The organism is Allokutzneria sp. NRRL B-24872 (genome assembly GCF_002155965.1).
Taxonomy (GTDB): domain Bacteria; phylum Actinomycetota; class Actinomycetes; order Mycobacteriales; family Pseudonocardiaceae; genus Allokutzneria.
In genome coordinates this window covers 1-53,500 of sequence record NZ_MUMH01000009.1, presented here as the reverse complement: position 1 = coordinate 53,500, position 53,500 = coordinate 1, and the positions used below count along the sequence as shown (strand labels likewise).

Below are 53,500 nucleotides of genomic sequence, written 5' to 3'. Positions count from 1 at the left end.
TCCAATCGCTTGCCCCGCGAGGTCGGCGAAGTCCAGAACTAACGTCCTGGTAACGCTTTCGCCAGCCGGCACGTCAAAGGGGAAAGTGGTGTCGTAAGCGAAGAAGGTCAACGCCAGCGCGACGCCCTTGACCCGCACGCTGCGCACCCGCAGCGGGGAATCGCCCCTGTTGACCGCCGTCACGGTCAGCTCGACCGGCTTGGCGGGGTCGATCGTCACGGCGTTCCCGGCGATGTCCTTGCCGTCAAAGGCGACCGCGATGCCCAGCGGTTCGGCCGCGAGCGCGGGCGATCCACCGAGAAGGACGGCGAGAGCGGCCACGACGAGCGCAACCCCGGAGGCGATCAGGCGTCTCATGGGCATCCCGTTGTCGAGGGTGATGACTGGCTCGGGGATGCTACAGCGCCCCCATCACGTTCCCGGACCAACGCGACAGAGGTGCACATGCGACTGATCGCCGGTCTGACGGCCGCACTCGCGACACTCGTCTTCACGCCACTCGTCTTCACCGCGCCGCCGGCGACCGCGCAGCAGGCTCCGACGGTGACCCTGAAGCCGAACTCCGGCAAGGCCGGCAGCGGCTTCACCATCGGCTGGGCCGGGTTCTCCACCTGCCGGGTGATCACGTTCACCTGGGCGGGGGCGGCGCTGGCCTCCTCCCCGTCCGCACCGCCGTCCAGCGGCCAGGTCGGCGCGACCGTTCCCGCCGACGCCACACCCGGCGGCCACCTCGTCGTCGGCAACTGCCCCAGCCAGAAGTTGACCGCCCGCGCCACCTTCACCGTCGTCGGCACCCCGCCGCCGACCACGGTCCCGCCGACCACGGCCCCTCCGGTGACCACCCGGCCGCCGCTGACCCCGACCACCAGGCCGAGCACGCCCGTCACCACCACCTCGCCAACCACCCCTCCGTCCACAGTGGACACGACGACGCCGGTGGAGACGCCGGGCACGACCGCGCCGGAGCCGCCTTCCGACGGCGACCTGGTCCTGGACCGCCCGAGCGTCAATCCCGGCGACCCGCTCTCCGCGACCGGCAAGGGCTGCACCCCCCGCTCGCCGGTCACGTTGACCTCGAAGGGAATCCGCGTCGGCACGGCCATCGCCGACGCTGATGGCGGGTTCACCGCACCGGTGGAGTTCACCCGCGTCGAGGCGGGCCGCCACACGATCACCGCGAACTGCGGGGTGGTCCTGACCGGCGCGGTCGACCAGCTGGTGACGAGTTCGACCGGTGGCCAGAGCAGCACCCTGGTGATCCTGGTCTTCTTCGTCCTCGCCGGAGCGGCGTTGATCCGCTTCTCCTGACCTCGGGTCAGGGGCGGGGTTTGGCCAGGCGGACGAGCTTGGGGCCGGTGGGGCCGACCTCGATCAGGCCGTCCTTGGGGCCGCCGAGCGCGGAGGAGATCTCCGCCAGGAGCGCGGTCATCAGCTGCTCGGCGGCGTCGGGGCTCTCCGCGCGGCCGATCACGTACTCCTCGCCGGGGTCGCCGAGCAGCCGCGCCAGCACCACGAAGCGGTGCGCGGCCAGGACCGTGGTCCCGGCGGGCGGGTGCTCCTTGTCCACGCGCACGGCCATCACCAGGTCGGCGCGCACCACGCCCCGGTCCTCCGCGGCCAACCACACCTGCGGCGTGGCCGGCGACGGCATCTCACGCCAGCTCATGCCTCGACGGTAGCCGTCAAGCGGCCGGAACGCGCGCGTCCACCTCGATCTCGATCTTCATGCGGGGGTCGGCGAGCCCGCAGACGAGCATGGTCGCGGCGGGCCGGACCGCCTCGAACCGGCCGCGCAGCACGGGCCAGCACGGCTCGAAGTCGGCGCGGTCGGGCAGCAGGTAGCGCACGCGGACCACGTCGGAGAAGGAGCACCCGGCCTCGGCGAGCGCGGCGCCGATGTTGGCGAGGCACTGCTCGGCCTGCTCGACGACGTCCTCGGAGATCGTCATCGTCGCGTAGTCGAAGCCGGTGGTGCCGGAGACGTGCACCCAACCGTCCACGACCACCGCGCGGGCGTAGCCGATCTCGTCCTCGAAGCGCGAGGCACTGCGGACCACTCGTCGGTTCGTCACCCGCAGCACGCTAGGTGAGCAGCACTTATACGTCCAATACCGTCACTTGCCACGCGTGATATCTCTGGAGGTATGACCCGCCCCGAGCTGGCGCTGCACCAGCTGCACGCGTTCGTGGTGCTCGCCGAGCTGCGTCACTTCGGCCGAGCCGCGCAGCGGCTGGGCATCGCGCAACCGCCGCTGAGCCAACAGATCCGCAGGCTGGAGGAACGCGTCGGTTTCCCGCTGTTCACCCGGGCGCCCGGACGCGTCGAGTTGACCCCGGCCGGAGCGGAGCTGCTGCCCGCCGCACGGCGCGCGCTCGACGCCGCCGAGGACGGCCTGACCGCGGCGCGACGCGCGGGAGCTGGCGAAGCGGGACGGCTGCGCATCGGCTTCGCCGCGTCGCTCGCGCTCACCATCCTGCCCGGCATCGTGCGCGCCTACCGCGAACGATTTCCCCTTGTGCAGACCGAAATCCACGAGATGACCACGACGCCGCAGATCGCCGCGCTGCGCGAGCGGGCGATCGACGTCGGCTTCATCCGCGAGATCGCCGAGGTCGCCGAGGTCGTCGCCGAGCCGGGCCTGGCGTGCGAACCGCTGCTGTCAGAGGGTTTCGTGGTCGTGCTGCCGACCGGGCACCCGCTGGCCGACCTCCGCGCCGTGCCGATCTCCGCGCTGGCCGAGGAGGAACTGGTGCTGCTGCCGCGCGAAGCCGGGGCGGGCGTGCACGACCGCATCGTGAACCTGTTCCGCGACAACGGTGTTGAGCCCAAGATCGGCCAGCGCGCGGTGGAGTGGCAGACCGCGTGCGCGTTCGTCGCGGCGGGAATGGGAGTGACCGTCGCGCCGGAGTGCGTGCGGCGGATGCGGCTCAGCGGCGTGGTCCACCGCAAGCTCGACCCCGACACCGCGCGCACCGTCGTCGCGGTGTGCTGGCGCGCGGGCGAGGAGAACCCGTTGCTGGATCAGTTCTTGACGCTCGCGGTCACCACGAAGTAGTCGGCGAGGGCGCAGCGGTAGGCCTTGAGCCAGTTGCGCCCCCAGGAGTCGCGGTGCTGCGCGAGCTGCGCGGTCCAGGTGTCGAAGCCGAGCCAGACGCGGTCGCCGATGCTCTCCACGGTGACGTCGACGAAGCCCGCGTCCGCGAGATCGCCGCAGAACCGCTTGATCGGCACCGCGAAGTCGATCTCGTCGGCGATGGTCTCGATCAGCTTCGCCAGCTCGCGCGGTGACTGCTCGGTGGTGGCGAAGAACGTCGCCAGGCTGAGCCTTCCCCCCGGGCGCAGCACGCGGCGGGCCTCGGCCGCGAAGGCCGCGAGGTCCTCGAAGTGCTGGGCCGCCTCGACGCTGTAGAGCTTGTCGAAGCTGTTGTCCGCGAAGGGCATCTTCAGCGCGTCGCCCTCGCGCAGGTCCAGCAGGTCGCCGTGGACCGCGCGGGCGCGGGCGAGCTGGGCTTCGGAGAAGTCCAGTCCCACCAGCGAAGCCGGGCGGAACTCGCGCAGGGTCAGCTCGGTGCCGACCGCGATGCCGCAGCCGACCTCCAGCACCGCGTCGTTCTTCTTGACCTCCAGGGCACTGACCACCTTCCGGTAGAGCGCCGCCTGGCTCCGCGTGCGCTCCTCCAGGGTGATCTCGCGATCGAGGGGGACCGACTCCCAGAAGCCGTAGTTGATGAAGTTGCCCGAGAACAGCTCGAACGAGCCGAGATCCACTTCCCCGTACATCGCCGCGCGCTTCGCGGCCGCACCGCTGTCCGCCACGTTGTCCTCCCCACGAGTCGCCCCACAACTTAGCGACGGGTGCAAGCCCTTCGACGATCAGCGAAGTGCCGCGCAGCTGGACCGCGGCGCTCTACGCTGCCGTCGTGAAGGTGGTGCGGCGTCTACGAGTTCGCTCGTTCGAGGGACAGGTTCGGGCGGTTGAGGTGGACGAGTCCGGCGCGGACGGCGCCGAGATCGCCCGATCGGTCACACACCCCGACCGGATCTCGCCCGCCGTGTCCTTCCGCGACGACGACGGCCCGCTCTTCCTGCTCAGGGAGAGCGTCCTCGGCAAGGCGATGTTCAGCAACGAGGCGCGCGGCCCGGCGGAGGAACTGCTCGGCCTCTACTGGTCGCGCGCGGTCCGGGGCCTGCGCGTCGTCCAGCAGGGTGAGCGCCGCTACGTGGGCCGCGAGCGACGACGGTGGAGGCGGGTACGGCGCAAACTGCTCGCCGTCCTCCCGCTCTTCTCCTACGAATCACGGTTCCCGGACTACGACTTCCGCATCGACGGCGAGCCGGCGTTCACCGTCGAGCACGAAGCGATCCCCCAGCCGGAGGACGTGGAGGACGAGGTCGGCAGGCCCGGGCCCGGCTGGACGCACGACATCGGCGCGACCGCCACGGGCTTGGACACCGCGCTGGACCTGTTCAGCGGCGGCGGGACCCACTACGGCGTGCCCGACCTCTCCTGCCACCTCGTGCGAATCCACGATCCCGAGCTGGACGTGCGCGTGGTGCTGGGCATGGTCGTGCTGCTCGCGCGCTCGCCGCGCTGAGGTTCGGTGAATCTCCTGCGCGAGGACCGCGGAGCTGGTTAGCCTCAAACCGTCATCACTGCGCGGCGCTTGCGGGTTCGCTCGGACGAGGGACAGTTCCACGTCGTCGAGGTGGACGAGTCCGGCACGGACGGCGCCGAGCTCGCCCAGTCGGACGGCAGCGACCAGACCACGCCCGTCACGTCCTTCAGCGATGAGAACGGCCTGCTGTTCCGGCTCAGGGAAACCCACGGCAAGTCGCTGTCCAAGCAGGAGACGCGCGGCCCCGGCGACGAGCTGCTCGGCGTCTACTGGACGCGCACGATCCGGGGGCACCACGTCTTCGAGCAGGACGGGCGCCGCTATGTGGGCCGCGAGCGCGGACGGGGGAAACGGCTGTGACGCAAGCTGCTCGCCAACATTCCCTTCGTCACCTACGACCAGCGGTTCGTCGACTACGACTTCCACGTCGACGGCAGGCTCGCGCTCACGGTGGAGAGCGAACCCGTCGACGAGGCGGACGAGGGCACCGGTGGTCCCAGGTCGGGGTGGACACACGACATCGGTGCGGCCGCGATGTCGGACGGCCCCGGACTGGGCAGCGCGCTGGACATGTTCACCGACGGACCGAACGTGAACCTCGCGCCCGACGCTTCCCGCCACCTCGTCCAGGTCCACGATCCGGAGCTGGACGTGCGCGTGGTGCTCGGCCTGGTCGTGCTGCTCGCGCGCTCGCCGCGCTGAGGTTGCGGTTGCCTCGGGCGTTCTTGGTGGGCATGGTGTGCCGATGGCCGCTGAAGAGGTGCGCGACGAGGTCAAGCTGACCAATCTGGACCAGCCGCTGTTCGACGGGGCCGAGGCGACCAAGCGGGATCTCGTCGACTACCTCGACGGGGTGCGCGAGCGCCTGCTGCCGCACTTGAGCGACCGGCCGCTGTCGGTGATGCGGGTGCTGCGCGGCCAGAAACCGTTCATGCAGAAGAACGTCCCGAAGTACACGCCGGAGTGGGTGCGCACCACCTCGATGTGGGCGGAGGCGTCGAAGCGGCGGATCTCCTACGCGCTGTGCGACGACCGGCGGACGTTGCTGTGGTTCGCCAACCAGCGCGCCGTCGAGTACCACCCGACGCTGGGCCACTCCGCCGACATCTACACGCCGACGCACATGGTGCTCGACCTGGACCCGCCGGAGGGCGGCGACTTCCGGCTCGTCGTCGAGGCCGCGCGGTTGATCGAGCGGGCGCTGGCCGACTCGGGCTTGACGGGCGCCGTCAAGACGAGCGGGTCGAAGGGCGTGCACATCTTCGTCCCGGTCGACGACCACCTCCCCGTCGAGGACGTGGCCGCCGCGACCAGGGCCGTCGCCGCGCGGGCGGAGCGCATCGATCCGGTGCTCGCGACCACGGCGTTCATCCGCGAGGACCGCGAGGGCAAGGTGTTCCTCGACTCGACAAGGGCCGGTGGAGCCACCGTGGTCGCCGCGTACAGCCCGCGTCTGCGTCCCGGCACCACGGTGTCGTTCCCCTTGTCCTGGAACGACCTCGACCGCGTCACGCCGACCGATTTCACCATGCGGACGGTTCTCGCCGCGCTCGACGAACCGGACCCGTGGGCGACCGAACTCCCCCAGCCGCAACGCCTGCCCGCCGACCTCGTCGCGGAGGGCCACACGATCCCAGTCGCCCGCGTGCAGGCGATGCACGAGGGCAAGCGCCGCGCCAAGGCCCGCGCCGCCGAGCAGACCGAGAGCTAGCCCGAGCTTCGGGAACAACCGGCGACGGGGTAACGTTGAGCACGAGTAGTTGAAAGTTCTACTACTTGGTCGAGCCCTGGGAGCTGACATGCAGTTCGGCGTCTTCACCGTCGGCGACGTCACCACCGACCCCACCACCGGCCGGACCCCGTCGGAGGCCGAGCGGATCAGGTCGATGGTGGCCATCGCGATCAAGGCCGAGGAGGTCGGCCTCGACGTCTTCGCCACCGGCGAGCACCACAACCCGCCGTTCGTGCCGTCCTCGCCGACCACGCTGCTGGGCTACGTCGCCGCGCGCACCGAACGGCTCGTGCTCTCCACCGCGACCACGCTGATCACCACCAACGACCCGGTGAAGATCGCCGAGGACTTCGCGATGCTCCAGCACCTCGCGGACGGGCGCGTCGACCTGATGCTGGGGCGCGGCAACACCGGGCCGGTCTACCCCTGGTTCGGCAAGGACATCCGCGACGGAATCGACCTCGCGATCGAGAACTACCACCTGCTGCACCGGTTGTGGCGCGAGGAGTCGGTGAACTGGGAGGGCCGCTTCCGCACGCCGCTGCACTCCTTCACCTCCACGCCGCGCCCGTTGGACGGCAAGCCACCGTTCGTCTGGCACGGCTCCATCCGCAGCCCGGAGATCGCCGAGCAGGCCGCCTACTACGGCGACGGTTTCTTCGCCAACAACATCTTCTGGCCGAAGGAGCACTTCCAGCGGCTGATCAGCCTGTACCGCCAGCGTTTCGAGCACTACGGCCACGGCAGCGCCGACCAGGCCGTCGTCGGGCTCGGCGGGCAGGTGTTCATGCGCAAGAACTCCCAGGACGCGGTGCGGGAGTTCCGCCCGTACTTCGACAACGCGCCGGTCTACGGGCACGGGCCGTCGCTGGAGGAGTTCACCGAGCAGACGCCGTTGACGGTCGGCAGCCCGCAGGAGGTCATCGACAAGACGCTGACCTTCCGCGAGTCCTTCGGCGACTACCAGCGCCAGCTGTTCCTGATGGACCACGCGGGGCTACCGCTGAAGACCGTGCTGGAGCAGCTGGACATCCTCGGCGAGGAAGTCGTTCCCGTGCTGCGCAAGGAGTTCGCCGCGCTGCGCCCCGCACACGTCCCGGCGGGTCCCGCCCGATGACCTCCATCGCCGTCGTCTCGGCGGGGCTGAGCGAGCAGTCGTCCACCCGGCTGCTCGCCACCAAGCTCGCCGCGGCCACGACAGATTCGTTGCCGCACAACGCTTCCGTGCAGGTGATCAACCTGCGCGAGCACGCCCACGACATCACCAACGCGCTGCTCACCGGAGTGCCGACCGGTGCGCTCGGCGGCCTGGTGCGCGCGGTCGCCGACGCGGACGCGCTGATCGCGGTCACGCCGATCTTCAACGCTTCCTACAGCGGCCTGTTCAAGTCGTTCTTCGACGTGATCGAGCCGGATTCCCTTGCGGCCAAACCGGTTCTCATGGGTGCGACCGGTGGAACCGAGCGGCATTCGCTGGCGCTGGAGCACGCGTTGCGGCCGATGTTCGCCTACCTCAGGGCCGTCACCGTGCCCACCGCCGTGTACGCGGCCACGTCGGACTGGGGCGGAGAGAGCGGCCTGGAGAACCGGATCGCTGTGGCGGGCAAGGAGCTTGCGGACCTGCTCGCGCACCGCGCCCCGGTGCCCAAGCCCGACCCGTACGCCGACGTGACCCCGTTCGCCGAACTGCTCCGCAGACAGGGCCAGAAGGGCTAGCGTGCACGGAATGACAGCCACCGCAGCCGATCTCCAGCGCTACTTCCAGGAATCGCGGGAAAGCCTGCTCCGCTCCCTCGACGGCCTCTCCGAGTACGACGTCCGGCGGCCGATGACGCCCAGCGGCACCAACCTGCTCGGGCTCGTCAAGCACCTCATCGGCATCGAGTTCGGCTACCTCGGCGAGTCGGTCGGCCGTCCGGCCCCGGTGGTGCTGCCGTGGATCGAGGACGATTCGGTGTGGCAGAACGGCGACATGTGGGCGAAGGCCGACGAGAGCCGCGAGTACCTGGTGGAGCTGTACCGGACCGCGTGGCGGCACTCCGACGAGTCGATCGCCACGCTCGGGCTGGACGCTCCGGCGAGCGTGTCGTGGTGGCCGGAGGAGCGCAGGCAGACCACGTTCGGGCACGTGCTGATCCGGACGGTCGCGGAGACCGCACAGCACGCGGGGCACGCCGACGTGATCCGCGAGATGATCGACGGTCGGGGCGGGCGCGGTCAGGACGAGCTCGGCGACGAGAGCTGGTGGAGGGCTTACCTCGCCCGCGTTCAGGCAGCGGCGGACGAGCACAAATAGATTTGCGCCCCAACGACACCTCGGTCAGGATGAACGCGAACGAGGCCCGTTGCGCAGGCGAGGGTTACTTCTTAATCTTGAGGTTGCGGGTTCGAATCCCGTTCAAGCTTCGGGCTTGGTAGCTCAACTGGTAGAGCACAGGACATCCACCTTCACCGACTTGATCTCGGGCCTCGTTCGCCATCTTCGGAGGGGGTGCCATGTCCAGGTTCAACACGTCCGGTGTGCGCGCCCACGAGGGCAGCTCGCTGTACGCGCGCGACGCGCGGACCGAGCTGTTCCTGTTGGCCGTCAGCAACATGGTCGGCCAGCACACGTTCTACGAGAACGCCAACGAGCGCGATTCCCGTTACGTGGAGCTGGTCCGCGTCGTCGGCCTCAACGATCCACAGTGGACGGCCCGGTTCCTGGCGTGGTTGCGGGGATCGGCGAACATGCGCACGGCGTCGATCGTCGGTGCGGCGGAGTTCGTCAAGGCTCGCCTGGACTCCGGCGCGGTGACCGAGGGCGTCAGCAACCGCGCGGTGATCGCGTCGGTTCTCCAACGGGCCGACGAGCCCGGGGAACTGTTGGCGTACTGGGTTTCCCGCTTCGGGCGGTCGCTGCCGATGCCGGTCAAGCGCGGGATCGGCGACGCGATGCTGCGCCTGGTCACCGAGCGCAGCTACCTCAAGTGGGACTCGCCGGAGCGCGGCTACCGCTTCGCCGACGTGCTGAACCTCACCCACCCGCGCGCTCAGCGCGAGCTGTTCGGCTACATCGTCAAGGCGCCGCACCAGCCCGATCTGCCGATCCCGGCGTCACTTCCGGTGCTGACCAAGCGGGCGGAACTGATGGCGCTGCCCGTCGCCGACCGCGCGGCGCTGCTGGACGAGCCCGAGTCGCTGCGCGCGGCCGGGATGACCTGGGAGGCGTTGTCGGGCTGGTTGCAGAGCCCGATGAACGCGCGCGCCTGGGAGGCGGTCATCCCGTCGATGGGCCTGATGGCGCTCACGCGGAACCTGCGGAACTTCGACGCCGCAGGGGTTTCCGACGAGGTCGCCGAGCGCGTCGCGGCGCGGCTGGCCGATCCCGACGAGGTCGCGCGGTCGCGGATGCTGCCGATGCGGTTCCTGTCCGCCTTCCGCGCGGCGCCGTCGCTGCGCTGGGCGTGGGCGTTGGAGCAGGCGTTGCAGCACTCGCTCGCCGGAGTGCCCGCGCTGCCGGGGCGCACGCTCGTCCTGGTGGACACCTCGGGCTCGATGAACGTCCGTCTTTCCCAGCACAGCGACCTGCTGCGCTGGGACGCGGCGGCCGTCTTCGGGATCGCGCTCGCGTCGCGGTGCGCCGAGGCCGACATCGTGTCGTTCTCGGCTCCGCTGAGCCGGTATCCGCAGGGGTCGCTGCCGTTCTCGCGCCCCAGCGGCGAATCGGTGCTGCGCGCCGTCGAGCGGTGGATGACCGGCGGCTACTTCATCGGTGGCGGCACGAACACCGAGGACGCGGTGCGCGCGCACTTCGCGGGGCACGACCGCGTGGTCATCCTGACCGACGAGCAGGCGACCAGCGGTGACGTCGAGCGCGCGCTGCCCGGGCCGACTCCGCTCTACACGTGGAACCTGGCGGGTCACCGCCTCGGCCACGCGCGCGGCGGGGTACCGAACCGGCACGTGTTCGGCGGGCTGAGCGACCAGTGCTTCGCGATGATCCCGCTGCTGGAGCGGGGCGAGCGGGCGGACTGGCCGTTCTGAGCATCCACGATGTGAGACGGGGAATCGGACGCGGTTCGCGCCGGTTCCCCGTCTCATGACGATTGGTGTGATCCTCGACGCGGACGGGCCGAACGCGGTGGACGACCTGGTCGCGCAGGGCCGGGCGGCGAAGGACTACGGGCTGGGCTCCGCGTGGTTCGCGCAGCGCTACGACGTGGACGCGATCGGCGTCGCCGGGCTGGTCGGCCGCGAGGTGCCGGGCCTGCGGGTGGGCACGTCGGCGGTACCGATCTTCGCGCGGCACCCGATCCTGGTGGCCTCGCAGGCGGCGACCGCGCAGGCCGCGACGCACGGCCGGTTCTCGCTCGGCGTCGGGCTCGGCGCGAAGGGGCTCGTCGAGTCGACCTTCGGCATCGGCTACGACCGGCCCATCGCGCAGCTCCGCGAATTCCTGACCGCGACCCGGGAGGTACTGCGTACCGGCTCGACCGAGGTTCGCGGCGAGACGCTGACCGCGGTCACGCCGTGGCCCTCCCCCGTCGCCGGTGCTCAGCCCGCTCCGCAGATCCTCGTCGCCGCGATGGGTCCGCAGGCGCTGCGCGCGACCGGCGAGCTGGCCGACGGGACGCTGCCGTTCCTCGCCGGGCCGCGTGCGCTGAGCGAGCACATCGTCCCGGCGATCACCGCGGCCTCGTCCTCCGCTCCGCGCGTGGTGGCGCTCGTGCCGACGATCATCACCGACGAGGTCGACGAGGCCCGCGCGCGGTTGGCGGAGAACTTGGCCTTCTACGACGGGATTCCCTCTTACCAGAAGGTGATCGAGCGCTCCGGCGTCGAGAGGGCCGCCGATCTGGCGCTCGTCGGCGACGAGGTGAGCGTGGCCGCCGCGATCCGCCGTTACTTCGACGCCGGGGCGACCGAGGTCGTGCTGTCGCAGACCGCGCTCGGCGGCGAGGCCGCGCGCGAGCGGACCTGGCGCTTCGGCGGTGAGCTGGCTCGTAGTATCTCCTCGTGAGCATGGAGATCTGGATCAACCCGGCGTGTTCCAAGTGCCGGTCGGCGCTGTCCCTGCTGGACGCCGAGGGCGCGGACTACACGATCCGCCACTACCTCCAGGACCCGCCGAGCGTCGCGGAGCTGGAGGGCGTGCTGGAGCGGCTCGGGTTGGAGCCGTGGGACATCGCGCGCCTCGGCGAGCCCGTCGCGGCCGAGCTGGGCATGAAGTCGTGGGAGAAGACCGCCGAGACCCGTGCGCAGTGGGTCGAGGCGATGTCCGCCAACCCCAAGCTGATCCAGCGGCCGATCATCACCGCAGAGGACGGCTCCGCTCGCGTCGCGCGCACTCCCGAAGCGGTTCGCGAAGCGTTGGAGTCCTGAGCTTCAGTCGATCGGCTCGCACGCGGCCAGCCACTCCGGCGGCACGCCGTCCAGGCCCGTGCGAGCCGCGACGATCCCGCCGACGATCGCGCACGTCGTGTCCACGTCTCCGCCTGCGGCTGCCGTGGCCCACAATGCTTCCACGAGATCGTCGAGGTGCCGCGCCGCGCACCACAACGCGAACGGCACCGTGTCCACCGCCGAGATCCGGCGCCCCGTGCCCAGCGTTCCGCCCGCGTTGCGCGAGTCCGTGCCGAAGGCGATCTTCCTCGCTCGGAGCACCCCCGTGCGCACCTCGCTCTCCGGCAGCCGCTGCGCCACTTCGCCGAGCAGCTCCGCGCTGTCGATCCCGCGCACGCTCAGCGCCGTCGCGAGCGCCACCGCCACCGCGCCCGTGATCGCTTCCGGGTGCGCGTGCGTCACTCCGGCCGATTTCCCCGCCTGCACAAGGAGTTCGTCGAGGTCGTCGGCGAACCAGGCGCCCAGCGGGGCCACCCGCATCGCCGCCCCGTTGCCCCACGAGCCCTGCCCGTCGAACTGCCTGCGCGCCACGTCCCGCCACGACTGTCCACTGTGGATCGCCGCGAGCACTTCGTGCATCGTCGCGCCGTAGCTGCGATGCGGGTCCGCCGTGTACGTGGCGCCGAACTCCGCCGCGAGCGCGTCCTGGTCGACCTTGCCGTGCGCGGTCAGCACCCGGAACAGCGCGAGCGCCATCGCCGTGTCGTCCGTCCACCGCCAGGGCCCCGGAGCCGTCCGCCGCCTGCGCAGATCGCCCTCCCCCGCGAACCACGTCTGCCCGAACGCATCGCCCAGCGCAAGACCACGCAGGGACGACTCAGCGGCTCGATTCGGTGCCATGACCCGATCGTGCACGGTGCGGCCCCGGATTTCACGAACTTTCTCGTCACGGCCGACGGCGCCGTACCCAGCCCTGCTGGCGCTCGAAGTACTCGGTCAGAACTTTTCTGATGATGTCCTTGCGATCGCTGTCCCGCACCGGCGCGTCGCTCTTCTCGAACTCCACCTTGATCCGCTGTGTGGCATCGGCCATGTCGGCGACACGGCTCAGCGGCTCGGGCTCCTCGCCGACTCCGCTGGAGTCGACGTAGACGCCTTCTGGAAGTCCATTGATACCGCTTCCCTTGAAGATCTCGTTCCCGTAGCGGAATCCACGCAGAAGTCCCACACTGTGATTCTGTCGCGAAATGATGATCCTCTTGGCCCCGAGCACCTGTTGCGGGGTGAAACCAGCAGCGTGACCGGATGCGACCGAGTAGATGAGCGTGAACTCGTCGATCTCCCCGAGAAGATCGATCTTGACGTTCCTACCGCGATGAAGAGGACCGGGAACAGGATCAACCGCGACCAGCTCCAGCGTGGCGCGATCGGCGTACATCGACCTGAGTTCCAAGGCGATTTTCGATGCCGCGACAGCGCCTCGACTGTGCGCCTTGACGAGGATGAAGATGTGCCTGTCCCCATCACCGCCGAGAGCTTCGTCGATCGCCTTCTTGACGATGCCGGGGGCTTCCTCGACGAGTTTGGAGATGCTGTTCGAGCCTGCGTCCCTCACCCCGCCGAACTTCAGGCGCCCTTCCGTCCTGGGTGCCCCCGTACCGGCGAACATCACGTCAGGACTCTCCTCCGCTTTCCTTCTGTAGTGGACCGTCCCGCTCTCGTTCTCCAGTTCGTCGACCCGCTCCCACTTCACCTCCCTCCCCGGAGCGAGGTCCTTCTGGGTCGCCCACACGTCGTACCCGGAGCCCGCGACCGCGACCTTCACGACCAACGAGGGCCTGGCTTCGGCTTCGGCCCCGCGCACCAACCGATCTTGGACCGCTATGTCAAACCTTCGACTGTGCCGAATGATCAGGTTGTCCAGCACGTCCGGATCGTCCACCATTCTCTGCTCGGCAACCGCTCTGACGTCCTCGGGGAGCTTGCAGTACAACGAGTAAGCCACCAAGCGAGTCACCGGGTCCTTGCCGGTACCCCGGAGCTTCATCAACGTCAAAGCCTTGACCACTTCTTTTTCGGTTGGCGCCACGATTCACTCACTCTCGGCTTCGGATCAGCTCGGGCGGATCTCGGACACGGCGTCGGCCAGGGCGGCTTCGATCAGCTGGTCGGCTTCGGCAACGCGCTGTTCGAAATCGGGCTCCTGAAGCAGTTGTTCGAGCACTTCGCGGTCGATGTCCTCGACGGTGGGGTCGCTGGCCGCGGCTCGGAAGCTCTCCAGTTGCTCGGCCGTGATCGCCGGGGCCTCCTGCGCGAGTGCGCCGGACACGTCGAAGCCCATCTCGCGCAGCCGTGCGATGCGCTCGTCGACCGCGAGGTCGTTGAGCGGGTGCAACCGCTCGTAGGCGAGCGCGTAGACGTCCGGGTCCTGCGAGTTGGTGGCGTTGTAGAACCAGTCGCGGTACTCGGCCCACCAGGACTCGGAGCCGTCCCACGCGGCCCACGACGGGCCGAACTGGTCGATCGCCGTCTGCCACGACGTGTCAGGGACCGCTTCCACGGCGAGCGCGGGATGGGCGACAACGCCGTGCTCGGCGAAGAGCGCGTGCTTGTCCTCGGTCGCGGCACGGTCGAAGAACCGCTGCGCGGGCCCGGCCAGCCCTCGCTCGTTGGCGTAGTAGACGACGTACTCCTGGAACGCTGGCCAGTTCGCCTCGTCGCCGTCCCAGTGACCACTGAACTCGGCCAGCATCGCCTGCCACTCGGTCGCTGACTGGTCTGCGCCCACGGCGGCAAGGTGCTCAGGCGGCAGAGCGACGAGCGTCGCGGCAAGGTCGAGGCCGCCGTTCGCTTCGACGTGCTGGAGCAGTTCCTCGGCCGCAGGGCCGAACCCCCGAGCCTGCAACGCCGACCGGAACGCGTCGAATCCCGCCTCCCTGTGCTCTTCGTAGTCCTCGCGCAGCGCGCGCAAGAACTCGACAGGGTCTCTCAGGGAACGCAGTACCTCCACGATGACGTGATCCATCCGCAGTCCCCTCACCGGTACCAGATGGTCACGAAGCTAGGACCACGCCCGCTGTGCCGATTGCCCGCGAAGGCAGTCCTAAGGGCACTCGTTCAGCTCGGCCGCGTCGATGCCGAGGCGGTCGCGCAGTTCGCGCAGGCCGAGCGGGGTCACGCGCACGGCGCGCTGGGAGCCGATCCGCACGGCCCACCCGCGCTCCAGGACGAGGGAGCACAGCTGCGCGGCGGCCGGACCGGCGAGGTGGTCGCGGCGTTCGGTCCAGTCCAGGCAGGGCTTCACCAGCGGGCGCTTCTCGTTGCTGGGCAGGGAGATCTCCAGTTCGGAGAACCAGTCCAGCCCGGTGTCGGTGAGCGCGAAGCCGGTGTCTCGGCGGAGCAGACCGCGCGTGGCCATGGCGTCGGTGACGGCCACGCCGAGCCGGCCCGCGAGGTGGTCGTAGCAGGTGCGCCCCCTGGCGAGGGCGGCGCTCGCGCGGTGCTGGCGCAGCCCGGAGACGGGGGCGGGCCGCACGTGGGCGGACAGGGTCTCGATCAGGCTCGCGACCTCGTCGTCGGCGAGGCGGACGTAGCGATGACGTCCTTGGCGGCGCTCGTCAAGGAGGCCGCCGCTGACGAGCTTGGAGATGTGCTCGCTCGCCGTGGACCGGGCGACGCCGCACAGTGTGGCCAGCTCACCGGCCGTCCACGCGCGCTTGTCGAGCAGGGCGAGGCACATGGCCGCCCGCGTCTCGTCGGCGAGCAGCCCGGCCAGCGCAGCGAGTTCGGGTCCCACGACGGTCATAGTCCCAGCATCTTCACGGTTTCGTCGTAGCCGGGGATGCCGGGCGGCACGGGTTGCTCGTCGCGCACGGCGAGCGCGGTGGCGACGGTCGCGTGCACGGCGGCGCGGAAGAGCAGCGAGCCAGTGCTGATCCGGCTCACGCCGAGCGCGGCCAGCTCGGTGACGGTGTGCTTGCCGGGCAGGAAGAGCAGGTTCAGCGGCGCGTCGACCTGGTCGACCACGGCGGCGATCTCGTCGGGCTCGGCCATGCCCGGTACGAAGATCCCATCGGCACCGGCATCCACATAGGACTCGGCGCGCACCAGGGTCTCGTCGAGCGAGGAGTCGCCGAGCCAGTAGGTGTCGGTGCGCGCGTTGACGAACAACCCGGGAACCGCGCGCTTGATCGCCTCGATCAGCCCGCACAGCGCCTGGGGGTCGGTCATGGCGTCTTCCAGGTTGACGCCGACGGCGCCCGCGTCGGACAACCGCACGGCCAAATCTGCGACCTCGGCCGGATTGGAACTGAAGCCCGATTCGATGTCCACGGTGACCATGCCGGGCAGCCTTGCGATCAGCTTCGTCAACGCGATCGTTTCGGCGCGCGCCGCACCGGTCGCGTCAGGCAGCCCGTGCACCGCGGCCACGCCGAGGCTCGTGGTGCCCACCGCTGGGAAACCCGCCCCGAACAGCGCGGCGGCTGAGGCGTGGTCCCACGCGTTCGGCAGCACCAGCGGCGCTCCGCGTCGGTGGAGATCAGCGAAGGCGCTCATCGAGGGCTCCCTTCCAGGACACCGGCGGCGATCGCCAGCGCGTGGTCGTCACCGGGACAGGGCCGCAGCCCCGCGCCGAAGATCAGGTGCATGTGGTTGTTCGGCCGGCGCACGTCGAAGGTCTCGGGGTCGGTGAACACCGCCGGATCTCGGTTCGCCGCAACGAGATCCAACTCGATCAGCGTGCCGTCCAGGCGTTGCCTGCGCATCACGGGGATCGGCGGCGAATGCCTCAGCGTCTCCGCCAGCACGGCCTCGGGCGTGCCGAAGTCCTTGTACGGCAGGGCGTTCTTGATGAGCGCGGCCGTTGAGGTGGCGGCTTGGAGCAACAGGCAGGCGCGCGCGGCGGTGGCCTCGTCGCGCGCTCCGCCCAGTGCCGTGAGGAGGCCGTCGACCGCCGCGTCGTCGGCGGGAGTCGGCTCCACCGGCGGCAGGTAGGCGCGCGCCGCCGCGAGCACCACCGCCGGTTCGACCGCCACGCCCAAGGCTTCGGCCAGCACCTCCACGGCGGCGGTCTCCGGCGAGCGCCCGCGCGCCCGGCGCCGGAGTGCGTCCGGGGAGAGCGCGCGGAGCGGCGCTTCGACCAGGGCACGGCGCCGGGCGTGGGTGGCCCCGGAGCTGAAGCGGCACACGGCTGAGCGCAGCCAGCCGAGCGCGGAGTCACGCTCCGGCGGCGGCACGACGCTCAGGTCCGGGTCCGCCAGCGCGGCGCTGACCTGGCCGTACGTCCGAAGAACGAGCATGCGTGGACGGTAGAGCGAGAACTGTTCGGTGGCCGCCGAACAAGCCGGACGTACTGTGGGCCCATGGCGGTGGCCGAGCCCGCGCGGTACTGGCGGCATCCGAGCGTGCCGGAGCTGGACCTCTTGGCGGCTCGGTTCGTCCGGCACGCGTTCACCCGGCACAGCCACGACACCTACGCGATCGGCGTCGTGCTCAGCGGTGCGGAACTGCTGCACGTGCGCTCCGACAAGCGGACGATCGGCGCGGGTGGCATCGCGTGCATCAACCCCGGCGAGGTGCACAGCGGTCACGCCGCCGACGTCGACGGGTGGGCCTACCGCGTGCTCTACCCGACCGTGTCACTGGTGTCCGACATCGTGCGCGAGCTCGGGGGTCCCGCTGGCACCCCCGCGTTCACCGCCGAGACCAGCTATGACCGTGCCCTCGCCTCGGCGGTCCTCGCCGCACACCGCTCCGCCGAGCACACTGACCACCTGGCCTCGGAAACCCTTCTGTACCAAGCAGTTCAGCTCCTGTGGCAGACGCGCGGCACCCAGGCTCGCGACCCCGTCCAGCGGAGGGCGGGCGATCGAGCACTCGACCGCGCCCGTCAAGCACTGCTCGACCGGATGAGCGCGCCCCCGAGCCTCGACGAACTCGCCGCCGAGGTCGGCCTGGGCCGGTTCGCGCTGCTCCGAGGCTTCCGCGAGCGCTTCGGCCTGCCCCCGCACGCCTACCTCAACCAGGAACGCGTCCGCCGCACCCGCGCCCTGCTCGACTCCGGCACCCGCCCGGCCGACGCCGCCGCCGAAGTCGGCTTCGTCGACCAGGCCCACCTCTCCCGCCACTTCCGCCGCATCCTCGGCGTGGCCCCCGGCGGCTACCTCCGCGGCCGGTGAGCGGTTGTCAGCCGCGCAGGCAGGGCGCGGGGATGTAGCCGATCTTCGACTTCTCGGCGATCCACACGGTCTGGTACCAGGTGTTGTCCTCGTTGGAGCACGCGCGGTGGTTCTCCCCGTCGCGAACGAAGTACGTGCACTGCTTGAGCTGGGAGTCCCAGTGCCCGTTCACCAGGGTGACGGTCTGGCCCTTCGTGATCGTTCCCAGGTTGTTCGCTTCGCTCGCGACCGGGGCCGGCCTGATCTTCACGTCGTGGCTGGCCTTGGCCGGACCGTAGGGGGTGTGCGTGCCCGCGCAGAAGGACCCCGAGGCCGGGGCGGCCTGGGCGGAGGGCGCGGCGAAGCCGAGCGAGGCGACGGCCACGCTGACGACGGCAGCGACGACAGGGCGCGAGAAAAGCGAAATCATTGACTACTCTCCAGAAATATGAAATGTGTTTGCGCGAACCGACGCGCAATATGCGTACAGGCCAAATCCTATTGGAATCGCGATTGCGAGCACGCCCCCACCGGGACCCGATCGGCGGATTCACGCCCACCTGAATTCGTCACCAGGGCGCAATAACGTACAAGACGGGGTCCACCTGGGGTTTCTAGCCTGGCGAGCATGATCTTCGATCCTGGCCGCGACGAGCTGGCCGAGATGATGGCGGCGACACGGGACTTCGCGACGGAGTTCCTGGAGGGACTGCCGACCGCGCCCGCTTCCCACTTGACGGCAGCCGTCAAGTACGAGGGACCGGCCGAAACTCCCGGGGAGTTCGCGGAGCTGCTGGAAACCTTCCGGGAAGCAGCGCGGAACGCGGTGGAGACGGCCGGACCGGGGTACCTCGCGTACTTCCCGGCGGGCGGGCTGGTGTCGTCCGCGCTCGGCGAGTTCTTGTCGTTGCTGGTCAACCGGTTCACCGGCGTGGGCTCGATGGCGCCGGACCTGGTGGCGATGGAGGACAGCGTCATCCAGTGGCTCTGCCGGGAGTTCGCGCTGCCGGCCGGAGCGGGCGGGGTGATCACCACGGGCGGGTCGCTGGCGACGCTCGCGGCGGTGGTCGCGGCCCGGGAGAGCCGGGCGCCCAGGAACGGGACGATCTACGTCACCGAGCACACGCACCTCAGCGTCGCGAAGGCCGCGCGCATCGCGGGGCTCCGACCGGACCAGCTGCGGGTGGTGCCGGTGACGGAGGACCAGCGCATGGACGCCGACGCCGCCGAGGAGCTGATCACCAAGGATCGGGCGGCAGGACGCGATCCGTTCCTCGTGGTCGGCACAGCGGGCAGCACGAGCACGGGCACGATCGACCCGCTGGACGCGCTCGCGGGGACCGCGGAGCGGCACGGGTTGTGGTTCCACGTGGACGGCGCGTACGGCGGCGGGTTCCAGTTGACGGAGCGCGGGCGGGCGAAGCTGCGGGGTGTCGAGCGGGCGGACTCGATCACGATCGACCCGCACAAGACGATGTTCCTGGCCTACGGCACGGGAGTCCTGCTCGTGCGCGACCCGGCGACGCTGCGCGCGGCGCATACGGTGGACGCGACCTACCTCCAAGATCTCCAGCGCGATCAATGGCCCCCGGACTACTGCGACTTCGGGCCGGAGCTGACGAGGGAGTTCCGCGGCCTGCGCATGTGGTTGCCGCTGCACCTGCACGGGGTCGCCGCGTTCCGCCGCGCGCTGGACCAGAAACTGGACCTCGCCGAGGAGGTGCACCGCGAGCTGAGCGCCTTGCCGGAAGTGGACGTTCCGCTGAAGCCGGACCTGACGGTGAACGTCTTCCGGCTGGATGGAGCAGGCGACGCGGAGAACAGACGCTTGCTGGAGCGCATCAACGCCACGGAAAGGGTTTTCCTGTCCAGCACACGTGTGCGCGGGGACTATCTGCTGCGCATGTGCGTGCTCAGCCACCGAACCGAACCCTCCCGAGTGGCCGAAGCGCTCGCGATTGTTCGGTCGTTGGTTCTGTAGCCACTGGCAACTGTCGACGGTTAATCTTCCCAGTGCACGAGCCAGCCCCGACGTGATGCCGCCGCGCCGGGTATGCGCCCCTCATCTCCCTGCCACGCATGAGGAGCACCATGAAGCGGCACGTCGTCCTCAGCATGTCAATTTTATCCGCGGCATTAGCCGCCACCGCCTTCGTGGCGGTCCCGGCAACAGCCCAAGAAATGTCTCCCGGGCTGGTCTCAGCAATGCAGCGCGATCTCGGCATGACCGAGCCGCAGGCGCAGCAGCGCATCCGCCAAGAAGCAGAACTCCGAAAGATCGACACCTCGGCTGAACAAGCGGCCGGAAAAGCGTTCGGCGGCTCCTGGTTCGACCCGGACAAGGGCAAGCTCGTCGTCGGCGTGACCGACAAGAGCGCGGAAGCCGCCGTGCGGGCGACCGGAGCCGAGGTCGCCAGGGTGAGCCGGACCGCGGCGGAGCTGGACGCCGCGCAGAGCCGGATCGACGGCGTCGCGAAAACGACGAAGGCGCCCGACGCGGTGCACAGCTGGCACCCGGACCCCAAGTCCGGCAGCGTCGTCGTGACCGTGGGCGCGGAAACGCCCGAGGTTGAGGCGTTCCTCGCCGAAGCACGGAAATCCGGACCTGTCACGGTGCGCAGGAATGCCGAGCGGCCGAGGACCTACGCGGCGGGCACGGTCGGCGGCGACCCGTACTACGTGCCGGTGTCGGGCGGCTACGTCCGCTGTTCGATCGGGTTCTCCGTGCACGGCGGCTTCGTGACCGCGGGCCACTGCGCGGGCACGGGCGCGAACACGCAAGGCTGGGACTGGTCGGCGCAGGGCCAGTTCGCCGGATCTTCCTTCCCCGGCAACGACTACGCGTTCGTCCGCACGGGCAACGGCTGGTGGACGGTTCCGGTCGTGCTGGGCTGGGGCGCGGTCTCCGACGTCCTCGTGCGCGGCCAGTGGGAGGCGCCGGTCGGCAGCTCGATCTGCCGCTCCGGCTCGACCACGCATTGGCGCTGCGGTCAGGTGCTGGCCAAGAACGAGACGGTCAACTACGGCAACGGCCAGCTCGTGCACCAGCTGATCAAGACGAGCGCGTGCGCGCAGGGCGGCGACTCCGGCGGCTCGTTCGTCACCGGCGACCAGGCCCAGGGCATGACCTCCGGCGGCTGGGGCGACTGCAACTCCGGCGGTGAGACCTGGTTCCAGCCGCTGACCGAGGTGCTCAACGTCTACGGGCTCCGGTTGCACACCGGCTGACCTGGCTGTCGTCTCGGACCCCGTACAGTCTTTCCGGCAGGTACGGGGTTCGAGACGACGGTAAGTGGTTATGACGACGGTGGATGTGGAGACGGTGGGCATCGACCCGGCGAGGCTGGCGGAATGCCTCAAGGTCCTGGCTGAGGCGGACGAGCTGCCGCCGGAGCACCCGGACGTCGTCCAGCTCCAGCGCGCGACATCGCGGCTGTACAAGGGCGTCAAGAAGCGCAAGCGCACGATCCGGCGCGACGCCGTGACGGCCGCCGACAACGCGGTGACCGCCGCGACCGCGACCGGCTCGCCCACGCGCATCGACGACGAGACCGAGGGCATCCCGCTGGTCTCCAACGCCACCGGAGCGACCGCGGGCACCCTGCTGCGCGCCCGGGCCTGCTACACGTGCAAGAACCGGTACCACGAGGTCGACGCGTTCTACCACCAGCTCTGCCCGCCGTGCGCGAAGCTCAACCGCGACCGCCGGGACGCGCGCACCGACCTCACCGGGCGCCGCGCGCTGCTCACCGGCGGGCGGGCGAAGATCGGCATGTACATCGCGCTGCGGCTGCTGCGCGACGGCGCGCACACCACGATCACCACGCGCTTCCCCAACGACGCCGTCCGCCGCTTCGCTGCGATGCCGGACAGCGCGGACTGGCTGCACCGGCTGCGCATCGTCGGCATCGACCTCCGCGACCCCGCGCAGGTGGTGGCGCTGGCCGACTCGGTCGCCGAGGCGGGTCCGCTGGACATCCTGATCAACAACGCCGCGCAGACCGTGCGCCGCTCCCCCGGTTCCTACGGCCCGCTCGTGGCCGCCGAATCCGACCCGCTGCCCGCGGGCGAACTGCCGGAGATGATCGCCTTCGGCCACATCAGCGACGCGCACCCGCTGGCGCTGACCGAGCTGACCAGCAAGAGCCACCTGGACGTGACCAGCCTGGCGCTGCGCGCGGGCTCGGCATCGCTGGAGCGGATCGCCGACAACACCGCGATCGACGCGGGCGGACTCGTCCCGGACCTGCACGACATCAACAGCTGGACGCAGAAGGTCGAGGAGGTCGAGCCGCTGGAGATGCTGGAGGTCCAGCTGTGCAACGCCACCGCGCCGTTCATCCTGGTCAGCAGGCTGCGCCCGGCGATGGCCGCCTCCACCGCGCGGCGCAAGTACGTCGTGAACGTCTCCGCGATGGAGGGCCAGTTCAGCCGCGCGTACAAGGGGCCGGGCCACCCGCACACGAACATGGCCAAGGCCGCGCTGAACATGCTCACCAGGACCAGCGCCCAGGAGATGCTGGACAACGACGGCATCCTGATGACGGCGGTGGACACCGGCTGGATCACCGACGAGCGCCCGCACCCGACCAAGATCCGCCTGGCCACCGAGGGCTTCCACGCGCCGCTGGACCTGGTCGACGGTGCCGCGCGGGTCTACGACCCCATCGTGCGCGGTGAGGCTGGCGAGGACATCTTCGGCTGCTTCATGAAGGACTACGCGCCCTCGGCCTGGTAGGCCAGCTCCGCGACCACGGCGCGGTGATCGGTCCCGGGCAGCGTGTGCTCGGAGGCCGACACCGCGCGCAGCGACCTGCCGTGCAGCACGTGGTCGATCTGGATCACCGGTCGGTCGGCGGGCCACGTCGGCGCCCACCCGCGCCCGAGCTCGGCGTGCGCGTCGGAGAGGCCCGCCGCGAGCAGTTCGCGCATGGGCGTGTGGTCGAGGGTGGCGTTGAAATCGCCCAGCATCACCACGTTCGGCCCCGCCTCGGCCCGCAGTGCGCGGAGGTCGGCCGTCCACGACGCGGGCTTCTCCACCGGCCAGAGCGTGTGCACGCCGATGACGCGCACGGGGTGGCCGCCGACCATGACCGTCGCGGTGGTCTGCGGCCAGGTCGTCGGCTGGTTCACGAGTCCGCCCGCGCTGAGCGGCAACCGCGAGTAGATCGAGGTGTCGATCTCCGGGTGGAGTTCGCGGTGCGGCATCAGCTCCCGCATGCCCGCCTCGTCGAGCAGCCGCACGCCCTTCGGGCCGAGCTCCTGCACTGCGAGCACGTCGACGCGCTGCGCGCGCACCAGCTCCACCAGCGCCTTCGGGTCGACGTTGCTGTGCAGGGCGTTGCTGGTCGCCACGCGCAGCCTCGGCGCGTCGGCGGCGACCTCCGCTCCGTTGGCGACGAAGCGCGGCGCGAGCCAGAACACCTGCAACGCCACCATGACCGCCGCGGCGACGGAGAGCCAGCGAGCCCGCAGCGCCAGCACCGCCGGGAGAACGATCAGGGTTCCCACAGCGGCGAAGGGCAGCCCGGAGATCGGCAGCGCCAGCGGAGTGCCCGCGTCCAGCCCGACCAGACGCACGACCACCAGCACGAACACACCGGTGAGCGCCACGGCGCAGAGCACGACGACGACCTTGCGGACCTTTGATTCCACGAACAGTGGACGCCGTCCGGCGCCTAGGGTTGACGACGACGTGACCCACGACATAGTGCGCGCGCCTCGGCACGCCCTAACTTCGAGATGTCCGGTTTCCCCTGCTCCAGATCGGTCGACAAACACTCATGGCTGAGATCGTCTATCCCCCGGTGGTCGCGCTCGCGAAGACCATGTTCCGCGTGCTGGACATGAGGATCAAGGTCGAAGGCGCCGAGCACGTCCCCAACGAGGGCGCCGCGGTGCTGGCGAGCAACCACGTGAGCTACCTGGACTTCATCTTCTGCGGCCTCGGCGCGCAGCCGGCGAACCGGCTCGTGCGCTTCATGGCGAAGAAGGAGGTCTTCGACAACGTCGTCGCCGGGCCGCTGATGCGCGGGATGCACCACATCCCGGTCGACCGCAAGGCCGGGGAGGCCGCGTACGACCAGGCACTGGCCGCGCTGCGCGACGGCGAGGTGATCGGCGTGTTCCCCGAGGCCACGATCAGCCGCTCCTTCACCGTGAAGGACATCAAGTCCGGCGCCGCCCGCATGGCCGCCGCCGTGGGCGCTCCGCTGCTGCCGATGGCCGTCTGGGGCACGCAGCGGATGTGGACCAAGGGCCGCCCGCGCGCGCTCGGCACGCGGCACCTGCCGATCACCATCCTGATCGGCGAGCCGCTGCACCCGACTCCGGAGCAGGACCCCAACGAGGTCACCGCCGAGCTGCACAAGCGCATGACCGACCTGCTCGACAAGGCGCAGCGCGGCTACCCGGAGAGCCCCGCCCCCGACGAGATGTGGTGGCAGCCCGCGCACCTCGGCGGCTCCGCGCCCACTCCGGAGGAGGCGGCGGAGCTGGACGCACGCTAACCGGTGAGCGCGCGCAGACAGCGACCGGTGACGGCGTGGCAGTGCCGTCATCCTGGTGCTGTAGAACGAATTCCTCCTCGCCGTGGTTCGGATGACCGGGCAGCCGTGCCGTAAGCGAAGCCGCTCCGCCGCGGCTCAGTGATGACGCGGACGACTCAGCACGGAGCACGAACACCGAGCAGCCCCAACACAACGACCGGGTCCAGCCGCAGCGGCTCGTCGGAGAACGCGATGCGCAGACCTGCGCGCCGATGCACCTGCCAGCCGAACAGATCTCGTGTCGCTGAAGCGAAATCTGTGCCAGCGGGCAGCGCTGCATGCAACGCAGCCACGCGCTCGGCGTCCACTAGCCGCGCAGTTCCGGCAGCGGGGTCGCGCCCTCCGGGCGGAGGCCGTCGAGGACCACCGCGAGGTAGCGGCGCCAGTCCCACTCCGGCGAGCGCACCACGCGCAGCGCGCCCATCACCATGTACGTCAACGGCGGCAGGTCCTCCGCGGTGAGGTCCGCCCGCAGGCACCCCGCGGCCTGCGCCCTGGCGACGAGCGCGCCGAGGGCGGTGAAGAAGCGGTCGTGCAGGCTCTCGCCGACCGCGCCCAGGTTCTTCGCCGCGTGGAAGGTGTGCTGCTCCTCCCAGGCCAGGCTCAACGCCGCCTCCAGCGAGGACACCACGCCGCACCACGGGTCCTCCGCCACCAGCGCGGACTCCAGCACCGGCGCGACGCGCTCGTCGTAGCGCCACACCAGCACGGCGGCCACCAGGTCGTCCTTGCTCGCGAAGCGCCGGTAGAGCGTGGCCACGCCGACCCCGGCCCGGCGCGCGATCTCCTCCAGCGAGACCTCGGGCCCGTCCTCGGCGAAGGCCTGGCGCGCGGCGATCACCAGGCGCTCGGCGTTGCGCAGCGCGTCCGCGCGCAGGGGGCGCTGACCTGGGGCGTTCATGTGCGGAACGCTATCAGATGAGAGCCGACTATCAGTTGTGCTAGCTTCGGTGGGGAGCTAACCGAGAGTTCCATATCGGATTAGCGGTTGACCCACCACACGAACGGGACCGCGATGACCGACAGCCCTCTGCCCGTGATGACCGAGGCCCCCGTGCACATCCGGCGCGACGCCTTCGACCCCGCTCCCGAGCTGGCCGCGCTGCGCGAGCGGGAACCGGTCACCAAGATCCGCACCATGTGGGGCTCCGACGCCTGGCTGGTCACCCGCTACGAGCTGATCCGCGAGGCGCTCGGCGATGCGTCCCGCTTCGCCAACAACCCCCGGCACGCCGCCGACCTGCCGCCGTTCGCGCGGCAGGAGGCCTCCGGGATGCTGCTCAACTACGACCCGCCGGAGCACACGAGCCTGCGCAGGCTGCTCACGCCGGAGTTCACCGTGCGGCGCATCCGCAGGCTCCAGCCCAGGATCGAGGCGATCGTCGAGGAGCACCTCGACGCGATGGAGCAGGCCGGGCCACCGGTGGACCTGGTGCAGGCGTTCGCGCTGCCGATCCCGTCGCTGGTGATCTGCGAGCTGCTCGGCGTGCCCTACGAGGACCGCGAGGACTTCCAGCGGCTGAGCAACCTCCGCCTGGACATGTCGGTGGCGATGGAGGTGCGCCTGTCGGCGACCCAGGAGTCGTTGGCGTACATGGCCAAGCTCGTGCAGAGCCAGCGCGCGGCCCCCGGCGAGGACATGATCGGCATGCTGATCCGCGAGCACGCCGACAAGGTCACCGACGCCGAGCTGGTCGGGGTCGCCGACCTGTTGCTGCTCGCCGGGCACGAGACCACCTCGAACATGCTCGGCCTCGGCACGCTGAAGCTGTTGCAGCACCCCGACCAGCGCGCGCTCGCCGAGTCCGACGAGCACGTCGAGGCGGCCGTGGAGGAGCTGCTGCGCTACATGTCGATCACCCACACCATCGCGCCGCGCTGGGCGATCGACGACACCGAGCTGGGCGGGCAGCGCATCGGCAAGGGCGAGCTGGTGATCTTCTCGATCCCGGCGGGCAACCGGGACCCGGCGATGGGCGAGAACCTGGAGGCCCTGGACATCGGCCGCAAGACCGCGCCGCACCTGGCGTTCGGCCACGGCGTGCACCACTGCCTGGGCGCGCCGCTGGCCCGGATGGAGATGCGCGTCGCCTACCCGGCACTGCTGCGGCGCTTCCCCAAGCTGCGCCCAGCCCTTCCGGTCGACGAGGTCGAGTTCCGCGCGTTCTCCGTGGTCTACGGCCTGGCATCGCTACCCGTCACCTGGTGACAGGTTCTAGCTGAGCGAGCCCGACGGCGCTCCGCAGCAACGCGTCGCGCCGTCGAGGTCGCCCCGCCCCTGGTCCTGCATCGTCGATTCCCGGCCGGTCAGGTCCGGGGGCGTGGCCAGCGCATCCCAGTAGGCCACGTCCTCGGCGGGACACCGTCCCGCAATGCCGCCACCTCCGTGGCGAAGCCCTCTTCTCTACCGCGCAGCACCTTCGCGCAGTCCACGGGAACTCACCACGGCGTGGACATCGAGGTCGTGTCCTAGAACGGGGCCGGTTCGGCGATGGGCACCGGGTGGACGTCCTCGGTCTTCCCACTCGGCGTGGTCCAGGTGTGCGTCCCGTCCTCCTGGTTCTCGCACTTCCAGTTCGAGTGGGTCTTCATCCGGTGATGCCGACGGCATTTCGGTCGCAGGTTGTCGAGTGTGGTGTTCTCGCCGTTGTAGCGACGGCAATGATCAAGATCGCAGCGGTGTGCGGGCTGGTTGCAGCCGATCGCCATGCAGGTCGGGTATCTGGCTGCGATCAGCTCTCGTTGTTTGGCGGTGGGCCGGTAGACGTTGCTGATCTCCTCGGCCGCCCCTGTCACCGGGTCGGTCAAGATCCGCTTCCAGACTCCGCCCGCGGCGATCTCGCGGGCGATCGGTGCCGGGATGGGGCCGTAACCGCCGAGGATCGCGGGGTCCTGGGTGAGGCCGAGTGCTGAGGTGATCGGCATCGTCAGGTACACCATCGTCCGGCCCTGCGGGGCGGGGGTGTCCTTGCCCAGCAACAGATCCTTCGCGATGTCGGATCGTTTCTGGTCCAGGGTGCGGTCGTCTTTGGGCAGGGATCGGGCGATGCGGTTGATGTGGTCATAGACCATGGCGGCGTCATGGGCGGTCATCAGTACTCGGAGCAGGGCCATGCCGTCGTCCTGGTTGATCTTCTCCACCAACCGGGTCTTCCGCTTCTCCTGGAAGCGGCGTTCGGCTGCGGTGGGGTCGAGGCGGTGGATGAACCGGACCGCGTACTGGCGGGTGGTGGAGTAGGGGTTCTTCTCCGCGTGTGCCAGCAGGGCTTCTTCGGCGATCGCGGCGTGCACGGCCGAGAGGACTCGGAGCAGGTCGATGATCATGAGCGCTTTGCCCTCGTCGACTCGGCCTTCGGCCATCGCCTTCAACACTCCCGGCCGAGAGGTCAAGTCCGTCGCCCGGTCGATCAACCTGGCTGCCTTGACCCGGGATACGCGCAGTTCACGCATCAGGATCTCTTCAGAGAATTCCCGGTCGCGGGGGTCGAGGTCGGAAATGTAGTCGAGCAGGGTCACGGAGAAGTCGGCTACGGCTTTGCCCATGCCGGTGAAGGCCGTCTTCAAGACGGCGTCGGAATCCATACCTTTATTCTACGCCGTTTAAATAGACGATCATGGCTCTAAGGGGTGAATTCCCAGGCGCCCGAAATACCGAAAGCCCCACGCTGGAACGCAAGGCGCACAACGCAGCCGAGGCTTTACCAGGGGTGCGCGTGCCATACGCTCGCGCGAGGGCCGGGTGTTCTATCCCGTGCCCCTGTAAGGCCCAGGGGCACGCGCAAGGGGCCCCAGGTCAAGCCGACCCCACCGCTGGTACAGGCGCCAGCTGGAAGCCCAGCCGCACCCACGCTGATACCGGCGCAGGCTGGAAGCCCACCAAAGCCCAGCCCGCCCGCACCTCACCCCGAGACCCCAGCACACCACACAGACGGCGAAACCCCCACAACCCGCACAAAATCCCGAATGAAATGCGACTGATCGCAATACCCCAACTCAGCCCAACCCACCGCCTCCCCCGCCGCCAACCGATCAGCGGCCTCGTGCAACCGATACCTCTTCAACACCCACTTCGGCCCAACCCCCACATATCTCCGAAACAACCGCTGCACGGTCCGAACAGAAACTCCGAACCGCTCCGTCACATCCCCCACACGCACGATCTCGCGATCCCGCAACAACGCGTGCACAATCCGCTCAACCAGCAACACCTCGGAATCGACCCGTGCAGGCCAGTGCTCCAGGAGGTACTTCTCCGCCACCGCCACCGGGTCCGAAGCCGCCTCCAACGAAGCAGCGAAACGGTCAGCCGACGCTCCCCACAACGTCGACAGCGGACGAACCTGATCGGTCAGCTCGGCGACGGAACCGCCGTAGAACGGCTGGAACCCACCCGGCCGGAACTTGATGCCGAAGACACGACCGGTTCCCTGATAGGAATAGGTGAAGCGCTCCCGGCCGACACCGCTGATCAGGAGCTGGCCACGCTCCAGCACGACGTTCACGCAGGGATGCGGCAGCAGCGTCACCGAGGCGGTGCGCCCGGCGGCCACGTCCCAGCTGGTTGTCCAGTAGCGCTCGACGAGGGGGAGGCTCGACGGGATGCGCTCCAACCGGAAGCTGGGGTCGCCGGTGTCGAGAACCCCGAGCTCACTAGTAGTGGCATCGTCCACGGCACCAGGATCGCAAACAGGTCTGACACTGTCGCGTTTGTCCAAGCCGCAGCTCCATGGCCGCGCGCAGGATGAGCGCATGTCGACCAACACCGGCCCGGCTCCGTCCGGGAGCCCCAACCTGACCGTGTTCTTCGCCGTGCCGGACAGCGCGAAGGCACTCGCCTACTACGAGGACGTCTTCGGCGCGGAGGTGATCGACCGCTTCGACGCGCCGGACGGCTCGGTGGCGCACGCGGAGCTCGCGCTCGGCGGCGGGCGGTTCCAGCTCTCCGAGCCGATGCCGGACTACGGCATCGTCGGCCCGCCCGCAGAGGGCAACTCGTTCACGATCACGGTGTGGACGGCCGAGGTGGACGCGGTGTTCGAGAAGGCGGTCGCGACCGGCTCAACGGTCCTGACGCCGATCGACGACACGTTCTCCGGCGACCGGATCGGCGTCGTGCGGTGCCCGTTCGGCATCCGCTGGTGCATCGCGCGCCACGACCGCGACGTCCCCAAGGAGGAGATCGACGCGGCGGTGGCGGCGATGCACGAAGCGGGTTAGAGCACGGAGTTGAGCGTGCCGAAGTCCAGCGCGTCGGCGGTCGCGGTGTAGGTGCCGCTGGTCAGCATCTCCCGTGCGCCGCGCTGGACGACCGCGTAAGCCGCCTGGCTGAGCCCGGAACCGAGGCTGGCGCGCGCGACGCCGAGCGCGCCCAGCTCCGACACGGTCGGCGATCCCGGGCCGACGAGCACGTTCAGCGGCGCGCTGATCTCCTTGGCCAGCAAGGAGATCGTCTCCGTGTCGGCGACTCCGGGCACGAAGACGCCGCTGGCGCCCGCGTCGAGGTAGGCACGCGCGCGCTCGACCGTGGCCTCCACGCGCGCAGCCAGGTCGCCGACCGCGAGCAGGTACACGTCGATCCGCGCGTTGATGTAGAGCACGGGATCGGCCTCGCGCGCCGCCGCGATGCGTTCGGCCTGGTCAGCGATGGGACGAAGCGGGGAGTCGCCGCCGTGGTGGGCGTCCTCCAGGTTGACCCCGACCGCGCCGGCGGACGCGACACCGCGAATCGTCTCCGCAACGTCGGCTGCCGTGGCGCCGAAGCCGCTCTCGATGTCGGCGGTGACCGGGACGGAGACGGCTCGCACGATGCGCGCCACGAGGTCGATCGCGCGCTCGCGGTCGAGCTGATCGCCGTCGGCCGCCCCCAGGCTCCAGGCCACACCGGCGCTCGTGGTGGCGATCGCGGCCGCCCCCTCCAGCTCGACGAGACGGGCGCTCATCACATCCCACGCGTTGGGCAGAGCGAGTACGGAACCGTTGTGGTGCAAGGAAGTGAACAGCTCAGCCAACTCGTGGCGGCTTCTCGTCATGGGCACAGTCCACCCCAGCCCAGCACCGGAGTCCAGCAGAAAAACGACATCACCGTTCCGTGTCGTTTTTCCGCTAGCAATCCCGCCGCGGCCCGGCGAGGCTGGGGGCATGCACAACGACACGCAGCGCTGCGTCCGCGCGGTCCAGTCGAAGGACGCGCGGTTCGACGGGTGGTTCTTCACCGCTGTGCTGACCACGCGCATCTACTGCCGCGCGAGCTGCCCCGTCGTGCCGCCCAAGCCGCAGAACATGCGCTTCTACCCGACCGCTGCCGCCGCGCAGCAGGCCGGTTTCCGCGCGTGCAAGCGCTGTCGCCCCGACGCCAGTCCTGGCTCACCGCAATGGAACGAGCGCGCGGACGTAGTCGCGCGCGCAATGCGACTCATCGCTGACGGAGTCGTCGACCGCGACGGTGTCCCTGGTCTGTCCGCGCGGCTCGGCTACAGCACACGGCAGCTCGAACGCCTACTGCGCGCAGAACTCGGCGCGGGGCCACTAGCACTCGCGCGTGCCCAACGCGCCCAGTCCGCGCGAATCCTGATCGAGACGAGCGCGCTGTCGATGTCCGACGTAGCGCTCGCATCTGGCTTCTCCAGCATCCGGTCGTTCAACGACACCGTGCGCGAGGTTTTCGCACTGTCACCAACCGAGCTCCGCAAGCGCGCCAAGCAGACCACGTCCTCCGGAACGCTCTCGCTGCGCTTGCCGTTCCGCGCGCCACTGTGTCCCGACAACCTCTTCGGTCACCTCGCCGCGACCGCGGTGCCCGGTGTCGAGGAGTGGCGGGACGGTGCCTACCGCCGCACGATGCGCTTGCCGCACGGGCACGGGATCGTGGCGCTCCGGCCGATGCCTGACCACATCGCGTGCCAGCTGACACTGACCGACCTCCGCGATCTGTCCATCGCGATCAGCCGGTGCCGGTGGATGCTCGACCTGGACGCGGACCCGACCGCCGTGGACGCGCAGCTCTCCGAAGACCCCGTGCTCAAGCCGCTCGTCGAGAAGGCACCGGGACGACGGGTGCCACGCACGGTCGACGGAGCCGAGTTCGCCGTGCGCGCGGTCCTCGGCCAACAGGTCTCCACGGCCGCCGCGCGCACCCACGCGGGCCGCCTAGTGACAGCGCACGGCGAACCGATCGAGGACCCCGGCGGTGGGCTGACGCATCTGTTCCCCACGCCGGAAGCATTGGCAGAGGTCGACCCGGAGTCCTTGGCGCTGCCGCGCTCCCGGAGGACGACGCTACTCACGCTCATCGACGCACTGCACGACATCGACCTGGGCGTTGGCAGCGACTGGGATCGCACTCGCGCACAGCTCGCGGAGCTGCCCGGTTTCGGCCCGTGGACCGTCGAGTCCATCGCGATGCGCGCTCTCGGTGATCCGGACGCGTTCATCCCCAGTGACCTCGGCGTCCGTGTCGCAGCCGACGCACTCGGGCTGCCCTCCACTCCCGCAGCTCTGACCGCGCACGCGAGCGCGTGGCGACCGTGGCGCGCCTACGCCGTTCAGTACCTGTGGGCGACCGGTGACCACCCCATCAACCTGCTTCCGCAGTAAGGAGAAGATCTACTCATGGCACAGCGCACGCACACGGTGACCGACAGCCTGTTCGGGCCGCTGACGCTCGTCGCGACTGACGGTCAGCTGTCCGGGCTCTACATGGTCGAGCAGCGGCACCGTCCGGCCGAAGCCACGTTCGGGTCCAGAGTGGACAGTGGCTTCGACGAGGTCATCGAGCAGCTGGACGCGTACTTCGCGGGACGGCTCACGGACTTCGAGCTGTCGCTGAATCTGGCGGGAACGCCCTTCCAGCGCCAGGTGTGGGCCGCGCTGCTGGAGATCCCGTACGGCGAGACGGTGTCCTACGGCGAGCTGGCGGAGCGCATCGGGCGGCCGACGGCCTCACGCGCGGTCGGGCTGGCGAACGGGAAGAACCCCGTGGGCATTATCGTCCCGTGCCACCGCGTGGTGGGTTCCACGGGGGACCTGACCGGTTACGGCGGCGGCATCGAGCGCAAGCGGCACCTGCTCGACTTCGAGCGCGCGACCCGCGATCGGAGGGAGCGCCCGAAGGCGCTCCCCCACCCCTCGATGGCGTGAACCTAGCAACGGCCTCACGTTCGACCGCTCGGCTTCAGGCAGGGCTGAAACCACCAGTTGGGGCACGTTTGCACGCACCGCCGCGGACACCGGGTTAGCGTGGGAAACGTGCTGAACGAGCTGGTTCTCACCGTGATCACGCCCCCGGACTCCGACTGGGGCGAGGCCGAACTGCGAGTGCTCGTCGACGGTCGCGACATCGCGGCCGAGTGCTTCGACGCGGGCCCCAACTACGACCCGGACTACGTGCTGGGCGAGGCGGGCCGCTTGGCGCCTGGCGACGAGCCGCGCATCGTGCGCATCGCCGAGGCCGAGTGCATCGCGGAGTGCTGCGGCGCGCTGTCGGTGCGGATGCGCCGCGAGGGCGCGGAGATCATTTGGGACGGCTGGGAGAACACCTCCGACCGCGCCGAGGTGCCCGACGGGGAGTTCCGGTTCTCCGCCGCGCAGTACGAGGCCGAGCTGGAGCGCGCTACCCGGGACCGCTCGTGGGAGTGGCCCGCGCGAACGATCTCCCGATTGCTGCGCGAAGCACTGCGCGCCGATCCGGGCGTTCTGGGGCGCTGGGACAGCGGCTTCGGCGCCGCCTTCCCCAATGACGGCACCGTCGAGCTGACCTTCTACACCCCGCCGCGAGGCGACTACTACCACCTGAGCCGGATGTTCGGTGTGACCGAGGAACCCGCCGAAGTGCAAGTGGACCGCATCCTGGCGGGGCTGCGCGCACGCGACCCACGCGAAGAGGCGATGATCCTCGGCGGCTCAGCAGGAGCGGGCGCGCTGCGCGGCGTGCGCTACCGAGACCGGTACTAGGCCCGAGCCCACGCACCCCAAACCCGTTTCGCCACTGCCAGGCGCGTTGAGCGGTGGCGGGCGATGGCGTGCGTGGGGAGATTCTAGCTGGTCAGCGGGTGCTGAGGATGCGGTCTAGGACCAGTCGTACTCGTCGACGTCGAGGTGGGCCTTGACGGCGGTGAGGAACGCCAGCACCTCCGGTGACAGGCCCCAGCCAAGCGGACGGGGGTCCTCGAAGCCGTCCTCGTGGCCGAAGTAGCGCACGACCTGCATGATCGGGATGATGGCGGGGTCGTTGACCAGCTCGACGAGCGCGGCGTGGACCGGGGTCAGCCGCTCGACGAGGTGCTGGATCTGGTCGTCGACGCTCTCCGCGCGGCGGCGGACGATCTTCCAGGCGTGGCAGTGGGGCGGGGCCCCGCGCGAGCCCAGCACCAGGACCTCGTCCGGCTCGGCGCCGATCCGGGCGGTCATCTCCGCCGCCGACGTCGTGGTGCTCTTCAACGCGAAGTAGCTGAACTGCAGGGTTCGCACCGCTCGTCCTCCATTCACCGGCGTTTATAGTCGCGTTATCTGCTTTCCGGTTGCCCGGTCACCCATCGACAAACCGGATTACAACCCCGTGAACTGCGGCGATGTCACCCGGTTGAGTCCCTGACAGACGTCATGGTCGATTGGTGACGGACGAGGTATGTCCGGACGGTGATCTCCCGGCACATTTGTCGTGTGCACAAGACTTCGACCACTTCTTAAGCGATGGGGAACTCAATGATCGAGGTTCACGGTCTCACCAAACGGTATCGGGACGTCGTCGCCGTGGACGATCTCTCGTTCACGGTGTCCCCGGGTCGCGTGACCGGCTTCCTCGGCCCCAACGGCGCCGGGAAGTCGACCACGATGCGGATGATCCTGGGGCTGGACACCCCGACGAAGGGCTCGGCCAGGGTCGGCGGCCGCAACTACCGCAGCCTGGCCGCTCCGCTGCGGGAGGTCGGCGCGCTGCTGGACCCGGCGGCGCTGCAGAAGAGCCGGACCGCTCGGGCGCACCTGCGCTGGATCGCCCAGGCGGGCGGCATCGAGCAGAAGCGCGTCGGCGAGGTGCTGGAGCTGGTCGGCCTCGGCAAGGCGGGTGACAAGCGGGTCGGCGAGTTCTCCCTCGGCATGCGCCAGCGCCTGGGCATCGCCGCCGCGCTGCTGGGCGATCCGGCCGTGCTGATGCTCGACGAGCCGCTCAACGGCCTCGACCCGGAGGGCATCGTCTGGGTCCGCACGCTGCTCAAGGGGCTGGCCTCGGAGGGGCGGACGATCTTCCTCTCCAGCCACCTGATGAACGAGATGGAAGCCACCGCCGACCACGTGCTGGTGATCGGCAAGGGCAAGCTCATCGCCGACGTCAGCGTGCACGACCTGGTCCGCCAGGGCGCGGCGGCGCAGGTCAGCGTCGTCTCGCCGAGGGCGGCCGAGCTGGTCGCGCTGCTGGAGCACACCGAGGCGCACATCGTCTCCGGCGCCGACAACGAGCTGATCGTCAGCGGCGTGGACGCTCCCTCGATCGGTGAGCTGGCCGCGCGGCACGGAATCGCGCTGCACGAGCTCACCCCCCGCCGCCCCGGCCTGGAGGAGGCGTTCATCCACCTGACCCGCGACCAGGTCGGTTACCGCGCTAAGGAGTCCAAGTGAGCACCACGACCAAGACGAAGCACAAGCCGTCCGGTCTGTTCACGACCGTCGGCTCGGAGTGGACCAAGATCTGGAGCCTCGGCACGAGCCGCATCCTGCTGCTGGTCGCCGTCGGACTGGCCGCGCTCGCCGCCGCGCTGTTCGTGCTGACCAGCGCGGTGACCACGGGCACCGACATCGCCAAGCGCGACGTCTTCGACGTGGTCTCCACCAGCCTCCTCGGCTCGGACGCCGCGGCGCTGACGCTGATGGTGATGGCGGCGATGACCATCGGCTCCGAGTACTCCACCGGCATGATCCGGGTGACGCTGACCGCATCGCCCAAGCGCAGCCAGTTCCTGGCGGCCAAGGCCATCGTGATCGCGGTGGTGACCTACGTGGTCGGTGTCGTCGCCGCGTTCGTCGCCTACGGCGTCGGCCAGCTGATCCTGCTCTCGCAGGGCCTGGACATCGCCAGCGTCGCCGATCCGCGCATCCTCCGGCTGATCCTCGGCTCGGCGATCATGGCCCCGCTGTACGGCCTGATCGCGGTCGCCTTCGGCATCGTCTTCCGCAGCACCGCGGGCGGCATCCTCGCCGCGCTGGTGGCGCTGGTGATCCCGAGCATCGTGGGCTGGGTCGGCGAGGCCGGGAACTCGATCATGCCGTACCTGCCGGGCGAGGCACTGCACAACGTGGCCGGGCTGACCGCCGCGACCTCACCCTACGCCATCAACCCCGGGGTCTCGGCGATCGTGCTCGTCGCCTGGGTGCTGGTGGTGCTGGGCATCGGGCAGAGCCTGCTGGCCAAGCGCGACGCCTGACGCACTCGTGAAAGCAGGGCCGGTCCCCGGGCGGCGGGGACCGGCCCTTTCGCGTTCCCGGCGGTAGCGTGGACGTCGTGATCCTTCTCGGCCTGCTGCTGTTCGGGCTCGGCGCGTTCGCGTTCTGGGGCATGACCGACCCGGTGCTGGGCGTCGCGCCGACCACGATCGGCACGATCCTGTTCGTCCTGGCGGCGCTGGCCGTCGTCCTCGGTGTCGTGCGGCTCGCGCGGGGGCGGCTCAGCCTTATCGCGCGGCTGCGGGTGCTGCCGAGGATGGTGCGGGCGGTGCGCGCGGGCGCCTATCCCGCGCCGCCGTGGTCGAAGCGGCTGTTCTGGATCTTCGGCGTGCTCTACATCCTGTCGCCGATCGACCTGATCCCCGAACTGCTGCCGGTGATCGGGCTGACCGACGACATCGGCGTCGGTGCCTTCCTGCTCTCCCAGCTCGGTGTGGAGGCCGGGCGCTTCCGGGCGCACGAGAAGGCTTCCGAGTCCCGTGATCCGGGGGCGTGACAGGATCTCGCGCATGCGAGTGTGCGTCTTCTGCGGTTCCCGGCCCGGTCGGGCGAACGAGTACGTCGAGACCGCGCGGACCTTCGGCCGCCTGCTCGCCGAGCGCGGCATCGGCCTCGTCTACGGCGGCGCTTCGGTCGGCACGATGGGTGAGGTGGCCGACGCCGCGCTGGCCGCGGGCGGTGAGGTGCACGGGGTGATCCCGCAGCAGCTGATGGCGCGCGAGATCGGCCACAACGGGCTCACCGAGCTGCACGTGGTGGACAGCATGCACGAGCGCAAGGCGAAGATGGCCGAGCTCTCCGACGCGTTCGTGGCGCTGCCCGGCGGCATCGGCACGATGGAGGAGCTGTTCGAGGTGTGGACCTGGTCGATGATCGGCATCCACGCGAAACCGTTGGCACTGCTGGACGTCAAGGGTTTCTACCAGCCGCTGGTGTCCTTCGCCGACCACATGGTCGCCGAGGAGTTCCTTCGCGAGGACGCCCGCGAAATGCTCGTCGTCGAGGACGATCCCGTCCGGCTGCTCGACCGCTTCGGAGCCCTCTGTGAGTCTCGTAGCTGAGTACCTCGACCGCATCGGCGCGGACCGTCCACTTCGGACTGACGCGGAGTCGTTGCGGTACCTGCACGCCCGGCACCTCGCGACGGTTCCGTTCGAGAATCTGGACATCCACCTCGGCACGCCGATCGTGCTCGACACCGACGCGGTGCTGGACAAGGTCGTGCGGCAGCGGCGCGGCGGCTTCTGCTACGAGCTCAACACCGCGTTCGCGCACCTGTTGGCGGAGTTGGGTTTCCGCGTCGAGATGCTGGCGGCGGGCGTGTTCCACAACGGGGTCGCCGGGCCGCCCTTCGACCACATGGCGCTGCTCGTGCACCTGGACGAGCCGTGGCTGGCCGATGTCGGCTTCGGGCGGCACAGCACGTTCCCGCTGCGCCTGAACTCCCGTGCCCCGCAGGAAGACCCCGACGGCACGTTCGTTCTCCAGTCCACTGTGGACGGCGACATCGACGTGCTCCGCGACGGCGCGCCCGAGTACCGCTTGGACCCGCGTCCGCGCAGGCTGAGCGACTTCGCGCCGACCTGCTGGTACCAGCAGAGCTCGCCCGACTCACCGTTCCTGCGCGGGCCGACGTGCTCGATGACCGTGCCAGGCGGCCGGGTGACGCTGGCCGGTGACCGCCTCATCAGGACGGTCGACGGTGCGCGCACCGAGCAGATCCTGCGCTCGGACAAGGAGATCCTCGCCGCCTACCACGAGCACTTCGGCATCACCCTCCCCCGCGTGCCCGCCAGGGTTAGCCGATCTTGACCAGGTCAGCGGTCGCGCGGATCACCGGGCCGATGCCGAGTTCGTGGTAGACCCAGTGCAGGCCCGGCCGTGATCCACGGCCCTCCGTCGGAGTGAGCCCGATCGAACCGCGCTTGGCGCAGCGGTGCACGGGCTCGGCGACGATCTGCTCGGTGACCACGACGGTGGAGCGGTCGGCCTTCTCCAGGGTCAGCTCGCCCTTGCACTCCAGGCCGGGGTAGACGATCTCGCCGACCTTGTCGCCGACGCGGCCGCCGCGCAGGGTCATCCTCGCCTTGTACTTCGCGGTGCTGCCGGGCTGGTTGACGAACTCCGGCGTCTGCCACGTGCCCACGAACGACTCGGGCAGCAGTCCCCCTGGCTCGTCGCACCGCGCCGCCTTCCACGGCTCACCGGGGCCTCGGCTGGGGCGCGGCCCGGAGGGGCCGGTGCGCTCCTTGGTGAGGGCGACGCCCGGCCTGCCGACCGAACCCCAGCCACCCGCGTAGCCCCACCACTGCTCGCCCTCGGCCCACCGCAGGTCGTTCAGCGTGTTCAGCTTCGTTCCCCGGTCGGTCTGGTCCAGCATCCACCCGTGCGTACCGGTCGTCGGGTAGGAGGCGTGCGTTCCCTTGGCGGAGTAGGCGACGGGCCTGCCGTCGTCCTTCTCGACCTTGGACCACTCCAGACCGCACTGGGAGCCGTGCCCGTTGAACACCAGCAGCGCGGGCTGGTCGTTGAGGTCGGTGATCAGCGTGACGCGCTCCCAGTCCCCCTCGTGATCACCGTCGATGCCGAGCACCGTTCCCGGCGCGGGAATGACGTCCTCGATGTTCCTGGCGTTGTTCCACGCGTGGAAGCGCCAGTACGTGTAAACGCGCACCCCTGCGCTCTCCTCGGTGTGCACCTGCCAGTAGGTGGGCGCGCCATCACCGGTCTGCCGCCGCAGCGAGTCCTCGCCGTCGAGGTAGAAGCCTTCGGCCCCGAGCTTCTCCGTGCGCCTCGGAGCGCTGTCGTCGGTCACCTTGACCGGATCGCCCTCGAAGTCGCAGTGCGGAAGGCCGCTCTTGGCGCGGTGCTCGTACGCCTGGTCCTCGACGGTCAGCTCGACCATGTCCGGCGGTGCGGCGATGTCGGCGTCCGGGCAGCCGTCGTCGTGCGCCCACTTGAGCTTCGCCGCTGCGACGAACTTCGCGGCGTCCATCGGGCCGAAGTCCTCGCCCTTGGCCGACCAGACGAACGGCGCGTACTTCTCCGCCGTTGCCTTGCGCGCGGCGTCCGGCGCCCGCACCGGCACCACCCGCGAGGTCTCGGCGGGCTGGCCCACCACCGGCTTCTCCTCGCACGCCGTCAGCACCAGCAGCACCGCGCAGACGCCGCCCACCCACGAAGCCCTCATGGCGCGCAGTATCCCACCTCGTACGCACCGCCGTTCCACCGTCCACAGTGGACAGATAGGGACCGGGAGAGCGTTCTCACGGCGCGCGGAACCGCGGAGTCGATCACATGATCGGTCCCACCACTCGGCGGAACACCTGGAGGCCGAAGGCACGTAGGCTGCCTCGCGGCTGAGGATCAGGAGGGTACCGACGACCGCTCCGCGCCGAGCACGGAGGAGGACGGGCGGGGAGCGTCGACGATTCGCCGGTGCCCCACAACATCCTTGTCATAACAGGAAAAAGCTGGTCTGCCCCGGGCGCCCGTGATAGGTACGGGGGGTTGACGAAGGAGTCGGGATGAACGCTGCCCGGCCGATCGGAGTGATCGGTGCAGGCACGATGGGCGCGGGCGTCGCGCAGTGCCTCGCTGAGGCGGGCCACGAGGTGATCGTGGTCGACCCGGTCCCCGGCGCGCTCGAGGCGGGGCGGGACCGGCTGCGCGAGGGGTTGCGGCTGGGCAAGCAGCTGCGCAGGCTGCCATCGGCCCCGCAGCAGGACGCGCTGGCCCACGTGCGCTGGACGGAGGAGATCACCGAGCTCTCCGGCGCCGAGTTCGTCATCGAGTGCGCCCCGGAGCGGTTGGCGCTCAAGGACAAGGTCTTCGGCGAGCTGGACGTGGTGTGCCGCCCCGACGCCGTGCTCGCCTCCTGCACCTCGACCGTGCCCGTCGAGCGCCTGGCGGCCAACACCCGCAGGCCGAAGCGGGTGCTGGCGACCCACTTCATGAACCCCGCGCCGCTCAAGCGCTCCGTCGAGGTGGTCCGGGGCCCGCTGACCAGTGACGACACCGTGGACCGGACGCTGGAGCTGCTCGCGGGCATCGGCAAGCTCGGCATCGTGGTCGGTGACTTCGTCGCCAACCGCACCGTGCTGCTCGCGGTGAACGAGGCCGCGCACGTCGTGCAGGCGCGCACCGCCGATCCGTCCACTGTGGACAAGATTTTCCAGGAGTGCCTCGGGCACGCGATGGGCCCGCTGGCCACGGCCGACCTGATCGGGCTCGACACGGTGCTGGACTCGCTGGTGGTGTTGCAGGAGTACACCAACGACCCGCGCTTCGCGCCGAGCCGCCTGCTCGCCGACCTCGTGTGCGCCGGCCACCTGGGCCGCAAGACCGGTCGCGGCTTCCACAGCTACCCCACCCGCTAGGCCGGCGCCTCGGCCGCGCGTGCGACCGAGGCGCTGATCCGTCAGCGAGCCCGGTCCAGCCACCTGGTCAGGCCGGACCCGCCGAACAGCGCGGTCATCACCACTCCGCTGACCAGCGGACCGGCCACAGCGGCCAGAGCCAGCAGCGCGATCGTCGCGACGACCGTGTAGCTGATCAACCGGCCCGCGGTGCCCCAGTCACTGATGACTCCGGTGACGACGGCCTGGACCGCCGACCACGGACGGCCGGAACCCGCGCAGCGCGTCTGCTCCTGCTTGTGCCCGCGCTTCGCCGCACGGCGCTTCCCGCCGCGGTCGCCGCGGGTAGGCGGTGCGGGGCGTACGTGTCGCCTGCGCCCCTGACCGAGCGATTTGCCGTTCTTGCTTGCCGCACCACTGCCAGGTCGTTCTAGACTCAACTTGCTTTCCTTATCTGTGTATTCGGCGGAACCCGATTCGCACAGCGGAACAGCACCGCGTGGCCCCTGATCTGAACCATCGGGGGCCACGCGCTTTCTGATGCCACTCCCCCCGTGCTTATGCAAATCCTAGGGAATGCTGTTTGCCAGTAGCGCAAACCGGCGTCGAGCAGGCCCGGCGGAGCGGTGAGCGGTCCGCGCGATTTGGCCGAGCCGAACGCGCTAGCCGCGCTGGCGGCAGAGCGCGGCTCCGCCGAAGAACGCGGCCAGGACGATGGCGGCGACGGCGGGGCCCGCGACCAGGGACACCGCGCCGAAGGTCGTCAACGGCACCAGCGTGAACACCACCCGCCGAGTGCTCGGCGACCAGCGGCGGGTGCGGCGCAGCAGCGGTGCGAGGAAGCAGTCCTGGTGCTTCTCCACGGCGGGACGCTGCGCGGGGATCGCGTGCTCCGCGCGCAGACCACGGCCGGCGGGGCCGAGGTGCACTCGGCGGCGGCGTGGCGCGAGCACGGTCGGACTCGGCCGCGATGGCTGCTGAGACACCCGCTCCACACTCATCCCGCTCCCGTCCCACGCGCTCGGCGACAGGCCAATTCTGGCAAGTGGATCTTGCGGGCGTGGCAAACAACGGATACGACGCGACGAGCTGTCGTGTTCGAGCGGTCAACGGCAGGCAGAGGTCACTCGGTCGGCCCAACGCCCGTTTTACCTAGTCACATCATGTTCCAGGCGCTTCTCGAACCAGTGCTGGGCGTACGCGCCGTCGTTGTAGGCGGGGATCTCGCGGTAGCCCTGGCTGGCGTACAGCCGCCGCGCCTCGACCAGGTCCGAGCGCGTGTCCAGCCGCAACGTCGTCACCCCGGCCGCGAGCGCGCACCGCTCCACCTCGGCGATCAGCAGCGCGCCGACGCCGTGCCCGCGCCACTCGGGCTCGACGAACATCCTGGTCAGCTCGCCCGTCCCGGGTTCGAGCAGCCGCATCCCCAGGCAGCCGGCCGCGTTCCCGGCCGCGTGGGCCACCACGAGCAGCGGCAGGTCGTCGCTCGGGTCGACGCGCATCTCCTCGTCGACCTCGTCCCAGGTCGCGGGCCGGTCGTAGTAGCGGCCGATGATGTCGAGGAAGTAGTTCCTGATCATCCGCGTCGCATCCGGGTGCGCGGGCGGCAGCGCGGCGAAGGTCCAGTTCGTCACGCGCCGATCGTCGCCGCGCTGTCCAGCGGATTTCCCAGCGAGCACTGGAGGATCACGGTGTCCAGCACCCGCCCGTGCTTGCGCCCCACCCGCGCCAGGCGCCCGGACTCGACGAAGCCGCAGCGCTGGTGCAGGCGCAGCGAGGCGGGGTCACCGCTGTCCACGATCACCGCGAGCACCTCGGCGATGCCGCCGCGCGCGCAGTCGGCCAGCAGCCTGGTGAGCAACGCGGTCCCGGCTCCCCTGCCCGCCGCCTCCGGGGCCAGGTAGATCGACTCCTCCGCCGTCGCGCGGTAGGCGGGGCGATCGCGCCAGGGCTTGGCGAGCGCGTAGCCGATGACCTCGCCGTGCTCCTCCGCGACCAGGAACGGCAGCCCCGCCTCGGCCAGCTTCTCGTGCGCGCGCAGCCAGTCGGCGCGGCCCGGTGGTTGCTCGTCGAAGGTCGCGACGCCGTTGAGCACGTGGTGGGCGTAGATCCGTTCGACCGCGCCGAGATCGTCCGGCCGCGCCTGGCGAACCTCCACACGCACCCCCTTTTCGCTATAGAGAAACTACGTCTACTATAGCGCACATGCTGGACCTGGGAGTGCTCGGCGAGCGCGTGCAGCAGCTGCGCACGGGTCGCGGTCTGACCCTGCAAGAGCTGGCCGAGCGCAGTTCGGTGAGCGTGAGCATGCTGTCCTCGGTCGAGCGCGCGGCGAAGGCCCCGACCATCACGGTGCTCTCGCGCATCGCCGACGGGCTCGGCGTCCCGCTGACCCGGCTCGTCGCGGAACCCTCACCGGACAGGGTGATCGTCCGGCGCGCCGCCGAGCAGGAGGTCTCCGACCACCCCGGCGGCTGGCGCCGCACGATCCTGTCGCCGGTGGTGCCCGGGGTGAACGTCGAACTGCTGCGCACCGAGCTGCCCCCTGGCTGCGACGCTGGCAGCTTCCCCGCCTACGCGCCCGGCTCGCACGAGTACGTGGTCGTGCAGTCGGGCACCCTCGCGCTCACCGTTGACGAGCAGCGGCTGACGCTGGGCGCCGGTGACTCGGCGTACTTCGCGGCGGACGTGGTGCACGGCTTCGCCAACCCGGGCTCGGAGCCGTGCGTCTACCACCTCACCGCGCTGATCATGCGTCCTCGCCGTTGACCCGGTCCCACTCCGCCATGATGTGGAAGACCGTCAGCAGGTCCACGGCTGGCGATGCCGGGTCGATCTCGCGGTAGAGAGCGTGCATCGTGATCACGATCCGCTCGGGGTTCTCCCAGCCCGCGTAGGGGCCGGTGTCGAAGCCGTGCGCGGCTTGCTCGACGCTCTCGCCCCGCGCGTGCGCGGCCTTGGCGTGCTCGAAGGCGTGCTCCAGGTAGCCGCGCATCGCCAGGACGCCGTCCTGGTCGGTGACCGGGCCGTGGCCGGGCACAACGACCTCCGGGTCCATCGCGATCATGCGGTCGCACGCGGCGATCCAGTTGCTGGACGGCCCGGCCCACATGATCGGCGTGGCCTCGACGAAGAGCAGGTCCCCGGCGAAGACGACCCCGGCGTCCGGCACGTGCGCCACCGTGTCGGCTTCGGTGTGCGCGGGGCCGAGGTCGCGCAGCCGCACCTCGCGCCCACCGATGTCGAGTGTGCGCTCGCCGTCGAAGAGCGAGTCCGGCTCGCGCAACGTGATCTCGTCGAAGGCGAACGGCCCGAAGGACTTGCGCATGTACGGCGTGAGCACCGGCCCGAGGTCGGCCTTCAGCAGCGCGGACATGTGCTCCGGCGGGGCTTCGTGCAACGCGGACGCGCTCTCCCGGGCCGCGTGGACGCGCACGTCCGGCGCCAGCAGTTCGTTGCCGAAGCAGTGGTCGCCGTTGCCATGGGTGTTGACGGCGTCGGTGATCACCCGCCCGTCGAGCACCCTGGCGGCCTCCGCCAGCAGCTCCCGGGTCAGCCGGAGGTCGTAGAGCGTGTCGACGAGCAGTGCCTGTCCTTGTCCGCCAACGACTCCCGCGTTGCTCCACCCCCAACCGCGGCCCGGTCCCACCCACGCCCACACGTCCTCGGCGATCCGACGCAGCTCAGTCACGCAGCCGAACCTACGCGATCTTCGATCGACGGCCTTCCGCCGGGACCGGTCCCAGGCGACGTCCCTAGCCTGCGGCCATGACCCACTGCGACATCTGCAACTGTCCCCCTGAGCCGGACGCGAAGCGCTACCCGGCAGCGCGGATGCGCTCGGCCGTCAACACAGGCTTCCGACCGGCCGCCGCGGTCCGGCTGTACACCTCCCTCGCCAACGTGTTCCAACGCGGCGTGGGCATCGAGCAGTGGGTCGAGCAGGTCCGCAAGGACACAACGGACTGGGTGCTGTGCCGGTCCTGCGCCACCGAACTCGACGAGCACGTCGAACAGCCACGGCGCCGGCGCTGGAGCCTGTTCCGCCGACGCTGACGGGGCACTTGCCCGGTTCGCCGTTCCTTCCGGGACCGCGATGCGGTTCATCATGCTTGTGGTGGCGGCGAGAGCGCAGGCGCCACCACTTGTCCTCGCCGGACGGGGTGAGTTCGCCGATGCGCGCGCGAGGAACTTCGCGTCCATAGTGGACGGTCGCCACGGGCCGCTTCCCCAGGAACGGCTCCGCAGCGTACAAGGACGCCCACGTGTCCTTGCTGACGCAGAGCAGGTTGACGGTGAAGCGCACCTCGTCGCGGTCGCTGTGAACGGACTTCTGGAAGCCGAGCAGCGCCCAGTACGACTCCGACGGCAGCGCGAACTCGCCGCCGGAGCCGCGAAACCCGGCCTGGCGGAGCCAAGGTGCGACCCGCGAGCGCACGAGTTCCTGGTAGAGGGCGATCACGTCGTGGCGATGGGGACCACGACGGTGCCGGTGGCGCGGGTGACGACGAGCGGCGGGTCGAGCACGTCGGCGGAGGACGGGCCGCGGTCGGGGGCGGCGCGGCAGACCACGCGGGCCTCGAAAGCGACTGTGCGGGAACGGTTTCCGATGCGAGTCAGGGTCGCGGCGACCTCGACGACGTCACCGGCGCGGACGGGAGCGAGGAACTCCACGCCCGAGTACCCGGCGAACAGGCCCTCGTCGCCGTCGGTCTGGATGCACAGCTCGGTGGCCACGTCGCCGAACAGACCGAGGCTGTACGCACCGTCCACCAGGTTGCCGCCGTAGTGCGCGTGCGAGTACGGGACGTACCCGCGGTGGGTCACGGTGAAGCCTTCGACGAGCGACATCAAGCCACCTTTTCCTTGTTGGACATGGCGTGCACGAGGAAGCTGGCGACCTCGCCGGGCGTGGTGCCGCGCCCGAAGACGCGGTCTACGCCGAGTTCGGGCGCCTGCAACGGGTCGAAGCGCGGGCCGCCCGCGACGAGCAGGGGACGGCGTTCGCCCATCGCCTCGCGGAACGCGGCGGCCATCTCCCTGGTGTTCAACAGGTGCGCGTCGCGCTGGGTCACGACCTGGGACACGAGGACGGCATCGGCCTTCTCGGAGCGCGCGCGCTTGACGAGGTCGGGCACGGCGACCTGGGCGCCGAGGTTCACCACGCGCAGCTCGCGGTAGTACTCCAAGCCCTTCTGCCCGGCGAAGCCCTTGATGTTCAGGATCGCGTCGATGCCGACGGTGTGCGCGTCGGTGCCGATGCACGCGCCGACGACGACCATCTTGCGCCGCAACGACTTCTTCACCGAGGTGTTGATCTCGGTCGGGGTGAGCAGCGGGTACTCGCGCTCGACCACCTTGACCTCGTCGAGGTCGATCAGGTGCTTCACCGAACCGTAGACGACCACGAAGGTGAAGTCGGGGCCGATCGCGTGCGAGTGCACCACCATCGCGGGTTCGATGCCCATCTTGGCGGCGAGCTGCGCGGCGGCGCCCTCGGCCTTGGGGCCGTGCGGGACCGGCACGGTCAGCGACATCTGCACCATGCCGTCGCCGGTGGTGTCGCCGTAGGGGCGGACGTAGCGCTTCGCTTCCGCGCCGCCCTTCTCAAGAGTGGTCATTTCGTGGCCCCCGTCTCCAGCATCTCGATGGCGGGGTTGAAGTACTCCTCCGCCTTGACCACAACGCCGTCCGCGCCCTTGCCGCCCTCGGGCGGGCGCTTCATCAGGCCGAAGGTGCCCTCGGCGATCGCCTTCAGCAGGCCGTCGCGGCCGATGCGCTCCAGCAGACCGACGGCTTCGTCGAGCACCAGGTGCGCGCGCTTGACGATGAAGCCGTCCGGCGCGGGGCGGAAGTCCTCGGCGAGGTTGCCCGCGGCGTTGAGCACGTAGCGCACGTTGGCGACGGCCAGGTCGCGGTCGGACAGGAACGGCGTCACCACGGCCTCGGTCATCATGCCGACGAGCAGGATGCTCTGCCCGGTCAGGACTCCCGCGAGGTTGAAGAAGCCGTCCAGCAGGTGGCCCCGGAACACATCGCCGGTCATGTGCTTGGTGGGCGGCATCCACTTCAGCGGCGCGTCCGGGAAGACCTCGCGGGCCAGCAGCGCGTGCGCCAGCTCCATCCGGAACGAGTCCGGCAGGTCGGGGTTGATCTCGAAGGCGTGCCCGAGCCCGAGCAGCTCGTCGGGCAGCCCGGCCTCGTGCGCGAACCGCTCGTTGAGCAGCTGCGAGACGGTCACCGTGTGCGCGGCCTCCACCGCGTCGTCGGTGGTGAGGTAGTTGTCCTCGCCGGTGTTGATGATGATGCCGGCGCGCGCGTGCACCTGACGCGAGAACCGTTGGTCCACAAAGGTTCTGATCGGGTTGATGTCGCGGAACAGGATGCCGTACATGCAGTCGTTGAGCATCATGTCGAGCCGTTCGAGGCCGCCGAGCAAGGCGATCTCCGGCATGCACAGCCCGGAGGCGTAGTTGGTCAGCCGGATGTAGCGGCCGACCTCCTTGCTCACCTCGTCCAGCGCCGCGCGCATGATCCGGAAGTTCTCCTGCGTGGCGTAGGTGCCCGCGAACCCGTGGTGCGTGGCGCCTTCCGGCACGTAGTCCAAAAGGGACTGTCCGGTGGAGCGGATCACCGCGATGATGTCGGCGCCCGCGCGCGCGGCGTTGCACGCCTGCACGACGTCCTCGTCGATGTCGCCGGTGGCGACGATCAGGTAGATCCACGGCCGCTGCTGCGGGTCGCCGATCTTGTCGACGAGCTTGGCGCGCTGAGCCTTGCTGCGGTCGACCTGCCGCAGTCCCCGACCAACGGCCGATCTCGCGGTCTTGGCGGCAAGGCTGCGGTTCTTGCCCTCGGGCTGGACGAACTGGACCTGGCCGGCAGCGGTCGCCTCCGCCAGCTCGGTCAGTGTGCCCAGGTCGTGCTCGCGCAGCGCGTGGAAGACCGGCAGCAGCGCGCCCTGTTCCAGTCCACAGTGGTCGCGAACGGTGTCGACGACCCGGTTCACCCACGGCACGTCGCCGGCCCGGTGTGTGGTGTCCGCACCGGTGATCCCGGCGAGCCGCAGCGTCGCGCGCTCGACGGCGACGGTGGTGTGCGCCTTCGCGAGTTCGATCACCGGAGCGGCGGCGGCAGCTGCCAGCTCCCTCGCCCTCGCGACAGTGCTCTGGTCCAGTCCCAACAACGCCCTTGTCATTGGCTTGAGCCTCCGTCATAGATCGTCCGTCCACTCCGGACAGTGCGGATACAGCGCGGCAACGGGGTGTCCGCGTCGAGCTTCGGCAACCCCGGAACTCCGGAGCGCGGGTCGGTCGACCACCGCTGCACGCGGTTGTCCGGTGCGGCAACGGCGAGTTCCCCCGCCTCCCACACCGCGTAGGTGGCGGGCGCGCCCGGCTTGATCGTCCCGGTGACGCCGTCGTTGACACCACAGGCACGCCAGCCGCCCCGCGTGTGCGCGGTGAACGCGGCGCGCGGGGAGATGCCGAGCCCGGCGGTGCGGTGGTGCACGGCCGCGCGCACGGTGGCCCACGGCGCGACCGGGGTCACCGGCGTGTCGGAGCCGAACGCGAGCACGACACCGGCAGCGGCGAGCTGCGAGAACGGGTTGAGCTGCGTCCCGCGCGGTACACCAAGCCGCCGCGCGTACATGTCCTCGGCGCCGCCCCACTCCGCGTCGAACAGCGGCTGCATGGACGCGGTGACACCCCAGTTCGCCAGCCGCTCGGCCTGCTCGGGCGACACCATCTCCAGGTGCTCCAAGCGGTGCCGCGCGGCCGAAAGCGCGTGCGCGCCAACGACTTTCTCCGCCAATGCGAAGCCTTCGACCACCTCTGCGACCGCCGCGTCGCCGATCACGTGGAACCCGGCCTGCAAGCCCGCGCGCGTACAGCCGATCACGTGCTCGGCGATCTCGTCCGCGCGGATGTAGAGCACGCCGGACTCAGTGGGGCGGTCGGTGTACGGCGAGCACAGCGCGGCCGTGCGCGAACCGATCGCGCCGTCAACGAACAGGTCTCCCGCGAGCCCGCGAACTCCGAGTTCCTTGGCCCTGTCAAAGGCGTTCAGCTCGCCCCAGTAGCCGATGACCTCGGGAACGTCCTCCACAGTGGACAGTTCGATCAACTCGGCGAGATCTTCGGCGCTGGAGATGTCCGGCCCGGCGCACTCGTGCACCGACGCGATGCCGTTGGCGGCGGCGAGATCCAGGAACGCGAGCTGCGCCGAGCGCCGCTGGCTCGGCGTGAGCGCTTGCTGCGCGGCGCGGCGCACGTGGTGGTGCCCGTCCTGGGTCAGCGGCCCGTCAGCGGACCAGCCCGCCGCGTCGCGGGTCACGGGCGCCTTCTCGATCAGCGCGGAGGTGGCAAGCGCCGAGTGCACGTCGATCCGCGAGAGGTAGACCGCCGCTCCCCCGGCCGCGTTGTCCAGCTCAGCACGGGTCGGCGCACGGCCCTCCGGCCACTTCGTCTCGTCCCAACCCTGCCCCCACACCAGGCCGCCCGGGTTGGCGGTGGTGAAGCGGCGCACGGCGTCCAGGCACTCCGTCAGCGACGCGCAGCCCGTCAGGTCCAGGCCCTCGATCTGCAAGCCCGCCGAGGTCGCGTGCACGTGCGCGTCGACGAAGGCCGGCGTGACGAACGCGCCCGCGAGGTCGATCTGCTCGGCTCCGCCGTAAAGCGCCTTGCCAACGGCGTCCTGGCCGACCCACACGATGGTGTCGCCCTCGACAGCCATCGCGGTCGCGTCGGAGGCGGCCTGGCTGTGGATGCGGCCGCCGTGCAACAGGGTCGGGGTTCTGCGCGTCATGATCCGGAAGTCTGCCGTTCCCGCGCCTCGAACACGGTGCGGACCCCGGGTTCAGCGCGCCACAGCTCCAGCGCGAACGCCGCGTGACCGGGCACGTAGCCGTTGCCGACCAGCATCTCCACGTCGGCGGCGAGCCCTTCGGCGCCGAGCGCGGCGGCGGAGAACGAGGTCGCCATGGAGAAGAAGATGACGGTGCCGCCGTCCTTCGTGGCCAGCACCGCGCCGTGCTCGCAGCCCGGAACGTCGACGCAGACCACGGTCACGTCGACCGTCTCGCCAACCGCGTTGAGCACCGCGATCGGGTCGCGCGCGTCGGCCACCACGACCTCATCGGCCAGGCCGGACGCGCGCACGACCTCCGCCTCCGCCTCGAACGGCACGAGCGCGACCAGGCGCTTCGCCCCGGCGCGGCGCGCTGCGGCCAACGACAGCGATCCCGACTTGCCGCCCCCGCCGAGGACCAGCACGGACGCGTCCTGGTGGCGGCTGACGACGCGCGAGGTCAGCGCGGGCGCTCCGCACACGTCGAAGACCGACAGCGCGAGCAGGTCCGGCACGTCGTCGGGCAGCACGGCGGCGATCGAGCGGCCGAAGAGCACGGCGGTGCCCTTGCACGGCACCTGCTCCCCCTGACCGTCCCAGTCCGAAAGTTGGTCGTCGATGCGCAACGGGGTGAGCGTCAGCGACACCAGCGTGGCCACCCGGTCGCCGGGCTTGAGGCCCAACTGGGACTCCGGCCCGACCTCGCGCACGGTGCCCAGCAGCATGCCGCCCGAGCCCGTCACCGGGTTCTGCATCTTGCCGCGCTCAGCGACGATGTCCAGCACGGCTTTGCGCAGCTCAGGACCTGTTCCGTGGGTCTCGCGGAGCTGGCGGTAGGAGGCGGCGTCCAGGTTCAGCCGCTCGACGTCGATCACGACCTCGTCCCTGCCCGGAACGGGGTCGGCGTCCAGCCGCCACGCCTGCTGCGGGAGCACCCCGGCCGGTTCGACCACCCGGTGCAGTCCGAACGGCGAGGTCTGACCCGGCGTTTGACTCGGGGAACCGGCCTCGGTCACGCTAACCTCCGAAAGATTTACGCCATCGCTGCGTTCTGGCAGCATATCTTTACGTCGTCTTGAGGGCGAGGAGTAGTTATGACTGCGGTTCACGACGAGGTGACCCCCACCGCCACGACGGTCTCCGAGGCCATCGAGCACAGCGCGCGCCAGCCGTACGAGTACGTGCGGCAGGAGCTGCGCGAGCCCGACTGGCGCCGGCTCCCGGGGTGGAAGCACATCACCGAGGCGCAGTGGCGGGACGCGCAGTGGCAGCGGGTGTCCTGCGTGAAGAACGTGCGCCAGCTCCGCGCGCTCATGGGCGATCTGCTCACCGAGCGGTTCTACGACGACCTCGCGGCCGACCAGTCCGAGCTGGCCACGATGTCCATGCTGGTGCCGCCGCAGATGATCAACACGATGGTGCCGGAGGGCGCGGGCTCACCGGAGGAGTTCACCGAGGCCTTCTACGCCGACCCGATCCGCCGCTACATGATCCCGGTCGCCTCCGACCGCGAGCAGGCGTGGCCCTCGCACCCGCACTCCTCCCGCGACTCGCTGCACGAGGCGGAGATGTGGGTCGTCGAGGGGTTGACCCACCGCTACCCCACCAAGGTGCTCGCCGAGCTGCTCTCCACCTGCCCCCAGTACTGCGGGCACTGCACCCGGATGGACCTCGTCGGCAACTCCACGCCGCAGGTCGACAAGCACAAGCTCTCGCTGAAGCCGGTCGACCGCCAGGACCAGATGATCGACTACCTGAAGAAGACGCCGGGCGTGCGCGACGTGGTCGTCTCCGGCGGCGACGTGGCGAACGTGCCGTGGCGGCAGCTGGAGTCGTACCTGATGCGGCTGCTGGACATCGAGACCGTGCGCGACATCCGCCTGGCCACCAAGGCGCTCGCCGGGCTGCCGCAGCACTGGATTCAGCCTGCCGTCATCGAGGGCATGGAGCGCGTCGCGCGCACCGCCCGGCGACGCGGCGTGAACCTCGCGATCCACACCCACGTCAACCACGTCCAGTCCGTCACCCCGCTCGTGGCCGAGGCCGCGCGGGCGATGCTGGAGGTCGGCGTCCGGGACGTGCGCAACCAGGGCGTGCTGATGCGCGGGGTGAACGCGGACCCGAAGGCGCTGCTCGACCTTTGCTTTGCGCTACAAGGGGAAGCCAGCATCCTGCCGTACTACTTCTACATGTGCGACATGATCCCCAACGCCGAGCACTGGCGCGTCGCGGTGTGGGAGGCGCAGGAGCTCCAGCACGCGATCATGGGATACCTGCCCGGTTACGCGACGCCGCGCATCGTGTGCGACGTGCCCTACGTCGGCAAGCGCTGGGTGCACCAGCTCGCCGAGTACGACCGGGAACTCGGAATCTCTTACTGGACCAAGAACTACCGCACCGGCATCGAGCTGACCGACGGCGAGGCGCTGGACCGTCGTTACCCGTACTACGACCCGATTACCACGCTGCCCGACACCGGGCAGAAGTGGTGGGAGGACAACAAGGACGCGTGATCGACGGCGGGCCGGGGGACGCTCCCCCGGCCCTGGGCGTTCGACCGCTCCCGATGTCCAGTTGAAATCGGACATTCGGGTGTTAGCGTCCGCCGCGTGGAGAACCAGAGGCAGTACTCCCCCGACGGGCGGGCCTGGTGGGACGGCAGGCAATGGGTTCCGCTCCCTGCGCCACGACCCACGCGAGCCACGTGGATCGTGGCGGGTGTGGTGGGCGCGGTGTCCATGGTCATCACGACCGTGATCATGGTCGCTACGGCCCCGTCAAGCTCCACCGAGGTCGCGAGCTCGGTGTCCTCGACAACCGAGACGACACCGACGACGACAACTCCGCAGCCGGAGCTGACCTACCAGCCGATCCCGAGAACGACGATCCCGCGCGTCGTCCCCACCGGCCCGCACGCCCCGGTGGCCTGCAGCCCGAACGACAGGTACGCGTGCATGCCGGACTTGACGGTCAAGAGCGTGCAGGCCGCGCTCGCCGCAGCCGGTATGACGTGCGTCGAGGGCAAGAACGCTTGCACGAAGGGCTCCCGTGACGACGGCGTCACCGTCGAGCCGGTCGGGCCAGGACGAGGCGACGGGCCGATCAACTCGGTCAGGGTGTCCGCCAACGTGGTGACTCGTGGCCAGGCCTCGCACCAACGGCGCGAGGACACCCTGGCCCACGCTTTGCAGGGGGCCGAAACGGCGGTGCGCGTGCTGTTCACGAAGGACAGCGAGCAGCTCCGGCAGATGCTCTCCGTCGCGCAAGCCGACATCCGGCAGTGCGGCTCGACGCAGGTCCACGGCCGCAAGCTCAACGGCTACTCGGTGACGTGCGATCCCTACACGGCGATCGGCCTCGGCAGCGGTTCTTCGAAGACCGTGTCCCACTCAGCGGGCGTCACCATCGCGACGGACGTGTTCCTCGTTCGGTGATCCATTTCTGACCTGCGGATTGCAGGAATCCGCAAGCCCGCTCCCGCACCGTCGAGGAGTACTCGTACGGGAGGGGAGAACGCTGTGAAGAAGATCTTCGTGACCGCGGCGACAGCCGTGATAGCCGCGACCACGCTGCTCGTGCCGGGGAGCGCGTCGGCGCAGGAGGCGGGCGCGCTGGCCGCCTGCGACCCGGACAAGCACGTGCGCATCCACGTGCAGAAGCGCGGCAACTTCGTCGACGGGCTCGGTGGGTTCTTCAACTGCGACCAGGCGACCACCGGCTACACGATCAAGCTCCAGGTGAAGCGGACCATCGGTTGGCAGGACCACGTGGTCCGCTCGGGTGTGTGGCGCACCAACCAGTACGCCGTCACGACGTACACCTGCAACGGCACCAAGTCCAGGAAGTGGCGCGCGCTCATCAAGAGCGGCATCGGCACCCACGCGTGGATCAAGACCTCCAACGAGATCACCGTGGCGTGTGGTTGACCATGAGGATCACGCGTGCGATCGCGCCCGTCGTCCTCGCCGCCGGTCTCGTGGGAGGGCTCGCCCAGCCCGCTTCGGCCGCGGTGCTGACCCATCGGTTCATGCTCGCCGGGACGAGCGCGTGCCTCGACGCGGGCATGGGTGGCGGCCTGGGCGGGGTCGGGCTCGCCACGTGCGGGCCGGGTAACCGGCAGCTGTGGCGCTGGACATCGCCGAGCATCCAGACTTCGCTGCAGCACGTCGGCACGGGCACCTGTGCCACCCGCGTCCGCACCGAGGTCGGCCTGTCCGGCTGCACCAGTACGACGGCGCAGCGCTGGATCGTGACCGGCACTCCGGCCAACCTCTTGATCAAGGCAGCTGACACCGGCCACTGCCTGGCAAGGACCAGCTCCGTCAACGTCGGCTTGCGCCCCTGCGACGGCACTGCGGCCCAACGCTGGCAACGCGCCTAAGGGATGTCTCGTAAAAGGGTGTTGTGGTTGCCGCTGCTCGGTGTCTGGTGTCAGCCGGTGAGTGCGAGGTTCCGCAGATACGCGATCCCGGAGGCCGT

The 53,500-nt window shown here is 69.9% G+C and carries 64 protein-coding genes and 1 pseudogene (1 of these 65 cut by a window edge); 34 read left to right on the top strand and 31 right to left on the bottom strand.

The features are described 5' to 3' along the window. On the bottom strand, window positions 1–357 hold the beginning of the coding sequence (locus CCN37_RS02195) for a hypothetical protein (RefSeq protein WP_246842767.1). 450 nt of this gene lie to the left of the window's left edge; the window shows 357 of its 807 coding nt (coding positions 1–357); it begins with the start codon at window positions 355–357; the stop codon falls past the left edge of the window. An 87-nt stretch (window positions 358–444) separates the two neighbouring features. Between CCN37_RS02195 and CCN37_RS41300 the strand changes: the two genes are divergently transcribed. After that, window positions 445–1,308, top strand: coding sequence for a hypothetical protein (locus CCN37_RS41300; protein ID WP_246842766.1), 864 nt, complete (start codon window positions 445–447; stop codon window positions 1,306–1,308). 7 nt (window positions 1,309–1,315) lie between these two features. On the opposite strand, the gene CCN37_RS02180 is transcribed toward CCN37_RS41300, so the two are convergent. Next, window positions 1,316–1,666: a hypothetical protein gene (locus tag CCN37_RS02180; protein WP_086818913.1), complete on the bottom strand. Its 351-nt coding sequence runs from the start codon at window positions 1,664–1,666 to the stop codon at window positions 1,316–1,318. 16 nt (window positions 1,667–1,682) lie between these two features. Next, entirely contained in the window at window positions 1,683–2,072 is a 390-nt protein-coding gene (locus tag CCN37_RS02175) for a RidA family protein (protein WP_086818941.1), read from the bottom strand. A gap of 72 nt (window positions 2,073–2,144) precedes the next feature. On the opposite strand from CCN37_RS02175, the gene CCN37_RS02170 reads away from it, so the two are divergent. Further along, window positions 2,145–3,056, top strand: coding sequence for a LysR family transcriptional regulator (locus CCN37_RS02170; protein WP_086818912.1), 912 nt, complete (start codon window positions 2,145–2,147; stop codon window positions 3,054–3,056). On the opposite strand, the gene CCN37_RS02165 is transcribed toward CCN37_RS02170, so the two are convergent. Beyond that, window positions 3,023–3,817, bottom strand: coding sequence for a class I SAM-dependent methyltransferase (locus CCN37_RS02165; protein ID WP_086818911.1), 795 nt, complete (start codon window positions 3,815–3,817; stop codon window positions 3,023–3,025). The two genes, CCN37_RS02170 and CCN37_RS02165, sit on opposite strands and share 34 nt — an antisense overlap. A gap of 65 nt (window positions 3,818–3,882) precedes the next feature. Here CCN37_RS02165 and CCN37_RS02160 point away from each other — a divergent pair, with 65 nt between their 5' ends. From CCN37_RS02160 to CCN37_RS02115, 10 genes are all read left to right on the top strand, one after another. Continuing rightward, entirely contained in the window at window positions 3,883–4,596 is a 714-nt protein-coding gene (locus CCN37_RS02160) for a hypothetical protein (protein ID WP_086818910.1), read from the top strand. Between the two features lie 69 nt (window positions 4,597–4,665). Beyond that, window positions 4,666–4,977, top strand: a complete 312-nt coding sequence (locus tag CCN37_RS02155; protein ID WP_086818909.1) for a hypothetical protein — start codon at window positions 4,666–4,668, stop codon at window positions 4,975–4,977. A 90-nt stretch (window positions 4,978–5,067) separates the two neighbouring features. Beyond that, window positions 5,068–5,319 carry a hypothetical protein gene (locus tag CCN37_RS02150; protein ID WP_086818908.1) on the top strand — a complete coding sequence of 84 codons (252 nt, stop codon included), beginning with the start codon at window positions 5,068–5,070 and terminating at the stop codon, window positions 5,317–5,319. Window positions 5,320–5,362: 43 nt separating this feature from the next. Then, entirely contained in the window at window positions 5,363–6,328 is a 966-nt protein-coding gene (ligD, locus tag CCN37_RS02145) for a non-homologous end-joining DNA ligase (protein WP_086818907.1), read from the top strand. A gap of 88 nt (window positions 6,329–6,416) precedes the next feature. Next, window positions 6,417–7,466: an LLM class flavin-dependent oxidoreductase gene (locus CCN37_RS02140; protein ID WP_086818906.1), complete on the top strand. Its 1,050-nt coding sequence runs from the start codon at window positions 6,417–6,419 to the stop codon at window positions 7,464–7,466. After that, on the top strand, window positions 7,463–8,065 hold the full coding sequence (locus CCN37_RS02135; RefSeq protein ID WP_086818905.1) for an FMN reductase: 603 nt from the start codon (window positions 7,463–7,465) through the stop codon (window positions 8,063–8,065). The genes CCN37_RS02140 and CCN37_RS02135 overlap by 4 nt, the downstream gene beginning before the upstream one ends. Before the next feature lie 10 nt (window positions 8,066–8,075). Next, window positions 8,076–8,645, top strand: a complete 570-nt coding sequence (locus CCN37_RS02130) for a DinB family protein (protein WP_086818940.1) — start codon at window positions 8,076–8,078, stop codon at window positions 8,643–8,645. Window positions 8,646–8,845: 200 nt separating this feature from the next. After that, complete coding sequence (locus CCN37_RS02125; protein WP_086818904.1) at window positions 8,846–10,375, top strand: TROVE domain-containing protein; 1,530 nt, start codon at window positions 8,846–8,848, stop codon at window positions 10,373–10,375. Window positions 10,376–10,430: 55 nt separating this feature from the next. Next, the gene (locus CCN37_RS02120; protein ID WP_086818903.1) at window positions 10,431–11,351 is read left to right on the top strand and encodes a TIGR03564 family F420-dependent LLM class oxidoreductase; all 921 of its coding nucleotides are present in this window, start codon (window positions 10,431–10,433) and stop codon (window positions 11,349–11,351) included. Window positions 11,352–11,353: 2 nt separating this feature from the next. Further along, a complete protein-coding gene (locus tag CCN37_RS02115) occupies window positions 11,354–11,713 on the top strand; it encodes an arsenate reductase family protein (protein WP_086818902.1) in 360 nt (119 codons plus the stop codon). A 3-nt stretch (window positions 11,714–11,716) separates the two neighbouring features. Here the strand turns inward: CCN37_RS02115 and CCN37_RS02110 are convergent, their stop codons facing one another. From CCN37_RS02110 to CCN37_RS02085, 6 genes are all read right to left on the bottom strand, one after another. Next, on the bottom strand, window positions 11,717–12,574 hold the full coding sequence (locus tag CCN37_RS02110) for an ADP-ribosylglycohydrolase family protein (protein WP_086818901.1): 858 nt from the start codon (window positions 12,572–12,574) through the stop codon (window positions 11,717–11,719). A gap of 46 nt (window positions 12,575–12,620) precedes the next feature. Beyond that, complete coding sequence (locus CCN37_RS02105) at window positions 12,621–13,763, bottom strand: hypothetical protein (protein WP_143261380.1); 1,143 nt, start codon at window positions 13,761–13,763, stop codon at window positions 12,621–12,623. A gap of 24 nt (window positions 13,764–13,787) precedes the next feature. Further along, a complete protein-coding gene (locus CCN37_RS02100) occupies window positions 13,788–14,699 on the bottom strand; it encodes a hypothetical protein (protein ID WP_086818899.1) in 912 nt (303 codons plus the stop codon). 78 nt (window positions 14,700–14,777) lie between these two features. Beyond that, window positions 14,778–15,479, bottom strand: a complete 702-nt coding sequence (locus CCN37_RS02095; protein ID WP_086818898.1) for a helix-turn-helix transcriptional regulator — start codon at window positions 15,477–15,479, stop codon at window positions 14,778–14,780. After that, entirely contained in the window at window positions 15,476–16,231 is a 756-nt protein-coding gene (locus tag CCN37_RS02090; protein ID WP_086818897.1) for an isocitrate lyase/phosphoenolpyruvate mutase family protein, read from the bottom strand. Before CCN37_RS02090 ends, CCN37_RS02095 begins: the two co-directional genes overlap by 4 nt. Beyond that, the gene (locus tag CCN37_RS02085) at window positions 16,228–16,974 is read right to left on the bottom strand and encodes a cytochrome P450 (protein ID WP_143261378.1); all 747 of its coding nucleotides are present in this window, start codon (window positions 16,972–16,974) and stop codon (window positions 16,228–16,230) included. The genes CCN37_RS02090 and CCN37_RS02085 overlap by 4 nt, the downstream gene beginning before the upstream one ends. Window positions 16,975–17,037: 63 nt before the next feature. On the opposite strand from CCN37_RS02085, the gene CCN37_RS02080 reads away from it, so the two are divergent. After that, window positions 17,038–17,853, top strand: coding sequence for an AraC family transcriptional regulator (locus CCN37_RS02080; RefSeq protein ID WP_086818896.1), 816 nt, complete (start codon window positions 17,038–17,040; stop codon window positions 17,851–17,853). Window positions 17,854–17,860: 7 nt separating this feature from the next. Here CCN37_RS02080 and CCN37_RS02075 read toward each other — a convergent pair whose 3' ends face one another. Beyond that, window positions 17,861–18,217, bottom strand: coding sequence for a hypothetical protein (locus CCN37_RS02075; RefSeq protein ID WP_143261377.1), 357 nt, complete (start codon window positions 18,215–18,217; stop codon window positions 17,861–17,863). A gap of 243 nt (window positions 18,218–18,460) precedes the next feature. Here CCN37_RS02075 and CCN37_RS02070 point away from each other — a divergent pair, with 243 nt between their 5' ends. The 3 genes from CCN37_RS02070 (at window position 18,461) to CCN37_RS02060 (ending at window position 22,570) form a co-directional block, all read left to right on the top strand. Then, complete coding sequence (locus CCN37_RS02070; protein WP_086818894.1) at window positions 18,461–19,813, top strand: aminotransferase class V-fold PLP-dependent enzyme; 1,353 nt, start codon at window positions 18,461–18,463, stop codon at window positions 19,811–19,813. 110 nt (window positions 19,814–19,923) lie between these two features. After that, window positions 19,924–21,060: a S1 family peptidase gene (locus CCN37_RS02065; RefSeq protein WP_086818893.1), complete on the top strand. Its 1,137-nt coding sequence runs from the start codon at window positions 19,924–19,926 to the stop codon at window positions 21,058–21,060. A gap of 70 nt (window positions 21,061–21,130) precedes the next feature. Beyond that, on the top strand, window positions 21,131–22,570 hold the full coding sequence (locus CCN37_RS02060) for an SDR family oxidoreductase (protein ID WP_086818892.1): 1,440 nt from the start codon (window positions 21,131–21,133) through the stop codon (window positions 22,568–22,570). On the opposite strand, the gene CCN37_RS02055 is transcribed toward CCN37_RS02060, so the two are convergent. Then, on the bottom strand, window positions 22,549–23,487 hold the full coding sequence (locus CCN37_RS02055) for an endonuclease/exonuclease/phosphatase family protein (protein ID WP_210407833.1): 939 nt from the start codon (window positions 23,485–23,487) through the stop codon (window positions 22,549–22,551). The genes CCN37_RS02060 and CCN37_RS02055 overlap by 22 nt on opposite strands. 128 nt (window positions 23,488–23,615) lie before the next feature. Between CCN37_RS02055 and CCN37_RS02050 the strand changes: the two genes are divergently transcribed. Then, window positions 23,616–24,341 (top strand): 1-acyl-sn-glycerol-3-phosphate acyltransferase, encoded by a 726-nt coding sequence (locus CCN37_RS02050; RefSeq protein ID WP_086818890.1) that lies wholly within the window; start codon window positions 23,616–23,618, stop codon window positions 24,339–24,341. Window positions 24,342–24,496: 155 nt separating this feature from the next. On the opposite strand, the gene CCN37_RS39590 is transcribed toward CCN37_RS02050, so the two are convergent. Continuing rightward, window positions 24,497–24,673 (bottom strand): DUF1990 family protein, encoded by a 177-nt coding sequence (locus CCN37_RS39590; protein WP_168200488.1) that lies wholly within the window; start codon window positions 24,671–24,673, stop codon window positions 24,497–24,499. Window positions 24,674–24,687: 14 nt separating this feature from the next. Then, on the bottom strand, window positions 24,688–25,281 hold the full coding sequence (locus CCN37_RS02040) for a TetR/AcrR family transcriptional regulator (protein WP_210407832.1): 594 nt from the start codon (window positions 25,279–25,281) through the stop codon (window positions 24,688–24,690). A 114-nt stretch (window positions 25,282–25,395) separates the two neighbouring features. On the opposite strand from CCN37_RS02040, the gene CCN37_RS02035 reads away from it, so the two are divergent. After that, window positions 25,396–26,589, top strand: a complete 1,194-nt coding sequence (locus tag CCN37_RS02035) for a cytochrome P450 (protein ID WP_210407831.1) — start codon at window positions 25,396–25,398, stop codon at window positions 26,587–26,589. A gap of 6 nt (window positions 26,590–26,595) precedes the next feature. On the opposite strand, the gene CCN37_RS41975 is transcribed toward CCN37_RS02035, so the two are convergent. The 3 genes from CCN37_RS41975 to CCN37_RS02025 form a co-directional block, all read right to left on the bottom strand. Further along, entirely contained in the window at window positions 26,596–26,727 is a 132-nt protein-coding gene (locus CCN37_RS41975; RefSeq protein WP_256388003.1) for a hypothetical protein, read from the bottom strand. A 122-nt stretch (window positions 26,728–26,849) separates the two neighbouring features. Then, on the bottom strand, window positions 26,850–27,962 hold the full coding sequence (locus CCN37_RS02030; RefSeq protein WP_086818888.1) for an HNH endonuclease signature motif containing protein: 1,113 nt from the start codon (window positions 27,960–27,962) through the stop codon (window positions 26,850–26,852). A gap of 317 nt (window positions 27,963–28,279) precedes the next feature. Continuing rightward, a complete protein-coding gene (locus CCN37_RS02025; protein ID WP_168200487.1) occupies window positions 28,280–29,050 on the bottom strand; it encodes an AraC family transcriptional regulator in 771 nt (256 codons plus the stop codon). Between the two features lie 79 nt (window positions 29,051–29,129). Between CCN37_RS02025 and CCN37_RS02020 the strand changes: the two genes are divergently transcribed. Next, window positions 29,130–29,597, top strand: coding sequence for a glyoxalase/bleomycin resistance/extradiol dioxygenase family protein (locus CCN37_RS02020; protein ID WP_168200486.1), 468 nt, complete (start codon window positions 29,130–29,132; stop codon window positions 29,595–29,597). Here CCN37_RS02020 and CCN37_RS02015 read toward each other — a convergent pair. Then, a complete protein-coding gene (locus CCN37_RS02015; RefSeq protein ID WP_086818886.1) occupies window positions 29,594–30,409 on the bottom strand; it encodes an isocitrate lyase/phosphoenolpyruvate mutase family protein in 816 nt (271 codons plus the stop codon). The two genes, CCN37_RS02020 and CCN37_RS02015, sit on opposite strands and share 4 nt — an antisense overlap. A 109-nt stretch (window positions 30,410–30,518) precedes the next feature. Between CCN37_RS02015 and CCN37_RS02010 the strand changes: the two genes are divergently transcribed. The 3 genes from CCN37_RS02010 (at window position 30,519) to CCN37_RS02000 (ending at window position 33,329) form a co-directional block, all read left to right on the top strand. Beyond that, entirely contained in the window at window positions 30,519–31,973 is a 1,455-nt protein-coding gene (locus tag CCN37_RS02010) for an AlkA N-terminal domain-containing protein (protein ID WP_086818885.1), read from the top strand. A gap of 15 nt (window positions 31,974–31,988) precedes the next feature. Continuing rightward, on the top strand, window positions 31,989–32,516 hold the full coding sequence (locus CCN37_RS02005) for a methylated-DNA--[protein]-cysteine S-methyltransferase (RefSeq protein ID WP_086818884.1): 528 nt from the start codon (window positions 31,989–31,991) through the stop codon (window positions 32,514–32,516). Window positions 32,517–32,624: 108 nt separating this feature from the next. Next, window positions 32,625–33,329: a hypothetical protein gene (locus tag CCN37_RS02000; RefSeq protein ID WP_143261375.1), complete on the top strand. Its 705-nt coding sequence runs from the start codon at window positions 32,625–32,627 to the stop codon at window positions 33,327–33,329. A gap of 114 nt (window positions 33,330–33,443) precedes the next feature. On the opposite strand, the gene CCN37_RS01995 is transcribed toward CCN37_RS02000, so the two are convergent. After that, window positions 33,444–33,845 carry a DUF4279 domain-containing protein gene (locus CCN37_RS01995; RefSeq protein WP_086818882.1) on the bottom strand — a complete coding sequence of 134 codons (402 nt, stop codon included), beginning with the start codon at window positions 33,843–33,845 and terminating at the stop codon, window positions 33,444–33,446. A 234-nt stretch (window positions 33,846–34,079) separates the two neighbouring features. On the opposite strand from CCN37_RS01995, the gene CCN37_RS01990 reads away from it, so the two are divergent. The 5 genes from CCN37_RS01990 to CCN37_RS01970 all read left to right on the top strand — a co-directional run bounded on the left by CCN37_RS01990 (window position 34,080) and on the right by CCN37_RS01970 (window position 37,625). Then, window positions 34,080–34,991: an ABC transporter ATP-binding protein gene (locus CCN37_RS01990; RefSeq protein ID WP_086818881.1), complete on the top strand. Its 912-nt coding sequence runs from the start codon at window positions 34,080–34,082 to the stop codon at window positions 34,989–34,991. After that, window positions 34,988–35,794 (top strand): ABC transporter permease, encoded by an 807-nt coding sequence (locus CCN37_RS01985; RefSeq protein ID WP_086818880.1) that lies wholly within the window; start codon window positions 34,988–34,990, stop codon window positions 35,792–35,794. Before CCN37_RS01990 ends, CCN37_RS01985 begins: the two co-directional genes overlap by 4 nt. A 77-nt stretch (window positions 35,795–35,871) precedes the next feature. Then, window positions 35,872–36,309: a YkvA family protein gene (locus CCN37_RS01980; protein WP_143261373.1), complete on the top strand. Its 438-nt coding sequence runs from the start codon at window positions 35,872–35,874 to the stop codon at window positions 36,307–36,309. 13 nt (window positions 36,310–36,322) lie between these two features. Further along, window positions 36,323–36,874 carry a TIGR00730 family Rossman fold protein gene (locus tag CCN37_RS01975; protein ID WP_086818878.1) on the top strand — a complete coding sequence of 184 codons (552 nt, stop codon included), beginning with the start codon at window positions 36,323–36,325 and terminating at the stop codon, window positions 36,872–36,874. Then, entirely contained in the window at window positions 36,858–37,625 is a 768-nt protein-coding gene (locus tag CCN37_RS01970; RefSeq protein ID WP_086818877.1) for an arylamine N-acetyltransferase, read from the top strand. The genes CCN37_RS01975 and CCN37_RS01970 overlap by 17 nt, the downstream gene beginning before the upstream one ends. On the opposite strand, the gene CCN37_RS01965 is transcribed toward CCN37_RS01970, so the two are convergent. Continuing rightward, window positions 37,612–39,003 (bottom strand): Vps62-related protein, encoded by a 1,392-nt coding sequence (locus CCN37_RS01965; protein ID WP_086818876.1) that lies wholly within the window; start codon window positions 39,001–39,003, stop codon window positions 37,612–37,614. The genes CCN37_RS01970 and CCN37_RS01965 overlap by 14 nt on opposite strands. A 337-nt stretch (window positions 39,004–39,340) precedes the next feature. Here CCN37_RS01965 and CCN37_RS01960 point away from each other — a divergent pair, with 337 nt between their 5' ends. Next, complete coding sequence (locus CCN37_RS01960; RefSeq protein WP_086818875.1) at window positions 39,341–40,192, top strand: 3-hydroxyacyl-CoA dehydrogenase family protein; 852 nt, start codon at window positions 39,341–39,343, stop codon at window positions 40,190–40,192. 41 nt (window positions 40,193–40,233) lie between these two features. Here the strand turns inward: CCN37_RS01960 and CCN37_RS38805 are convergent, their stop codons facing one another. The 4 genes from CCN37_RS38805 to CCN37_RS01945 form a co-directional block, all read right to left on the bottom strand. Further along, entirely contained in the window at window positions 40,234–40,611 is a 378-nt protein-coding gene (locus CCN37_RS38805; protein WP_143261369.1) for a hypothetical protein, read from the bottom strand. A 222-nt stretch (window positions 40,612–40,833) separates the two neighbouring features. Further along, window positions 40,834–41,157 (bottom strand): hypothetical protein, encoded by a 324-nt coding sequence (locus CCN37_RS01955; RefSeq protein ID WP_143261367.1) that lies wholly within the window; start codon window positions 41,155–41,157, stop codon window positions 40,834–40,836. Between the two features lie 162 nt (window positions 41,158–41,319). After that, on the bottom strand, window positions 41,320–41,805 hold the full coding sequence (locus tag CCN37_RS01950; RefSeq protein WP_246842765.1) for a GNAT family N-acetyltransferase: 486 nt from the start codon (window positions 41,803–41,805) through the stop codon (window positions 41,320–41,322). Next, on the bottom strand, window positions 41,802–42,335 hold the full coding sequence (locus tag CCN37_RS01945) for a GNAT family N-acetyltransferase (RefSeq protein WP_086818873.1): 534 nt from the start codon (window positions 42,333–42,335) through the stop codon (window positions 41,802–41,804). The genes CCN37_RS01950 and CCN37_RS01945 overlap by 4 nt, the downstream gene beginning before the upstream one ends. A 41-nt stretch (window positions 42,336–42,376) precedes the next feature. Between CCN37_RS01945 and CCN37_RS01940 the strand changes: the two genes are divergently transcribed. Continuing rightward, window positions 42,377–42,940 carry a helix-turn-helix domain-containing protein gene (locus CCN37_RS01940; protein WP_086818872.1) on the top strand — a complete coding sequence of 188 codons (564 nt, stop codon included), beginning with the start codon at window positions 42,377–42,379 and terminating at the stop codon, window positions 42,938–42,940. Here the strand turns inward: CCN37_RS01940 and CCN37_RS01935 are convergent. Beyond that, window positions 42,921–43,862, bottom strand: a complete 942-nt coding sequence (locus tag CCN37_RS01935) for an MBL fold metallo-hydrolase (protein WP_168200485.1) — start codon at window positions 43,860–43,862, stop codon at window positions 42,921–42,923. The genes CCN37_RS01940 and CCN37_RS01935 overlap by 20 nt on opposite strands. Before the next feature lie 77 nt (window positions 43,863–43,939). Between CCN37_RS01935 and CCN37_RS41295 the strand changes: the two genes are divergently transcribed. Beyond that, entirely contained in the window at window positions 43,940–44,227 is a 288-nt protein-coding gene (locus CCN37_RS41295) for a hypothetical protein (protein WP_246842764.1), read from the top strand. A gap of 82 nt (window positions 44,228–44,309) precedes the next feature. On the opposite strand, the pseudogene CCN37_RS42235 reads toward CCN37_RS41295, so the two are convergent. The 6 genes and pseudogenes from CCN37_RS42235 to CCN37_RS01905 all read right to left on the bottom strand — a co-directional run. Next, window positions 44,310–44,609 (bottom strand): annotated as a pseudogene (locus CCN37_RS42235) (DUF4304 domain-containing protein); the annotation flags it as partial. A gap of 20 nt (window positions 44,610–44,629) precedes the next feature. Beyond that, the gene (locus tag CCN37_RS01925) at window positions 44,630–45,022 is read right to left on the bottom strand and encodes a hotdog domain-containing protein (RefSeq protein WP_086818869.1); all 393 of its coding nucleotides are present in this window, start codon (window positions 45,020–45,022) and stop codon (window positions 44,630–44,632) included. Beyond that, window positions 45,022–45,792, bottom strand: coding sequence for an OAM dimerization domain-containing protein (locus CCN37_RS01920; RefSeq protein ID WP_086818868.1), 771 nt, complete (start codon window positions 45,790–45,792; stop codon window positions 45,022–45,024). Before CCN37_RS01920 ends, CCN37_RS01925 begins: the two co-directional genes overlap by 1 nt. Beyond that, window positions 45,789–47,369, bottom strand: coding sequence for a lysine 5,6-aminomutase subunit alpha (locus CCN37_RS01915; protein WP_086818867.1), 1,581 nt, complete (start codon window positions 47,367–47,369; stop codon window positions 45,789–45,791). The genes CCN37_RS01920 and CCN37_RS01915 overlap by 4 nt, the downstream gene beginning before the upstream one ends. Then, window positions 47,366–48,979: an amidohydrolase gene (locus tag CCN37_RS01910; protein ID WP_086818866.1), complete on the bottom strand. Its 1,614-nt coding sequence runs from the start codon at window positions 48,977–48,979 to the stop codon at window positions 47,366–47,368. Before CCN37_RS01910 ends, CCN37_RS01915 begins: the two co-directional genes overlap by 4 nt. Next, window positions 48,976–50,037 carry an L-erythro-3,5-diaminohexanoate dehydrogenase gene (locus CCN37_RS01905; RefSeq protein WP_086818865.1) on the bottom strand — a complete coding sequence of 354 codons (1,062 nt, stop codon included), beginning with the start codon at window positions 50,035–50,037 and terminating at the stop codon, window positions 48,976–48,978. The genes CCN37_RS01910 and CCN37_RS01905 overlap by 4 nt, the downstream gene beginning before the upstream one ends. A gap of 78 nt (window positions 50,038–50,115) precedes the next feature. Between CCN37_RS01905 and CCN37_RS01900 the strand changes: the two genes are divergently transcribed. From CCN37_RS01900 to CCN37_RS01885, 4 genes are all read left to right on the top strand, one after another. Beyond that, window positions 50,116–51,534 carry a KamA family radical SAM protein gene (locus CCN37_RS01900; RefSeq protein ID WP_210407830.1) on the top strand — a complete coding sequence of 473 codons (1,419 nt, stop codon included), beginning with the start codon at window positions 50,116–50,118 and terminating at the stop codon, window positions 51,532–51,534. Between the two features lie 96 nt (window positions 51,535–51,630). Next, on the top strand, window positions 51,631–52,455 hold the full coding sequence (locus tag CCN37_RS01895) for a hypothetical protein (RefSeq protein ID WP_143261365.1): 825 nt from the start codon (window positions 51,631–51,633) through the stop codon (window positions 52,453–52,455). Between the two features lie 84 nt (window positions 52,456–52,539). Then, window positions 52,540–52,947, top strand: a complete 408-nt coding sequence (locus tag CCN37_RS01890; protein WP_086818863.1) for a hypothetical protein — start codon at window positions 52,540–52,542, stop codon at window positions 52,945–52,947. Between the two features lie 2 nt (window positions 52,948–52,949). Beyond that, window positions 52,950–53,402, top strand: a complete 453-nt coding sequence (locus tag CCN37_RS01885; RefSeq protein WP_086818862.1) for an RICIN domain-containing protein — start codon at window positions 52,950–52,952, stop codon at window positions 53,400–53,402. The last annotated feature ends 98 nt before the right edge of the window (window positions 53,403–53,500 follow it).

Bases quoted from the DNA above. Each gene is read 5' to 3' on its own strand.
- CCN37_RS41300 (WP_246842766.1), top strand. From the start codon at position 445: ATGCGACTGATCGCCGGTCTGACGGCCGCACTCGCGACACTCGTCTTC.
- CCN37_RS02180 (WP_086818913.1), bottom strand. From the start codon at position 1,666: ATGAGCTGGCGTGAGATGCCGTCGCCGGCCACGCCGCAGGTGTGGTTG.
- CCN37_RS02170 (WP_086818912.1), top strand. From the start codon at position 2,145: ATGACCCGCCCCGAGCTGGCGCTGCACCAGCTGCACGCGTTCGTGGTG.
- ligD (WP_086818907.1), top strand. From the start codon at position 5,363: ATGGCCGCTGAAGAGGTGCGCGACGAGGTCAAGCTGACCAATCTGGAC.
- CCN37_RS02140 (WP_086818906.1), top strand. From the start codon at position 6,417: ATGCAGTTCGGCGTCTTCACCGTCGGCGACGTCACCACCGACCCCACC.
- CCN37_RS02135 (WP_086818905.1), top strand. From the start codon at position 7,463: ATGACCTCCATCGCCGTCGTCTCGGCGGGGCTGAGCGAGCAGTCGTCC.
- CCN37_RS02130 (WP_086818940.1), top strand. From the start codon at position 8,076: ATGACAGCCACCGCAGCCGATCTCCAGCGCTACTTCCAGGAATCGCGG.
- CCN37_RS02125 (WP_086818904.1), top strand. From the start codon at position 8,846: ATGTCCAGGTTCAACACGTCCGGTGTGCGCGCCCACGAGGGCAGCTCG.
- CCN37_RS02120 (WP_086818903.1), top strand. From the start codon at position 10,431: ATGACGATTGGTGTGATCCTCGACGCGGACGGGCCGAACGCGGTGGAC.
- CCN37_RS02115 (WP_086818902.1), top strand. From the start codon at position 11,354: ATGGAGATCTGGATCAACCCGGCGTGTTCCAAGTGCCGGTCGGCGCTG.
- CCN37_RS02110 (WP_086818901.1), bottom strand. From the start codon at position 12,574: ATGGCACCGAATCGAGCCGCTGAGTCGTCCCTGCGTGGTCTTGCGCTG.
- CCN37_RS02100 (WP_086818899.1), bottom strand. From the start codon at position 14,699: ATGGATCACGTCATCGTGGAGGTACTGCGTTCCCTGAGAGACCCTGTC.
- CCN37_RS02095 (WP_086818898.1), bottom strand. From the start codon at position 15,479: ATGACCGTCGTGGGACCCGAACTCGCTGCGCTGGCCGGGCTGCTCGCC.
- CCN37_RS02090 (WP_086818897.1), bottom strand. From the start codon at position 16,231: ATGAGCGCCTTCGCTGATCTCCACCGACGCGGAGCGCCGCTGGTGCTG.
- CCN37_RS02085 (WP_143261378.1), bottom strand. From the start codon at position 16,974: ATGCTCGTTCTTCGGACGTACGGCCAGGTCAGCGCCGCGCTGGCGGAC.
- CCN37_RS02080 (WP_086818896.1), top strand. From the start codon at position 17,038: ATGGCGGTGGCCGAGCCCGCGCGGTACTGGCGGCATCCGAGCGTGCCG.
- CCN37_RS02070 (WP_086818894.1), top strand. From the start codon at position 18,461: ATGATCTTCGATCCTGGCCGCGACGAGCTGGCCGAGATGATGGCGGCG.
- CCN37_RS02065 (WP_086818893.1), top strand. From the start codon at position 19,924: ATGAAGCGGCACGTCGTCCTCAGCATGTCAATTTTATCCGCGGCATTA.
- CCN37_RS02060 (WP_086818892.1), top strand. From the start codon at position 21,131: ATGACGACGGTGGATGTGGAGACGGTGGGCATCGACCCGGCGAGGCTG.
- CCN37_RS02050 (WP_086818890.1), top strand. From the start codon at position 23,616: ATGGCTGAGATCGTCTATCCCCCGGTGGTCGCGCTCGCGAAGACCATG.
- CCN37_RS02040 (WP_210407832.1), bottom strand. From the start codon at position 25,281: ATGAACGCCCCAGGTCAGCGCCCCCTGCGCGCGGACGCGCTGCGCAAC.
- CCN37_RS02035 (WP_210407831.1), top strand. From the start codon at position 25,396: ATGACCGACAGCCCTCTGCCCGTGATGACCGAGGCCCCCGTGCACATC.
- CCN37_RS02030 (WP_086818888.1), bottom strand. From the start codon at position 27,962: ATGGATTCCGACGCCGTCTTGAAGACGGCCTTCACCGGCATGGGCAAA.
- CCN37_RS02020 (WP_168200486.1), top strand. From the start codon at position 29,130: ATGTCGACCAACACCGGCCCGGCTCCGTCCGGGAGCCCCAACCTGACC.
- CCN37_RS02015 (WP_086818886.1), bottom strand. From the start codon at position 30,409: ATGACGAGAAGCCGCCACGAGTTGGCTGAGCTGTTCACTTCCTTGCAC.
- CCN37_RS02010 (WP_086818885.1), top strand. From the start codon at position 30,519: ATGCACAACGACACGCAGCGCTGCGTCCGCGCGGTCCAGTCGAAGGAC.
- CCN37_RS02005 (WP_086818884.1), top strand. From the start codon at position 31,989: ATGGCACAGCGCACGCACACGGTGACCGACAGCCTGTTCGGGCCGCTG.
- CCN37_RS01990 (WP_086818881.1), top strand. From the start codon at position 34,080: ATGATCGAGGTTCACGGTCTCACCAAACGGTATCGGGACGTCGTCGCC.
- CCN37_RS01975 (WP_086818878.1), top strand. From the start codon at position 36,323: ATGCGAGTGTGCGTCTTCTGCGGTTCCCGGCCCGGTCGGGCGAACGAG.
- CCN37_RS01965 (WP_086818876.1), bottom strand. From the start codon at position 39,003: ATGAGGGCTTCGTGGGTGGGCGGCGTCTGCGCGGTGCTGCTGGTGCTG.
- CCN37_RS01960 (WP_086818875.1), top strand. From the start codon at position 39,341: ATGAACGCTGCCCGGCCGATCGGAGTGATCGGTGCAGGCACGATGGGC.
- CCN37_RS01940 (WP_086818872.1), top strand. From the start codon at position 42,377: ATGCTGGACCTGGGAGTGCTCGGCGAGCGCGTGCAGCAGCTGCGCACG.
- CCN37_RS41295 (WP_246842764.1), top strand. From the start codon at position 43,940: ATGACCCACTGCGACATCTGCAACTGTCCCCCTGAGCCGGACGCGAAG.
- CCN37_RS01925 (WP_086818869.1), bottom strand. From the start codon at position 45,022: ATGTCGCTCGTCGAAGGCTTCACCGTGACCCACCGCGGGTACGTCCCG.
- CCN37_RS01920 (WP_086818868.1), bottom strand. From the start codon at position 45,792: ATGACCACTCTTGAGAAGGGCGGCGCGGAAGCGAAGCGCTACGTCCGC.
- CCN37_RS01915 (WP_086818867.1), bottom strand. From the start codon at position 47,369: ATGACAAGGGCGTTGTTGGGACTGGACCAGAGCACTGTCGCGAGGGCG.
- CCN37_RS01910 (WP_086818866.1), bottom strand. From the start codon at position 48,979: ATGACGCGCAGAACCCCGACCCTGTTGCACGGCGGCCGCATCCACAGC.
- CCN37_RS01900 (WP_210407830.1), top strand. From the start codon at position 50,116: ATGACTGCGGTTCACGACGAGGTGACCCCCACCGCCACGACGGTCTCC.
- CCN37_RS01885 (WP_086818862.1), top strand. From the start codon at position 52,950: ATGAGGATCACGCGTGCGATCGCGCCCGTCGTCCTCGCCGCCGGTCTC.